This window comes from Amycolatopsis sp. cmx-4-83 (genome assembly GCF_046548815.1).
Lineage (GTDB): Bacteria > Actinomycetota > Actinomycetes > Mycobacteriales > Pseudonocardiaceae > Amycolatopsis > Amycolatopsis pretoriensis_A.
The window spans coordinates 449,341-505,187 of sequence record NZ_JAEBEF010000007.1 but is presented as its reverse complement, the minus strand read 5'-3'; the positions used below and the strand labels follow the sequence as shown (position 1 = coordinate 505,187).

The following is a 55,847-nucleotide window of genomic DNA, read 5'->3' as shown; positions in this document are numbered from 1 at the left end:
CCGGGGGCGCGTGCGAGAGCCCCCGGGCCCGGGCCGTGCTCACCGGATCGCCTCCGCCAGGCCCGGCCACCACTCCCGCGGCAGGCCGTCGAGCGGGACGACGACCTGGTCCGCCCCCGCGGCCCGGAACTCCCGCAGCCGCGCCACGACGGCGTCGAAGTCGCCCCACACGGTGATGCCGTCGACCAGCCGGTCCGACAGCTCCGAGATATCGGTGTCGGAGAACCCCATCCGCCGGAGGTTGGCCGCGTAGCCCGGCATCCCGGCCAGGAACTTCAGCGACCCGCCCCGGACGGTCTCGCGCACGGCGGCGACGTCGGTCTCCGCCACCACGTTCAGCAGCACCGACAGCTGCGGGCCCGCGCCGAGGATCTCCCGCGCCGAAGCGACGTAGTCCGTCGTCACCAGGTACGGGTACGCGCCCGAAGCGCGGTCTCGCGCCAGGCCGAGCATCCGCGGCCCGAGCGCCGAAAGGATCCGCGCGGACGGCGGCACGACGTCCTCGATCTCGTCGAGGTAGTCGTTCAGCGCCGCCAGCGGACGCGCTCCGTGCGCCCCGCCGAGGCCGACGACGAACCGGCCGGCGGGCAGGTCCGCGTACGCCGAGGCCACCGCGGCGGCCGGGACGCGGTCGACCGACAGGATCCCGCTCGCCACCTGGACCCGCGAAGTCCCGCGGACGACCCCGGCGATGCGCGGCAGGTTGTTGCCCTGCCCGCCGGCCAGCCACAGCGTGGCGTAGCCCAGTTCCTCCAGCTCGGCCGCGGTCGCCACGGCGGCGTCGGTGTCCAGTGCGGTGTGGGTGGCCCCCAGCGGCCCCAGCTTCGTCATGCGCGGGGGAACCACCGGGCGCCGCGGGATGTTCCCGTCACGCGCTCTGTTCGTCGTCGGCGGAATCCTCGGCGGCCTCGGCCGGCCGCGTGAACATCCGCGTCGCCGAGAGCCGCGCGACGCCGTCCGGGTCGCCCAGGTCGTCCAGGGAAGTCCGGACCGTCGAGTCCACCGACAGGTACTTCCGGCCCGCGCGCAGGTCGGCGTCGTTGCGCAGCCGCACGATCAGCGGGAACTCCGACAGCGCGCCCGCGTCGAACAGGCCCGTCGTGTAGATCAGCTGGACGCCCAGCGCTTCGGCCACCGCCCGCTGCAGTTCCAGGAGGTACCCGGCGGACGCGCGGCCGATCGGGTTGTCCAGGAACAGCACGCCCGAGTGGCGGTTGCGGGCCTTGCCGCGGTTGTTCGCGCGCAACGCCGCCAGGGTGCAGTACAGGATGATCGCCGCGGTCAGCTGCTGGCCGCCGGAGAAGACGTCTCGGATCTCCGAGACGCGCTGGCGTTCGGTCCGCAGCACCGAGTCCGGCTTGAGCATGTCGACGCGGAAGCCCTTGGGCGCCGCGGCCCGGACCCCGCGCAGCACCAGGGAAAGCCCGTCGCGCTTGACGTCGCGGCCGTCCGCGGTCTTGCCGACGGCGGCCTCGTCGACGACCTCGCCGAGCTTCTCGGTGAGTGCGTTGTCCTCCAGTTCGGTGAACCGGATGCGCAGGAACTCCTGCCCGGACCAGTCGCCGAGGCCGTCGGGCAGCCGCGAGACGCGCTGGGCCGAGCGCAACGTCCGGAGCGCGCCGTCGACCATGCCCTGCAGGCGCGTGATGATGCCGCCGCGGTGCCGGTCGATCTGCGCGAGGTCGTCGGTGAGCGACCGCAGCCGCGGCCGCAGCGCCTCGGCCCACTCGGCCGCGTGCGCCGGGAGCTGGTCGCGCTTGACCGAGATGACCTGCTGGCGCACCGGCGTGCTCAGCTTCTCGAACCGCTTCTCCGTCGCGTACTGCGCGAGCTGGTCGGCGGCCGCGCGCACCCGCCGGTCGCCCGCGTCGGCGGCTTCCTGGGCGTCGGTGAACGTGGCGTTCAGCCGGGTGTGCTGGGCGCGCGCGGTCTCGACGTCGCCGTCGTAAGCGGCCGCGTCGATGTCGGTGACCAGGTGCGCCATCGACTCCGCGAGCAGCGAGAAGCCGGACGCCGAATTCTTCGCCGATTCCAGCGTCGCTTCCGCCGCGGCCCGGCGTTCCTGCAGCTCTTCCCACTTGCGGGCCGCCGCGGACGCCTCCAGCCCGGCCGCGTCGATCAGCTCCAGGCCGTGCTCGATGTCGCGGGGCTTCTCCCCCGTGGCGCCGGTCTGCGCCGGCAGCGAGTCCAGCTCCGCGCGCCGCGTCGAGACGAGCCCGATGGCTTCGGTGCGCTCGTCCTCGCACCCGTCGACGACGCGGCGGGCGCGTGCCAGTGCGGCCGCGCGGGCCGAGGCGTCGGAGCCGTCGGGCGTCTCCAGCAGTTCCGCCGCGCGCGCCCGGACGGCCGCGTCGAGCGACTCGACCGCCGAGCCCGCGGCCGCTTCCGCGGATTCGGCCTGCTCCAGCTCGGCCCGCAGGTCGCTGCCGACCTCGACCTTCGCGTACGACTCGGACGCCGACAGGTAGGTCCGGCGCAGCGCGTCGACCGGCTCGGACGGCACCGGGCCGTCCGCCGCTTCGGCCGCGCCCGGCACCTCGGCCAGCTCCGCCCGCGCGGTGGTCGCGGTGCGGCGGTGCCCGTCGGCGGTGCGCTGCTCCTCCCCCGCCTGCTCGCGCAGCCGCGCGGCCTTGCCCGCCGCGTCGGAGGCCTGGAGGTCGGCGCGCTCGGCGATCTCGGTCGCGCGCTCGACGTCTTCGGTCCACTCCGCGATGCGGGCGCTGCGGGCGCCCAGCTCGCCCAGCCGCCGGGCCCGTTCCTCCGCCTCGGCCGCGGCCGCCCGCAGCTCGGGGACGCGTTCCCGCAGCGACGCCGCTTTTTCGCTCAGCCGCGCGAATTCCGCGTCCGCCTGCTCCAGCGCGGTGCGCGCGGTCTCCCGGGCGGACCGGGCCGCCTGCGCCTGCTCGGCCAGCGTCGCGACGGCGCCGGGCGGGTAGTCCTCGCGCCAGGTGGTGAGCTTCCAGGTCAGCGCGCCGTCCGCGGACAGCTTGGCGGACAGCGCTTCCAGCCGCCGCTGCCGTTCGGTGTGCCGGCGCGCCACGGCTTCGCGCTCGGCGTCGGCGGCTTCTTCGTCGTACATCGCGGGGTTCGGCGGCACGAGGAACTCGACGCCGGACGCGGCGGGCGCGGCGGCTTGCACCGCGTCCGTGGTGCCGACGGCGATCGTCGCGGACGGCAGCAGCCGCCGCTTCGTGAGCACCTCGCGAGCGCGGTCCACGTGCGCGGCGTCGTTGAGCAGGACACCCGAAACCAGCTGCGGCAGGGTCTCCAGCACCTCGGCGCGGCGCCCGGCGTCCAGTTTGGACAGGTAGCGCCAGCCGGACCACGCCGTGATCCCCGCTTCTTCCAAGGCGTCGAGGGCGGCTTGGACGTCTTCCGGCGGCGGCAGCAGCCCGCCCGACCCCAGCGCGGACAGCGCGCGCTCGTCGGCGGACTCCTCCATCCGCAGCGCGGTCTGCTCCTTCTCGACGGCCGCGCTCGCCTCGCGCAGCCGCTCCAGCAGCACCGGCAGGTCGCTTTCGAGGGCGACGTCGTCCGCGCCGAGCAGCTCGACCAGTCGGCCCTCGGCAGCCAGAGCGTCCGTGCGGCGGTGCGCCCGGTCGAGGTCCTCGGTGGCCCGCTCGAAGCGGTCCTGGGTGGTGCCCGCGAGCTGGTGGGCCTCGTTGACGGCCCGTTGCGACGCCTGGAGGTCGGCCGCGACGCGGTCGAGTTCCTGTTCGCGCCGGGTCAGCTCCGCAGTGGCCTGCTCGGCCGCCGACCGAGCGGTCCGCGAAGCCTCGGCGACGTCGGCGCCCGAGGGCAGCAGCCCGGCGCGGACGGCGTTCTGGACCTCTTCGCGCAGCTCCGTGATCCGCGTGGTCAGCCCGCGTGCCTCGGCCCGGCGGGCGGCCGCGAGGTTGGCGGCTTCGTCGCGTTCGGTCTGGGCCTTCTCGGCTTCGGCGCGCAACGCGCCCGCGTGCGCCTCGGCCTTGTCCGCCTGGCGCTGGGCGTCCTGTGCCAGCGCGTGCAACCCGCGCGCGAGCGCCGAAGCGGCGTCGTTGCGCGCCCGCAGCGCCGGGCGCGCCTTCTCTTCCCGGTTGCCGACGAGCTCGCGCAGGTCCTTCGCCTTGCGGGCCGCGTTCAGCTGGTTGAGCACGGTCGCGGTCTCGCGCCAGGCCTCCGCCTCGGTCTTCGCCGCGGCCAGCTCGGCGTCGGCGCGCTTGCGGACCTCCTGGGCCTCGTCCAGGCGCAGCACGGCGACCAGGCGGCGCAGTTCCGTGACGGCGGCAGCGAGCCGCCGGTGGTCGCCCTCGGCGAGCTTCTCCGCGGACTTGACCTCGGTGACGTGGTCTTCGAGCCCGGACAGCCGCGCGTTCTCGAGTTCGTTGCGCGCGACGACGCGCCCGGCCAGCTCGGCCATGTCCGCCTTCGCCGAAGCGGCGATCTTCCGCGACTCCGCGGCGACGCCCTCTTCGGCGGCCAGCGGCCCCAGCAGCTCCAGGGCGCCCGCCACGAAGTCCCGCTCGGACAGCAGATCCCCGCGTTGCGCCAGGTTGTGCGAGTAGGTGGCGACGACCTCGGCGAGGTCCTTCGGCTCGTCCTCGGAAACGACCGCGCGCAACAGGAACTCGACGAACGCGTCGTCGGTGCCGAAGGCGAACGCGTCCGCCGCTTCGCCTTCGCCGGCGTTCATCGCGCGCTGGTAGCGGAACAGCTCGGTGTCGAGGCCGAGGCCGTCCAGGCGGCCGGTCCACTCGTGGTGGCGGCGGGTCCAGGACAGTTCCAGCTCGGGCTCGGCCAGCTGCGCGGCGGTGAGCTTGTCGTGGAAGCCGGACATGGTGAGCAGCCGGCCCTCCTGCGTCATCGGCAGCGAGTCCAGGCCCAGCGCCGGCGTCGGGCGGAAGCAGTACCAGGAGTCGACGAGGTTCTCGGAGTCGGCGGACACGACGTGCCCGCGCCATTCGGAGACCTTGCCGGTGATGATCCGGTGCCCGCTCTCGACGTGCAGCCACTCCAGCACGACGTGCGAAACGTCCTTGGCGGCGACGAACTTCTCGAGCACCTTCGTGCTCGTGGTGCCGACGACCTGGCGGCGCCCGGGCAGCATCACCGAGAAGATCAGCTTGATGAGGACGGACTTGCCGCCGCCGTTCTCCAGGAACAGCACGCTCGCCGGCGACGGGCGGCGCAGCTCGGCCGGCCCGGTCGCGTGGATGCCCGCGCTGAACAGCGCGTCCTGCTGCGGCGCGGTGATCTTGGCGCCGACGCCGCTGAAGTCGAGCACGACGTCCTGGTAGCGGGCACCCGCCGGGCCCACCGAATGCAGGCGGACCCGCGAAAGCTCGTACATCGATTCCCCTCTACAGCGTGTCCGAAGACGCCGCGCGCAGCGTGCCCCCGGCGTTCGCGACCGCGACGACGTCGAGCGCGAGCAAGTCGTCGAAGGCGGCGTCCGCGGCGAGTTCGCGGACCTGGATCTGGTAGCGCGGCGTGGTCCGGTAGGTGCCGCCCTGCTCGTCGCTCACCGGGACCAGGAAGCCCTGGTCGGCGAGGAAGCGCAGGGCGCGGCTGACCATGCCGCGGGTGGTGTCGGCGGCCAGGCGCCCGTCCTTGGTGGCGGCCGCGGCCGGGCGGCGGGCGTAGGCGCGCCACGCCTGTTCCAGCTCGGGCGCGTCGGCCAGCGGGTCGTTGTTGGCCTCGGCCGCCGCGGCGCGTTCGTCGAGCATGCGGGCGGCTTCGCGGACCATCGCGTCGACCTGCTCGACGCTCACGCGGCCGATGTAGGTGTCGTTGGCGAGGTCGTCGGGCCGCGGGTAGCCCAGCGCCGCGGTGGCGAGGTGGATCAGGCCGTGCAGCACCTTCTCGGTCTCGCGGCGCTCGCGGATCTTGGCCTGGCGGGCGTAGGAGTCCATCTTGATCTCGAAGACGGACTCGTCGGTGGCCGCGAGGACCGCGCCCGCCTGCTGGTTGACCTCCAGCACCATCAGGCCGAGCCCGGCGGCGACGGCGTGGGTGAGCGCCTTGAACGCGTTGTCCTCGCCGTAGCGGCGCACGAGGTCGCCGTAGACGACGTCACGCGCGGGCAGCTGCTTCGGCCGCATGCCGAAGGCGACCAGCCGGGCCGCGGCTTCGGCGTCCACGCTGCTGTGGGACAGCGCCATTACGCGACTTCCTCTTCTTCGTCGGCCCGCTCTACGGCGGCGGTGGACAGGAGCAGGTCGGCGCCGCCGAAGTCCGGGTCGTCGAGCAGGGTGCCGTCGTCGACGGCGAGCAGCACCGTGCGGTCCCCCTGGCGGCGGGCCGCGCCGACCCCGGGACTGTATGCGTGCACGGCGCGCAGCGCGACCAGGGCGGCGAGCCCGGGCTGGCGGCCGCGGCGGGCCTCTTCGAGCAGCCCGGACAGCCGGCGCGGCACTTCGGGCAGGTCGAGGAGCTCGTCGGCGGCGCGCCAGACGTCGTCGCCGAACTTGTCGGTGAGGTCGGCGGGCATGAGCTCGGGCTCGGGGACCTCGCCGATCAGCTGGTCGCGCTCGGGCGCGGGCCGCAGCAGCAGCGAGACCAGCGACGACAGCGACGGTACGACCGGCGGGGTGATCCCGGCGACGGCGTGGAAGAAGTGCTCGGCGGGGGCGACGGCGTCGGCCAGCGGCAGGCCGAGGGTGGGCACCAGGAGCTGGCCGAAGAGGTCGAGGGTGGCGCGCTGCGGCGGGCCGGAGAACTGCTGGCGGTCCTGTTCGGCGCGGAACACCGCGCCCGCGTCGGCGAGGCGGGACTGCAGGCGCGTGTGGCGGCGGATGCAGTCGCCGACGATGTCGACGAGCTCGGCGGCGCGGCGCTTGCGGTCGAGGTCCTCGGTCTCGTCGCGGGCGGTGGTGATGTTCTTGAGGATGGCGTTCTCGGCGCGGAACCGGGCTTCGATGTGGCTCAGCGCGCTGTCGAGCAGCTCCGGGACCTCGCGCTCCCAGTCGACCGACCGGACGTCGCGGCGGGTCGCGTCGAGCTTCGCGCGCAGGGTCTCGCCGTACTGGACGGTCCGGTAGCGGGCCTGCTCGGCGGCCAGCTTCGCGTCGGCCAGCCGGCCGCGGTTGATGAGGTTCTCGAGCTTGACCTCGGCGGCGATCTGCGCGGACTCGACGTCGGTGTCGAGGGCGCCGACGAGAACGTTGATGGCCTCGTCGGTGGCGCGCAGGTAGACCTCGCCGTCGCGGGCGGCCAGCTCGACGAGCAGCTTGAAGTCGAACTGGCGGCGCTGGTAGCCGCCCGGGCCCATCGAGCCGTAGACGCGCCGGAAGCCGCGCTCGGTGGTGCCGACGTTGATCAGGTTGTCGAGCACCCACTTGGCCACCCGGACGTGCTCTTCGGGCATCCGCGACGGCGCCTGCTGCGCGATGAAGGGCAGCAGCCGGTCGATGACCTCGTCGTGGCCTGCGCCGGTGTCGAAGTCCATCGCGATGGTGACCTGGTCGATCGTGTGCAGCGCGATCTCCGCCATCTGGTAGATCGTGGCGTCGGCCCAGTCGAGCTTCGCCTTGCGCGCGTCCAGGTCGTGCAGCGGCGCGGTGCAGGCCAGCGCTTTGAGCCGACGGGTCAGCCCCTCGTCGGCCAGTCCCATCGCCGCCCGGTCGTCGTCTCGCACAGCAGGCCAGGCTAGTCGGCCACCCTCTGCGCACGCGCGGGTGACGGGCTAACGTCGCTCACATGCGTGAGATGAGCCGTGATGAGTGGTGGAAGTTCGCCTCCGAAGGCACCCGGACGGGCAAGCTCGCCGTGGTCCGCGCCAACGGCGCCCCGATCGTCGCACCGATCTGGTTCCTGCTGAACGAGGGCCCGGACGGCGACGAGCTGATCTTCAACACCGGCACCGAGACCCTCAAGGGCAAGGCCATCACCCGGGACGGGCGGATCTCCCTCGTCGTCGACGACCAGCAGCCGCCGTACTCGTACGTGCAGTTCACCGCCGAGGCGCGGCTGACCCACGACCACGCCGAGACGCTCGACTGGGCGACCCGCCTCGGCGCCCGGTACATGGGCGCCGAGCGGGCCGAGGAGTACGGCAAGCGCAACGCCGTTCCCGAAGAGGCCCTGGTCCGGGCGAAGATCACCAAGGTGATCGCGCGGGCCGAGATCGCCGGGTGAACGCCGTTCGCTGGTAATCTGCTCCCGGGGGTGGGGGCATGCCTTCAGGGGACAGACGCGACGCCGTCAGGGCGATGGTGCGGGCCGGGCAGCGGGAGCTGGTCGCCGAGCTCGAACGCCTGGACGGCGGTGCGCGCTTCAGCCGGTCGGACGGGGCGCGGCTGCTGGAGAACGGCGCGGTGTTCGAGCGGGCCTGCGTCGTCGCGGCCGACCGCGGCGAGACCCTCGGGCTGACCGTCGTGCTCCACCCGCGCAACCCGTACGTCCCGGCGTTCCACGCGCGGTTCCGGTACTGCGAGTACGCGGGCTCGTGGTGGTTCGGCGGCGCGGTCGACCTCATGCCCTGCTACGGCTTCGCCGAGGACGCGGCGCACTTCCACCGGACGCTCAAGAACTATTGCGACACGCTCGACCCGGCGTTCCACGCGCAGGCGAAACGCACCTGCGACGACCTCTTCCGGCTGCCCCACCACGACGAGCCCCGCGGGATCGGCGGCATCGCGTTCGACCACCTGCGGCCCCCGGGCCCGGACGGCTGGCGCCGCGCGGCCGCGTTCACCGCGGCGGGCATCGCCACCCTCGTCCCGGCCTACCTCCCGATCGTGCGGCGCCGCAAGGACCGCCCGCACGGCGACCGCGAACGCCAGTGGCAGCTGCACCGCCGCGGCCGCTACGTGGAGTTCGCCCTGGTCCACGACGCGACGGCGGCGGACGCCGAGGCCGTCCTGATGGCGCTGCCCCCGCTGGCGCGGTGGGAGACGGGCTGCACGCCGGAACCGGGCAGCGCGGAGGCGGAGCTGGCGGCGTTCCTGGTGCCGCGGGACTGGGCGGCCGAGACCGCGGTCGCCGCGAGCTGACCCGGCCCGGACGTCATGAACGACTCTTTCATGACGCCGGACGCGGTGAACGACCCTTTCACGACGTCCGGTCCCGATGCGGGGGAAAGCGCCCCGGTGAGCGGGAAACCCTTGTTCACCATGGGTGAGCGCCCGCGTCGAGTATTGACACGGCCCGCTCGGAGGGTGTGAGATCTGTCCCATAGATAGGAAACTTTCCTAACTATTTACCGTCGGTGGTCCGCCGAACCACTCCGCCCCGGTCACCCCCTGTCCCCCGACCCACGCAGGAGGCTCCCAGTGGCACCCCGTCCCCCGTGGCGCGTGGTACTGGCCGGTACCGCAGCCGCGGCGCTCGGCCTCACCGCGCTCAGCCCGGTAAGCGCTTTCGCCGCGGACACCGGCTACGAGTCCGAATCCGCCGTGATCTCCCAGGGCGCCGTCGAGTCGAACCACGCCGGGTACTCCGGCACCGGGTTCGTCAACTTCGACAACGTCACAGGCAGTTACGTCGAATACTCCGTGAACGCCGCCCAGGCGGGCACGCACACCCTGACCTTCCGCTACGCCAACGGAACCGCCGACAACCGGCCGGTGAAGCTCACCGTCGACGGCGGCGACAAGGGCACCGTCGACTTCCCCGGCACCGGCGCGTGGACGACGTGGAAGACCGTCACCGCGAACGTGCAGCTCACCGCCGGCGTCAACAAGATCCGCACCACCGCGACCACCGCCAACGGCGGCCCGAACGCGGACAAGCTCACCGACACCTTCACCGCGCCGGCCGACGGCGAACCGCCGACGCCGCCGTCGAACCTCAAGGCGAGCGACATCCTCCCCACCGCCGCGACGTTCTCCTGGACCGCCGCGACCGACAACGTCGGCGTCGTGCGCTACGAGATCAACCGCGGTGGCAACATCCTCAAGACCGTCGACGGGAACACGACGTCGGCGACGGTGACCAACCTGACCCCGAACACCGCCTACGACATCTCGGCCGGCGCGTTCGACGCGGCGGGCAACCCATCGCAGCAGAGCAACGTGGTCACCTTCACCACGCCGCCGAGCGACGACACCACCCCGCCGACCGTGCCGGGCAACCTGCGCTCCACCGGCGTCACCGCGAACAGCGTTTCCCTGGCGTGGAACGCTTCCACCGACAACGGCGGCACGGTCGCCGGGTACGACGTCTTCCAGGGCGCCACGAAGGTCGCGACCACGACGTCGCTCGGCACGACCGTGACGAACCTGAACCCGAGCACCTCCTACACGTTCACGGTCAAGGCGCGCGACCCCGACGGCAACAGCTCCGCGGCGAGCAACGCGGTCACCGCCAAGACGTCCGCTCCGGGCGGCGCAGGGGGCATCCCGGAGTACGACAAGGACATCGCGAAGGTCGACCTCGGCTGGTCGGTGGGCTTCCTGCCGAACGGCAACGCGCTCGTGACCGAGCGGGACCGCTTCGAGCTCCTGCTGGTGACGCCGTCCGGCCAGAAGACCACGCTGGGCAAGGTGCCGGGCGCGGTCGGCACCAACGGCGAAGGCGGCCTGCTCGGCCTGGCGGTCTCGCCGAACTGGGCGAGCGACCACGCGATCTACCTGTACCACACGGCATCCGGGGACAACCGGATCGTGAAGATGACCTACGACGGCACCACGCTGTCCTCGACGTCGACGCCGGTGCTGACCGGGATCGCGAAGAACCGCTACCACAACGGCGGCCGGATCAAGTTCGGCCCGGACGGCAAGCTGTACGCCACCGTCGGCGACGCGAAGAACAGCGACAACGCGCAGAACAAGAGCTCGCTCAACGGGAAGATCCTCCGGCTCAACCCGGACGGCTCCGCTCCGAGTGACAACCCGTTCTACGCCACCGGCGGCAACGCCCGGTACGTCTGGAGCTACGGTCACCGCAACCCGCAGGGCCTGGCCTGGGACTCCCGCGGCCAGCTGTGGGCGGCGGAGTTCGGCGAGAGCAGCCAGGACGAGCTCAACCTGATCCAGAAGGGCGGCAACTTCGGCTGGCCGAGCTGCGAAGGCACGCAGGGCAGTTGCAGCGGCTTCATCGCCCCGAAGAAGACGTGGCCGACTTCGCAGGCCGGGCCGAGCGGGCTGGAGATCGTCAACGACTGGATCTACATCGCCGGCGTCACCGGTGAGCAGATGTTCGCGACGCAGATCAACGCGGCGGGCACGGGCATCGGCACGGTGTCCACGCTGTTCTCCGGCCGCTGGGGCCGCCTCCGCTCGGTCACGAAGACCCCGGACGGCGGGCTGTGGCTGACCTCGACGAACAACGACAAGAACGGCGGCACGCCGACGGTGCTGGACAACGTCATCGTGCGGCTGAAGTTCCCGGGCGGCACCACCCCGGGCGCCTTCAAGCTGACGAGCTCCGCGTTCGCCGACAACGCCACCATCCCGGACAAGTACACCTGCGCCGGGGACGGCACGGCGGGCCAGGACCCGTCGCCGCCGCTGACGTGGGGTGCCGCCGAGGGCGCCAAGGGCTACGCGGTCGTCTTCGCCGACACCGCGAACAGCGGGAACAAGCTGCACTGGGCGATCTGGGACGTGCCGGCGTCGGCCCGGTCGCTGCCGGAGGGGCTCGGGGCGGGCTACACCGTCCCGGACCAGGGTGGCGCGAAGCAGAAGGCGATGGGCAGCGGGGCGAACGCGCAGAAGTACTTCGGCCCCTGCCCGGGCGGCTCCAGCCACCCGTACGCGTTCACGCTCTACGCCCTGAACACCGCGACGGTCCCCGGCCTGACGTCGTCCTCGACGATGGCCCAGATCGAGGCGGCGATCAAGGGCGCGTCGACGGCGAACGTGGCGCTGCGCGGCAAGTCCAGCGCGGCCGCCTAGAAGCCGCGGCAGGGGTGACCGGAGCGGCGCCGGTCACCCCTGCCGCGCTCACCCCTGTTCGGCGAGGCTGCGCAGGTGGGCGTCGACGTCGAAGCCGTGTTCCTCCAGCCGCCGCCGGGCGAGCAGGAGCTCGTCCGAGGTGAAGAGCTCCGAATATTCGGTGCGGAGCATGGTCGCCTCGGAGCTGCGGCCGAGCTGGTTCTTCTCCCAGAGCACGGTGAACCCGCCGGCGGTGCCGGCGCCGCGCAGCAGCAGGCGGGCCGCTTCGACGCCGCCGTGCTCGATCACCATCCGCTCGAACTGGGCGGGCCGGTAGCCGTAGTCCTTGGCCAGGACCCGGCAGCCGTCGAGCAGGTCCTCGGTGAACCGCGCGGCGAGGCGGGGATCGGCCGGGACGGGAGTGGCGGGTTCGGGCATCGGGCACCTCTCGACGGGACGGCTTCCCTGATTAATCGCGAACGGCACCCGTTTCGCTACGCCGTTCGGGAAGGCAATCTGGAAACACCACTCTCCGTGGCGAGAATAACGGACAAAAGGCGTAAAGGGGAACTGTCGGTGCCCCTGTCGTGATGACTGGCACGCGAACCGTGGTCCACGGCGAGGGTTCCGTCCACTATGGACAGATCTACGTCCACAGCGCCGGCGGGGAGCCGTTCGAAGGCGATCTCCCGGCGTGCTTCGCCGGCCAGCGCAACGGGCTGTGCGGGGCCGCCGTGGCGGGAACGTTGTTCCCGCTCACCGGGCTGCGCACCGGCGAGGTCGGGTTCACCGCCGAGGTGCACGAGAGCGAGCCGCCCGACGACGGGCCTGCGGGCCGGAACCGCAGCAGGCAGCTCTCCCGCCCGGGCCCGCCGCCGGCGTCCAAGCCGGTCCCGCCCTGAACCGGGTCACCAGCCGAACAAACCGCCCATGATGCGGGCGCAGCGCACCGTCATCGCCGTCGCGTCCTCGTCCGGGCGATCGATCCACCAGCTGATCAGGGAGTCGACCACGCCGGTCCAGACCTGGGCGATGGCTTCGATGTCCGCCGGGTCGGCCAGGCCGCGTGAGGTCATCAGCTCGGTCGCGCCCACGAGCGCGAAGGCGTCCAGGCGGCGCCGGTAGTCCGCCGCCGCGGTGGCGATGTCGCCCGTCGCCGGGACCGTCGCGTCGCGCAGCAGGCGCCACGCGTAGCGGTCGTGGTCGAACGTCGTGAAGATCGCGGCCAGCACCTTCAGCGGCATCTTCTCGGGCTCGCCGCCGCCTGCCATGGTCGTCGCGACGCCCTCGGTGAGCCGGTCGCCGGCGCGGTGCAGGCAGGCGAGGTAGAGGCCGTCCTTCGAGCCGAAGTACTGGTACAGCAACGGCTTGGTGACCCCGACACGGCGCGCGATCTCGACCATCGACGCGCCCGCGTACCCGGCCCGGCCGAACTCCTCCGTGCCGGCCACGACGAGCTGGGCCTCGCGCTCTTCGCGCGGCATGCCCTTGGTCCCGACCGCTCTTGACTCCGTCACGCCCGAGAGCCTACCGTGCGTAAAGTGACCCTTGGGTAAGTTACCGTATGGTCAGCTATTAGGAGGCGACGTGGCCGAGTTCCTGGCGCACCTGCGCGACCCCGTGTTGTTCGCAACCCCGGTGTTCTTGCTGTTCGTGGCGATCGAGGTCGTCGCGGTGCACGTGCTGGGGCACGACGACAACGTGGTCGGCTACAGCGTCGCCGACACCCGCACGAGCATGCTGATGGGCACCGTCGCGGTCGGCGTCAACGCGCTGTTCCGGCTCGTGATGCTCTTCGTCTTCGCGGCGCTCTTCGAGCTCGCGCCGGTGCGGCTGGACCCGCGCGACTGGTGGACGTGGGTGCTCATGCTGCTCGGCCAGGAGCTGGTCTTCTACGCCTACCACCGCGCCAGCCACCGCGTGCGGCTGCTGTGGGCCGGGCACCAGGTGCACCACTCCAGCGAGCACTACAACTTCTCGACGGCGCTGCGCCAGAAGTGGACCCCGTACTTCCAGCTGCCGTTCTGGTCGGTGCTGGCGCTGTACGGGATCCCGCCGTGGATGATCCTGACCGGCCTCTCGATCGACCTCGTCTACCAGTTCTTCGTGCACACCGAGAAGGTCGGCAAGCTGCCGCGCTGGTTCGAGTACGTCTTCAACACGCCGTCGCACCACCGCGTCCACCACGGCAGCGACGCCGAATACCTCGACGCCAACTACGGCGGCATCCTGATCATCTGGGATCGGCTCTTCGGCAGCTTCGTGCCCGAAGGGAAGCGGCCGACGTACGGGCTGACGACGAACATCGGCACGTACCACCTGCTCAAGGTCGGCTTCCACGAGTACGGCTCGATCCTGCGCGACCTGCGCGCCGCCCGGACCTGGCGCGAGCGCGCGGGGTACGTGTTCGGGCCGCCCGGGTGGCAGCCCGAACACGTACCCGTCTGAGGCCTACGCCGTGTGCCGCAGCGCGAGGCTGTTCAGCGGCGGCCGCTGCGGCGAGGTCACGTCGGTCAGGACGAGTTCGCGCTCGACCCCGCTGTCCGACGAGCCCCGCTGGAACTGGGCGAGGATCGCCGCGGGCGGGACCGCGGTGACCAGGCGGTCGTAGCGCTGCAAGCGGTCGAACAGCGTCTGCATGATCTGCCCGGACATCCGGCCCAGCGCCTGCGTGCTCTGGTGCCGGTGGACGCGGTGGCCGAGGTCGACCTGGGCGAGCGCGTCGAGGCCACGCAGCTCCAGCAGGTCGATGAGGTGCCCGATCTCGACGCCGTAGTTCACGACGAACGGGATGCTCTCCAGCACCTCGCGGCGGCCGGCGTACTCGCCCGCGAGGGGCTGCACGAAGCCGGCCAGCTCCGGCCAGAACATGTTGAGCAGCGGCCGCGCGACGAGCTCGGTAACGCGGCCGCCACCGTCGGCTTCGGCACCGAGCGGGCGGTGGTAGAAGCCCTTGACGTAGGCGACCGACGGGTCGGTGAGCAGCGGGCCGAGCAGCCCGGTGACGTAGTCGGTGGTGAAGTCGTGCAGATCGCCGTCGACGAAGACGACGAGGTCGCCGGTGGTCGCCGCGACCCCCTTCCAGAGCGCCTCGCCCTTGCCCGGCAGGCCGCCGAGCCCGGGGAAGACGGCGTCCTGCGCGACGACGTCGGCCCCCGCGGCGGCGGCGACCTCGGCGGTGGCGTCGGTCGAATGGCTGTCGACGACGAGGATCTCGTCGACCAGCGTGCCCGCGAGCTCGGCGCGGATGGCGCCGACGATCGCGCCGACGGTGGCTTCTTCGTTCCGCGCCGGGATGACGACGGAGACGGTGGTGCCGCGTTTCGCCGCGACCAGCTCCGCGAACGTCCGGTCCCCGGCCTTGCTGCTGCGCCGGTCGAGCCAGGTGCCGACCTCAGGCGACACCTGCAGGCGTGCGTTGCGCATGCTTTCCCCTTCCCTCGGTCGCTTCCGAGGTTCGGGGCGCCGCGTTTCGGGCACCGCTCCCCGGCGCTACCGCGGTGTTACGAGATCGCGGTTCTCGTTAACCGCGTACGCTGCCGCCGTTCGCAAAGGGGAGGACCATGACCGAAGAATCCATCGGGCACGACCCGGAACGGCGCTACCGGCTCGACGCGCTCTTGGAGGTCGTCCAGGCGGAACTGGCCGCGGCCGGGTTGCCGGTCGGTCCCGGCGAGCGCCCGGTCGGCGTGGCCGGCGCCCTCGTGTCGGTCGACGTGCCGGACCTGCGCGGCGTGCTGGTCGAGTGGCGGGAGCACACCGTGCTCGTGGACCTGGGCCAGCAGGCCTGGGGCGACGACCCGCACCGCGAAGGGGCCGAAGCCGCCGCGTTCTCGCGGCTGTTCCACGAGATCGACACGGCGATGAGCGAGGCGATGCGGAAGATCCTCACCGCGGCCGGCCTCGAGGTCGGCAGCAGCGGCAACGACTACGCGCCCGGCGAACTGCTGGTGACCCGCCGCCTGACCCCGTCGGTCTGGCAGGCCCGCCGCGACGCGCAGAACAGCGCCCGCCACGAGTCGATGCGGCAGGCCTGGAACGCGCGGCACGCGGCCGGCCGCCACCCCACCGACGGCAGCTGACCCGCGCCCGATGCCGTCGGTGGGGTGGCGGCCGGCCGCCACCCCACCGACGGCAGCTGACCCGCGCCCGATGGGGCGTTCGGTGCATCCGACGCACCCAACGCCACATTGGGGCGCTCGAAGCCCGGGTCAGGCGTCTTCTTCTTCGAGCATCTCCGGGGTGACCGCCGACTCGGTGTCCGGGATGCTCAGGTCCTTCGCCCGCTTGTCCGCCATCGCCAGCAGGCGGCGGATGCGGCCGGCGACCGCGTCCTTCGTCATCTGCGGCTCCGACAGCTGGCCCAGCTCCTCCAGCGACGCCTGCCGGTTCGACAGGCGCAGCCGGCCCGCCGCCAGCAGGTGGTCCGGGGCCGTCTCGCCGAGGATCTCCAGCGCGCGCTCCACGCGGGCCGCCGCCGCCACGGCCGCGCGGGCCGAACGGCGCAGGTTCGCGTCGTCGAAGTTGGCCAGGCGGTTCGCCGTCGCGCGGACCTCGCGGCGCATCCGGCGCTCTTCCCACTGCAGGACGCTCGTGTGCGCGCCCAGGCGGGTCAGCAGCGCGCCGATCGCGTCGCCGTCGCGGACGACCACCCGGTCCGCGCCGCGGACCTCGCGCGACTTCGCCTGGATGCCCATCCGGCGCGCCGCGCCCACCAGGGCCAGCGCCGCCTCCGGACCCGGGCACGTCACCTCGAGCGAGGACGAGCGGCCCGGTTCGGTCAGCGAACCGTGCGCGAGGAACGCGCCCCGCCACGCCGCTTCCGCGTCCGCCACTCCCCCGGACACCACGGCCGCGGGCAGCCCGCGCACCGGGCGGCCCCGCTGGTCGATCAGCCCGGTCTGGCGGGCCAGTCCCTCGCCGTCCTTCACCACGCGCACGACATACCGCGTGCCCTTGCGCAGCCCCCCGCTGGCGGTGATCACGTGGACGTCCGAATGGTGCCCGTACAGCTCGTGGATCTCCTTGCGCAGCCGTCGCGCCACCGAACCGGTGTCCAGCTCCGCCTCCACGACCACCCGGCCGGCCACGATGTGCAGCCCGCCGGCGAAGCGAAGCAGCGACGCGACCTCCGCCCGGCGCGGCCCGATCTTCGTGATCTCCAGCCGGCTCAGTTCGTCCTTCACCGCGGCGGTCATCGCCATTACTGCCCCTCCCTGCCTTTCGCTCCTCCCCCGTGCTCCCCGCCCCTGCCGAGACCGAGAGCCTCCCGCATGCACCGCGCGAGCGCATCAGGATCATGCCGTCCCGCCACTTCCGGGTCGGCCACCGCCCCCAGGTGGGCCCGCGCGCCCAGCCGGGCCGCCGCGCGCCGGAGATTCGCCGGGTCGGGCACGGAATCGCGGTCCGCGATCACCGCGTCGACCCGCAGCAGGGGCGCGTGCTCGGAGAGTACGTCCAGGTGCCGCTCGGGAGAGAATCCCGCGGTTTCCCCCGGCTGGGGGACAAGGTTGAGGACGATCGCCTTCGTGGCGGTCGTGCGCACCAGCGCGTTGTGCAGTCCCGGCACGAGCAGGTGCGGTAAAACGCTCGTGAACCACGAGCCCGGCCCGAGGAAGACGACGTCGGCGGCGAGCACCGCTTCGACCGCTTCCTCGCACGCCACCGGCGGCCGCGCGGAGGTGCCCGGGGTGCGCAGGCTGACCCGCCGCACCTGCCCCGGGGTCGAGGCCACCGCGACCTGGCCGCGGATCCGGCGCAGCGCCGACGGGTCTTCGCTGTCGAGGCCGCTGACCTCGCCCTCGATCTCCAGCGGCTCGGGCGACATCGGCAGCACCCGGCCCGAGACACCCATCAGGCGCCGGGCTTCGTCGAGCGCGGCGACCGGGTCGCCGAGCACCTCGAACAGCCCGGCGAGCAGCAGGTTCCCCACCGCGTGCCCGGCCAGTGCGCCGTCGCCGCCGAAGCGGTGCTGGAAGACCTCGGCCCACAGCGCGCCGCCGTCCTCCGCGGCGAAGGCCGCGAAGGCCTGCCGGAGGTCGCCCGGGGGCAGCAGCCCGAGTTCGCGCCGCAGCCGGCCGGACGATCCGCCGTCGTCGGCCACGGTCACGATCGCGGTGACGTCGGGGGTCACCCGGCGCACCGCGGACAGCGTGGCGTGCAGCCCGTGGCCGCCCCCGAGGGCGACCGCGCGCACGTTATTCACGACCAAGGTCGCGGTGCACCACCTTCACGGCCATTCCGTCCTCTTTGGACAGACGCTGGGCGAGCTCCACGGACAGCGCCACGCTGCGGTGCTTGCCGCCGGTGCAGCCGACGGCCAGCGTCAGGTACCGCTTGCCCTCGCGCTTGTAGCCGGCGCCGATCAGCCGCAGCAGCTGGTGGTAGCGGTCGAGGAACTCCTCGGCGCCCTCCTGCGAGAGGACGTAGTTGCGGACCTCGCCGTCGAGGCCCGTGTGCTCGCGCAGCTCCGGGATCCAGAACGGGTTCGGCAGGAACCGGACGTCCATCACCAGGTCGGCGTCCATCGGCAGGCCGTACTTGTAGCCGAAGGACAGCACGGTGACCCGGGTCTGGGTGCTCGCCTCGGAGCCGAACGCGTCCTCGATCTTGGCGCGCAGGTCGTGCACCGACAGCGAGGACGTGTCGAGCACCAGGTCGGCTTCCTCGCGCAGCGGCTCCAGCAGCGTCCGCTCCGCCGTGATGCCGTCGGCGAGCCGGCCGTCACCCTGCATCGGGTGGCCGCGGCGGACGGCCTCGAACCGCCGCACCAGCACGGCGTCGGTCGCCTCCAGGAACAGCACGCGCGGCTTGTAGCCCCGGGCGTCCAGGTCCTTGATGACCGAGGCGAGGTCGTCGGTGAACGCGCGCGAGCGCACGTCCATGACGACGGCCACCTTCGTGATCGCGCCGCGCGCCTGCGCGCCCAGCTCGACCATGGTGGCGATCAGTTCCGGGGGCAGGTTGTCGACGACGAACCAGCCCAGGTCCTCCAGGCACTTGGCCGCGGTGCTGCGGCCCGCCCCGGACAACCCGGACACGACCGCGACCTCCATGCCGGACCCGCGGATCTCCTCTTGCGCACTCACTGTGTTTCCCTACTCCCCTGCTTTCGTGCCGTTGCTCGCGCCGGACTCCCCGGCCAGCGCGGCGACCACGGCCTCCGCGGTGCGCCTGCCGAAGCCGGGCACCGCCTCGATCTCTTCGATCCTGGCCTGCTTGAGCTTCTTCACCGAGCCGAAGTGCTTGATCAGCGCGGTCCGGCGAGCCTGCCCCAACCCCGGCACACTGTCCAATTCGGACGTCTGCAGGCGCTTGGAGCGCTTCTCGCGGTGGTAGGCGATGGCGAACCGGTGGGCCTCGTCGCGCAGCCGCTGCAGCAGGTACAGCCCCTCCGACGTGCGCGGCAGGATCACCGGGTCCGGGTCCGCCGGCAGCCACACCTCTTCGAGCCGCTTCGCCAGCCCCACCACGGCGATGTCGGTGATCCCCAGCTCGGCCAGCACGTCGGCGGCCGCGGTCGCCTGCGGGCCCGCGCCGTCGACGACCAGCAGGTTCGGCGGGTAGGCGAACTTCTTCGGCCGCCCGGTCTCCGGGTCGAGGCCGGGCTTGCTCGTCTCCTCCGCCGTTTCCTTGAGGTAGCGGTAGAAGCGGCGGCGCACGACCTCGGCGATCGAAGCGACGTCACCCTCTTCGGCCGCCTCGCGCAGCGCGAAGCGGCGGTACTCGGACTTGCGCGCCAGCCCGTCCTCGAACACGACCAGCGACGCCACGACGTCGCTGCCCTGGATGTGGCTGATGTCGATGCACTCGATGCGCAGCGGCGCGGTGTCGAGCGCCAGGAACTCCTGCAGCTCGGTCAACGCCGCCGAGCGGGCCGTCAGGTCGCCCGCGCGGCGCAGCTTGTGCTGGGTGAACGCCTCCCCCGCGTTGCGCTGCACGGTCTCCGCCAGCGCCTTCTTGTCGCCGCGCTGCGGCACCCGCAGCTGGACCCGCGAGCCGCGCAGCCCGCTCAGCCACTCCGCGACCGCCTCGGCGTCCGCGGGCAGCTCCGGGACCAGCACCTCGCGCGGGACCACCGGCCCGGCGTCGACGTCGTCGCGGGCGTCCAGCTCGGCTTCGTCGCCGTAGAACTGGGTGAGGAAGTGGTCGACCAGCGCCGGGACGTCCATCTCCTCGGCCTTGTCGATCACCCAGCCGCGCTGGCCGCGGACCCGGCCGCCGCGCACGTGGAAGACCTGGACCGCGGCTTCGAGGTCGTCGTGGGCGAACGCGACGACGTCGGCGTCCGTGCCGTCGCCGAGCACCACGGCCTGCTTCTCCATGGCCCGGCGCAGCGCGCCCAGGTCGTCGCGCAGGCGGGCGGCGCGCTCGAACTCGAGCTCCTCGGACGCGGCGGCCATCTCGGTTTCGAGCCGCTTGATCATGACGTCGGTCTTGCCGGCCAGGAAGTCGCAGAAGTCCTCGACGATGTCGCGGTGCTCGCCGGCCGAGACGCGCCCGACGCACGGCGCCGAGCACTTGTCGATGTAACCGAGCAGGCACGGGCGGCCGATCTGGCCGTGGCGCCGGAACACCCCGGCCGAGCAGGTGCGGGCCGGGAACACGCGCAACAGCAAGTCGAGCGTTTCGCGGATGGCCCACGCGTGCGCGTACGGGCCGAAGTACCGGACGCCCTTCTTGCGCGCGCCGCGGTAGACGTGCAGGCGGGGGAACTCCTCGCTCAGCGTCACCGCGAGCATCGGGTAGCTCTTGTCGTCGCGGTAGCGGACGTTGAACCGGGGGTCGAACTCCTTGATCCAGTTGTACTCGAGCTGGAGCGCCTCGACCTCGGTGGTGACCACGGTCCACTCGACGCTCGCGGCCGTGGTGACCATCTGGCGCGTGCGCGGGTGCAGGCCGGAGAGGTCGGCGAAGTAGGAGTTCAGCCTGCTGCGGAGGCTTTTCGCCTTGCCGACGTAGATGACCCGCCTGGTCGCGTCGCGGAATTTGTACACGCCAGGGGCATCCGGGATGCTCCCCGGCGAGGGACGGTAGGTGGTCGGGTCAGCCACGGGTCAAGACTATGGGGCGGCACCGACAGTTTCCGCACACCCCCGGTCGTCGTGGGTGTTCGGGGCGGTTCTAACCGCCCTGAACACCCACGAGGACCCGCACCGCCGGAAGTAGGGTGATCGCCGGCTTCCGACTTTGGGAGGTGTCCCCCCGGGTGACGCGGTGGTTACTTTCCGACCAGCCTGTTCCGGGCTCTTCCGAAAGGATCACCACCGTGAGCTCTCTCCGTGTTCTGGGCGCCGCTTCGGCGGCCGCCGTCGCGCTGACCCTCGCGGGTGGCGCCGTCGCCACCGCCGGCGTCCAGCCGAACATCGTCGGCGGCACGACCGCCCCCACCGTCTCGTGGGGCGCCCAGGTGTACGTCAACACCCCGGGCCGCGACTTCGAGGGCTTCAACTGCTCCGGCACGGTCATCGCCGCGCGCTGGGTGATGACCGCCGTGCACTGCCTCGACCAGGACGGCTCGGGCATGCACGTCAAGGTCGGCAGCAACACGCTGTTCTCGGGCACGCAGATCGCCGTCGACGGGAAGTACGAGTCCCCGAACGGCGACATCGCGCTGCTGCACCTGGCGTCGGCGACGAGCGCGGCGCCGATCAAGCTGGGCAGCGCGGACCCGTCCACGGGCAGCACCAACCAGCTCTACGGCTGGGGCCGCACCACCCCGACCGGCCCGCCGGCCTCGGCCCTCAAGACGGCGAACGTCCAGGTGACCGGCCGTTCGACGGACGCCTACGGCGGCCGCGCGATCCAGAGCGTCGGCATCAACGGCTCGGCGTGGAAGGGCGACTCGGGCGGCCCCGAGGTGTCGGGCGGCGTGCAGGTCGGCGTCGCGTCGACGGTCCAGAACCAGAGCGGCACCAACACGCGCGGCACGAACAACTACGCCAGCGTGGCTTCGAGCCGCTCCTGGATCCGGACGACCGCGGGCGTGTGAGTTCCCGGGGCGGCGCGGTCTCGCGCCGCCCCGGTTTCGTCGGTGGCGTGTGGGATGCTCGCGGGCATGCGGATCGCCACGTGGAACGTGAACTCCATCGTCCCCCGCCTGCCGCGCGTGCTGGAGTTCCTGGAGCGGACGGCACCGGACGTGCTGTGCCTGCAAGAACTGAAGAACACGACGGAGAAGTTCCCCGCCGCCGAGGTCGAGGCGCTGGGGTACGAGGTCGCCGCGTACGGGCTGGGGCGCTGGAACGGCGTCGGGATCGTGTCGCGCGTGGGGTTGTCGGACGTCGTGCGCGGGCTGCCCGGTGAACCTTCGTTCGACGGCGCCACGGAGGCGCGGGCCATCGGCGCCACGTGCGGTGGGGTGCGGGTGTGGTCGGTGTACGTGCCCAACGGGCGGGAGCCGGACAACCCGCACTACGCGTACAAGCTGGAGTGGCTGGAGGCGTTGCGGTCTCTCGTTTCTTCGGAGCTTTCTTCCGAGCCCTTCGCGGTTCTGGGTGACTTCAATGTCGCGCCGACGGATGCGGACGTGTGGGACATCGCGGTGTTCGCCGAGTCGACGCACGTGACACCGCCGGAGCGCGAGGCTTTGGCGCGGCTGCGGAAGCTGGGGTTGTCGGACGTGTTCCCGCGGCCGTTGAAGTACGACCACCCGTTCACGTACTGGGACTACCGGGCGGGGAACTTCCCGAACAACAAGGGCATGCGGATCGACCTGGTGTACGGGAACGCGGCGTTCACCGACGCGGTGACGGATTCCTACGTGGACCGGGACATGCGGAAGGGGAAGGGGCCGTCCGACCACGCGCCGATCGTGGTGGACCTGGACCTCTGAGCCGGGCGTAACAGGCGAGGCCGCGCCGCCGACTTGGGGCTCATGCGCTTCGCGGTGTTCCTTTCGGCCTTCGCTCTGCTGACCTCGGCCGGGTGCGGCGCCGTCGTCGCCGGCCAGGCCGTGCCCGCCCCGGCTGCGCCGTCATCGGCCGCGCCGGTCAGCGGTCCGAAGCCGGCGGGGTTCGGCAAGGTCGTGGCCTACGCTTCGCGGATCGGCGGCACGGGAACCGGCGCGCCGCTCTCGCAGGCGGACCGGCAAAGCTGGGACGCGGCCCAGCAGACCGCCGCCGTGCAGGCGATCGACTGCACGCCCGGCAGGCCCGACCCGCTGGCGGGCCACGACGATCGCTCCCTGCCGCTGGTCACCTGCGGGCAGACCGACGACACGGCCTACGTCCTCGAGCCCGAGTTCCTCCCCGGGAGCGAAGTGGCCGACGCGACGGCCGGCTACGACCAGCAGCGCGGGCAATGGGTCGTGAACCTCACGTTCAAGTCGGCGGGCACGAAGAGCTGGGCCGACTTCACGAGCAAGAACCTCAACCAGCAGGTCGCGTTCGTCTTGGACAGCCGGGTGCTGTCGGCACCGAACATCCAGGTCGCGATCCTCGACGGCACCACCCAGATCACCGGCAAGTTCACCGAGCAGCGCGCTCGCGAACTGGCCCGTCAGATCAGGGGCGGCTAGCCGCCCGTCGCCGCGCGGTGCAGCTTCCGCAACGCACGGACCGCCTCCACCGCACGGTCACGATCGACCGCCTGCACCGCCATCACCGCGTGGTACTCGTCGTCCGGCAGCTCCAACCGCGCCCACGACGCGCCATCCGGGAAGCTCACCGACAGCACCTCGCTCCACGCGAACCGCCGGGTCATCACCACGTTGCGGACCTCGATGCCCTCCTCGTCCGCGCGGACCCTCGCGATCGCGAACAGCATCACCCCGCACGCCAGCAGGATGCCGATGCCGATCATCGCCGCCTGGTCGGAGCGCTGGAAGTGGACGCCCGTGTCGCCGTTGCGCAGCAACACCGCCACCACCACGAACACCGCCAGCAGGGCCACCGCCAGGACGCTGCACATGATCAGTGCGCGGCGGGGGCGGATCACGAGGAGAGTCTTCACGGTCACACGAAACCCCGCTCGGTCCACGGCTGGCGCAGGCTCTTCAGCACGTGCGCCGTGTCCAAGGCGGCCACCGTCGCCTCGTAGCCCTTGTCCTCCTTGGCGCCCGGCCGGCCCGAGCGGTCCACCGCCTGCTCGTGCGTGTCGCACGTCAGGACGCCGTTGCCGACCGCCGTGCTCTCGTCCAGGGCCACGCGGGTCAGGCCCGCCGTCACCGCGTCGCACACGTACTCGAAGTGGGGGGTGCCGCCGCGGATGACCACGCCCAGTGCGACCACCGCGTCGTGGTTGCGGGCCAGTGCCTGCGCCACCACCGGGAGCTCGACCGCGCCCGCGACGTGGACCACCGTCGGGTCCTCCTCCAGCTCCGCCTCGCGCGCCGCGAACAGGGCGCGCTCCAGCAGGACGTCGGTGATGTCCGCGTTCCAGCGGGTCGCCACGATGCCGAGCTTGAGGGACTTGCAGCCGGTCAGGTCCGGCGAAACGTCGGGACGGCCGTCGCCGCTCACTGTGGTCCTCCATCCGAGTGCTCGGTGCCCGCGCCGACCTGGTCGTAGTGCTCCAGCTGGGCCAGGTCGTGCCCCATCCGGTCGCGCTTGGTCCGCAGGTAGCGCAGGTTCTCCGGGTTCGGCGAGATCGGCAGCGGCACGCGCCCGGTGACGCGCAGGCCGTACCCCTCGAGGCCGATCCGCTTGGCCGGGTTGTTCGACAGCAGCCGCATGGTGCGGACGCCGAGGTCGCACAGGATCTGCGCGCCGGTGCCGTAGTCGCGGGCGTCGGCCGGGACGCCGAGGGCGAGGTTCGCGTCCACCGTGTCCGCGCCGTCGTCCTGCAGCTGGTAGGCCTGCAGCTTGTGCAGCAGCCCGATGCCGCGGCCTTCGTGGCCGCGGATGTAGAGCACGACGCCGCGGCCTTCGGCGGCCACCGCTTCCAGTGCCGCTTCCAGCTGCGGGCCGCAGTCGCAGCGCAGCGAGCCGAAGACGTCGCCGGTCAGGCACTCGGAGTGCACGCGCACCAGGATGTCCTGGCCGTCGCCGATCTCGCCGTAGACGAACGCGACGTGCTCGATGCCGTCCAGGAGCGAGTCGTAGCCGACCGCGCGGAATGTGCCCGCGGACAGCGGGATGCGCGCCTCGGCGACGCGCTCGACCTGCTTCTCGGTGCGACGGCGGTAGGCGATCAGGTCGGCGATCGTGATGATCGCCAGGTCGTGGTCGGCCGCGAACACCTCGAGCTCGTCGCGGCGCGCCATGTCGCCTTCGTCCTTCTGCGACACGATCTCGCAGAGGACGCCCGCCGGCGCGAGCCCGGCCAGCCGGGCCAGGTCGACCGACGCCTCGGTGTGCCCGGGGCGGCGCAGCACGCCGCCTTCCTTGGCGCGCAGCGGGACGACGTGGCCGGGGCGGCGGAAGTCCTTCGCCGTCGACGCCGGGTCGGCCAGCAGGCGGATCGTGTGCGCGCGGTCGGCGGCCGAGATGCCGGTGGTGATGCCGTCGGCGGCGTCGACCGTGACGCTGTACGCGGTGCCCCGCGCGTCCTGGTTGGTGTGGTACATCGGCGGCAGGTCCAGCCGGTCCGCTTCGGACTCGGTCAGCGCCACGCAGACGTACCCCGAGGTGTAGCGGACCATGAAGGCCAGCAGCTCCGGCGTCGCCTTCTCGGCGGCGAAGATGAGGTCGCCCTCGTTTTCGCGGTCTTCGTCGTCGACCACGACGACCGCGCGGCCCGCCGCGATGTCCGAGATGGCCCGCTCGATGGCGTCGGCGTCGAACACCGCGCCGGTGCCGCACGGGGTCCAGCCCGCCTCGGGCTCTGCCGCACTCGTCTCACTCATGCGCACACCTCGCTGACGCTCGGCGCGGCCTGAGCCGAACACGCAGTGTTGGATGATTCGTTCGCAGGCTCACTCATGACCGCTCCTCCGTGCCGCCGTCCCGATTGTGCACCTGGTCGCGGATGTGCGCCTCGGCCAGCTTCTCCACGTACTTCGCGACCACGTCGACTTCGAGGTTGACCAGGTCGCCCGCTTCGCGCCCGCCGAGCGTGGTCGCCTCGAGGGTGGTCGGGATCAGGGCCACCGCGAACTGGTCGGCGCTGATCGCCGCGACCGTCAGCGAGATGCCGTCGACCGCGATCGAGCCCTTCTCGACCACGTACCGGGACAGGTGCCCCGGCAGCGCGAACGTCGTGACGCCGTTGCCGTCGCGGCCCAGGAAGACCCCGGTCCCGTCGACGTGGCCCTGCATGATGTGCCCGCCGAGCCGCCCGCCCGCCGGGGTCGCGCGCTCCAGGTTGACCCGGTCGCCGACCGCGACCTTGGCCAGGCTCGAGCGCTGCAGCGTCTCGTTGACGACGTCGACGGTGAACTCGCCGTCCCCCACCTCGACGACGGTCAGGCACACGCCGCTGACCGCGATGGAGTCGCCGTGCGCGGCGTCGCTGGTCACCAGCGGGCCGCGGACCCGCAGCCGCGCCGCGTTGGTCAGCTGCTCGACCGAGGTGACCTCGCCGATCTCCTCGACAATGCCGGTGAACACGTCCTGCCTCCTTGTGCGCCGCTGCTCCCCATCCAACACCCGCCGCGGCCCGGTGGCTTCTCCGGTGCCGCCCGGGTGGGTCAGCCCGCCCGGCCCCGGGCCGCCTGCTCGCGCAGCGCGGCGACCGCTTTGCCCGGGTCGCCGGCGCCGTAGACGGCGGACCCGGCGACGAAGCAGTCGACGCCCGCCGCCGCGGCCTGCTCGATCGTGTCCGCGTTGATGCCGCCGTCGATCTCGACGACCAGCTTCAGGTGCCCGGTGTCGACCAGCCGCCGCGCGGTGCGGACCTTCTCCAGGACGTCGGCGATGAACGACTGCCCGCCGAAGCCCGGCTCGACCGACATCACGAGCAGCGTGTCGTAGTGCTTGAGCGCGTCGAGCCACGGTTCGAGCGCGGTACCCGGCTTGAGCGACAGGCCGGCCTTCGCCCCGGCGGCACGCAGGTTCTTCGCGAGCGCGATCGGGTCCTTCGCGGCTTCGGCGTGCACGGTGACGTTGTAGGCGCCGGCCTCGGCGTAGCCGATCGCCCAGCGGTCCGGGTCGTCGATCATCAGGTGGCAGTCGATCGGCACGTCGGTGCTCTTCAGCAGCGCTTTCACGACGGGGAGGCCGAGGGTCAGGTTGGGCACGAAGTGCGCGTCCATCACGTCGACGTGGACCCAGTCGGCACGGGTCTCCCCGCCGCTCGCGACGGCGGCGATCTCCTCGCCGAGCCGGGCGAAGTCCGCGGACAGGATGCTGGGGGCGATCAGGGGTCGGTCTGCCACGTCCCGAGTGTAGGAGGCCGCTGCTAACGGTCGCTAACCGGTTGTGACCAGGATCTGGCTCCGCGGAGGGAGGTGTGCGCCACTCCGGCCGCCCTAGGCTCGCCGCATGTCCGGATTCTTCCCGTCCCTCGCGCGGATCGGCAGCTACCGAAGCCTGCCGTTCGCCGTCGCGGGCGCACTCCTCATGGTGCCGGTGTCCCCCTTCGCCTTCGCCGCGGCGGTGTCCGTCGAAGCCGATTCACGAGTACGGGCCCTGCTCGCCCTGATCGCCATCGCGGTGCTCACGGGGCTGCTGGGCCTGCTGGGGCCGGTGCGGCGCCTCGGCATCGGGGTGGCGAACGTCCTGCTCGGCACCGCCGTCCCCGCCCCGGCCGGGCGTCCCGACGCCGGTTCGCGGCTGCGCTCGGGCCTGTGGCTCGCCCTGCACACGCTGCTGAGCGGCGTGCTGCTCACCGTGCTCGCGTTCTTCGCGCTGGGGTTGCTCGTGCCCGCGGTCTGGCTGGCCGGCGGCCAGGACCGGATCAGCCTGTTCTGGGACGACGTCCCGCTCGGTGCCTGGTCGGTCCCCTTCGGCGTCGTGCTGCTCGCCGGCGCGATCGTGCTGGTCGCGGGCGCCACCCGCGCCTTCCGGGCCGGCGCCGAGGCGCTGCTCGGGCCGTCGGACACCGAGCGCGCGGTGCTCGCCGAACGCCAGGCCGCCGTGCTCGCCCAGCGCAACCGGCTGGCCCGCGAGCTGCACGACTCGATCGGGCACACGCTCACGACGTCGACGATCCAGGCGGCCGCCGCGGCCGGGCTGATCGAGACCGACCCGGCGCAGGCGCGGCGCGCACTCGGCACGATCGAAGAAGCCTCCCGCAGCGCGCTGGAGGACCTCGACCACGTGCTGGGCCTGCTCCGCGACGAGCCCGCGGCGAAGGAGCCGCAGCGCACGCTGGCCGAGGTCGACGTCCTCGCCGTGCGCGCCCGCGAAGCCGGGCTCGACGTCCGGCTGGCGGTCGCCGGGCCGGTCACCGCGCTGCCGGCCGCGGTGTCGCGGGAGGGCTACCGGATCGTCCAGGAGGGCCTGACGAACGCCCTGCGCCACGCCGGTCCGGGCGCGGTCGACGTCCGGGTCGAGGCCGGGCCGGAGCAGCTCGCCATCGCCGTGGTGAACGCGCTGGCCGTCGATCGGCCGCGGACCGGGCGGCGCGGGCTGACCGGGCTGGCCGAGCGCGTCGAAGCCCTGCGCGGCGAGCTGGCCGCGGGCCCGGACGGCGAGCGGTGGCGGCTGCGCGCGACCATCCCGCTGCGGGCCGGCGCATGACGCCGACGGTGCTGCTCGCCGACGACGAACCGCTGGTCCGCACCGGGTTGCGGGCGCTGCTGGAGCAGCAGGGCCTGCCCGTGGTCGGCGAAGCGGCCGACGGCGCCGAAGTGCTGCCCGCGGTGCGCCGGAGCCGCCCGGACGTCGTGCTGATGGACGTCCGGATGCCCGGCACCGACGGCATCGAAGCCACCCGGCAGGTGCTCGCCGCGCTCGACGACCCGCCGAAGATCCTCGTCGTCACGACGTTCGACAACGACGACTACGTCCACGAAGCGCTGCTGGCCGGGGCCAGCGGGTTCCTGCTGAAGCGGGCGCGCAAGGAGGAGATCGCGCACGCCGTCCGGACCGTCGCCGCCGGGGACTCGCTGCTGTTCCCCGAGGCGATCCGGCGGCTGGTGACCGCGCGGCCGCCGGGCGGGAAGCACGCGCGGGCGGCGAAAACGCTCACCCGGCGCGAAGCCGAGGTGCTCCGGCTGATCGCCGGCGGACTGTCCAACCAGGACATCGCGGCGGCGCTGGTGATCAGCCTGGAGACCGTGAAGACCCACGTGGGCAACATCTTCGGCAAGCTCGGCGCCGGCAACCGCAGCCAAGCGGTGGTCATAGCGTACGAATCGGGCGTCGTGCGGCCGGGACACCTCGCCGGTCAATAACCGACGTGCTCCCGGTCACCCGCGGGAAGTCAGGAGTTCGGCCAGCGGACACCCGGGCGTCACCCCCAGTCCCTGCGCACCACACATGCAGAAGGACTAATAGCACGTGTCCGGAATCCGGGCGCTTACCTCCCGAAGTCCCCCAATGAGGAGAAACATGGCTTCGCTGTTCGCCGGCCGCCGCCGGTGGCTGGTCGCGGGCGCACTCGGCGCCGCGCTGGTCGCCGCCGCCCCCGTCGCCCTGGCCACCAACGGCTCCGACAACGCCGACGCGCGCTCGTCCGCCGGCACCGGTGACCGCACGAACGACGTCCGTTCGGCGATCCAGGGCGGGCACGCCCGCAACGTGATCCTGTTCATCGGCGACGGCATGGGTCAGTCGGAGATCACCGCCGCCCGCAACTACGAGCGCGGCGCCGCCGGCCGGCTCGCGATGGACGAGCTGCCGCTCACCGGCGACTACACGACGTACGCCGTGGAGCAGAACAACCCGGCCAAGCCGAACTACGTGACCGACTCGGCCGCGTCCGGCACCGGCTGGGCCACCGGCACCAAGACCTACAACGGCGCGATCTCCGTCGACGCGTACGGCAACGACGTCCCGACGATCCTCGAGATCGCCAAGCGCAACGGCCTGCGCACCGGCGACGTCACCACCGCCGAGGTCCAGGACGCGACCCCGGCCGTGCTCGGCTCGCACGTCGTCAACCGCGACTGCAAGGGCCCGGTCGAGACGACCGCGAAGTGCGCGAAGAACGCCAAGGAGAACGGCGGCCTCGGCTCGATCTCCGAGCAGCTGGTGCAGACCCGCCCCGACGTCCTGCTGGGCGGCGGCGCGAAGTACTTCAACCAGCCGGTGACGGCCGGGAAGTTCAAGGGCAAGACCGTGCTGGAGCAGGCCAAGGCGGCCGGCTACAACGTCGTGAACACCGCGGCCGACCTGGCGAAGGCGGCGAAGGGCAAGCCGGTCCTCGGCCTGTTCGCCGAGGGCAACATGCCGGTCAACTGGACCGGCCCGGCGGCCGTCCACGGCGGCACCGCGCCTACCCGCTGCGCCACGAACGCGAACCTGCCCAAGACCCAGCCGAAGCTGGCCGACCAGACCCGCAAGGCGCTCGAGCTGCTCGACGACCGCCGTGCGGACAAGGGCTTCTTCCTCCAGGTCGAGGGCGCGAGCATCGACAAGCAGGACCACGCGGCCGACCCGTGCGGCCAGATCGGCGAGACGGTCGACTTCGACGCGGCGATCGCGGCGGGCACGGCGTTCGCCCGCAGCCACCCCGACACCCTGGTGCTGGTGACCGCCGACCACGGCCACAGCAGCCAGATCGTCGAGCCGACGGCCACCCCGGGCCTGACCGCGACGCTCGTCACCAACGAGGGCGCGAACATGACGCTGGCCTACGGCACCGCGGAGACCGGCGGCTCGCAGTCGCACACCGGTACCCAGGTGCGCATCGCGGGTCTCGGCCCGCAGGCGGCCAACATCGTCGGGCTGACCAACCAGACCGACCTCTTCGGGACCCTGAAGCGGGCCCTGAAGCTGCGCTGAGCGTGGTGGGGCAGGCCCCCGGTCCGTTCCGGCGGCCTGCCCCATGCCCCCTGGCGTCCCGGCTCCCTAGCGTGGGGAACACCGAGACACCAGGGGGTTTTCTCATGCGGAAGTCTTTGCGGATCATCACGGCCGGCACGCTCGCCGCCCTGCTCGCGGCCACGACGGCGGCACCGGCGCTCGCGGCCGGGTCACCGGTGGCCGGGTCACCGGTGCAGGCGAGCTTGGACGTCCTGACCGGCCAGGACGGCGTCCCGGGCGCGGCGGCGGTGGTCCAGGACGGCGCCCGGACGCGGGTCACGCGCAGCGGCACCGGCGACGTCACCACCGGGAAACCGTTCCCGCGCAACGGTTCCTTCCGCGCGGGCAGCGTCACGAAGACGTTCGTGGCGACGGTCGTGCTGCAGCTCGTGGGCGAGGGCCGGGTGAAGCTGGACGCGCCGGTTTCGCAGTACCTGCCCGGGTTGCTGCCGGACCACCGGATCACCGTGCGGCAGCTGCTCCAGCACACGAGCGGGCTCTACAACTACACCGACGACCTCGACCTGTCGGACCCGGAGGCGCTGCGCCACCGCGGCGCCGAGCCGGCCGAGCTGGTGGCGATGGCCCTGAAGCACCCGGCGCTGTTCCCGCCGGGCACCGGGTGGTCGTACTCGAACACGAACTACATCGTGGCGGGGATGCTCGTCGAGCGCGTCACGGGGCAGCCGCTGGACACCTCGATCGCGCACCGCATCACCCGGCCGCTCGGCTTGCGCGACACGTACCTGCCCCGCCGCGGCGACGAAAAGCTGCCGTCCCCGCACGCGGTCGGGTACGCCCCGATCGGCGGGAAGCTGGTGGACTTCAGCGACTTCGACGCGACGATCGCGGGCGCGGCGGGCGGCTTGGTGAGCACCCCGGCCGACCTGGACCGGTTCTACGGTGCCTTGCTGGGCGGGCGGTTGCTGCGCCCGGCCGAGCTGACGGAGATGCGCCGCACGGTCCCGGCCGAGCTGGGGGTCCCGGGCGCGCGGTACGGGCTGGGGCTGGGGAGCATTCCGGTGTCGTGCGGGCAGTTCTGGGGGCACGAAGGCGGGATCATCGGCTTCACGAACCTGGCGGGCGTGGGCCCGCACGGCCGCCGCGCAACGGTGGTGCTGAACGAGAACCCGACCCCGGCGGAGACGAGCGGCCACCTCCTGGCGGCCATGGACGCGGCGGTGTGCTCGTAGCCCGGCGGGCCGGAACTGTCGGAGGTGCCCGGTAGCGTGGAAAGTGGGGGGCGCCCCCGCGGCCGGGTGCTCTGATCACCGCGGCCGCCGGGTCAGGGCAGCAGGTCCAGGGCCTCGGTCCAAGGCCGCCGGACGTCCAGGCGGTGCAGCGTCGCCCCGGCTTCCGACAGGGTGTCGAGGTGGCGCTGCCACGCCGGGTGGTGGACCCGGGTCTCCTGGATCTGGTACGCCACCACGATCGTGGTCCCCGGCGCGCCCAGCACGTCGCCCAGCACCGTCAGGGCCTGGTTGTCCGCGATGCCCAGCGCCAGCTTCGCCACCGAGTTGGCCGACGCCGGGGCGAACAGGAACACCTCCGGGTCCGGGTGCGGCCGCGGCTCGCCCGGGAGGCGGGAGACGCTGCGGATCGGCAGGTCGGAGCATGCCGCGACCTCGTCGAGTGCGCCCGCGGACTCCAGCCAGCTCATCGCGGTCGGCGTCAACGTAATTGCCGTCCGCCAGCCGCGCTCCGCGGCGGGGCGGGCCAGCTCGGCGGCGAACCGGACGTCCAGTCCGCCGCACGAGCCGGCCACCAGGCCGAGGGTTCTCACGGTTTGCGCAGCACGCCGCAGAACATCGCGTCCGTGCCGTGGCGGTGCGGCCACAGCTGGACGTACGGGCCGTCGCCGAGCTCCGGGACGCCCGGGAACAACCCGCGCGCGTCCAGCACCTCGGCCTTCAGCCGGCGCGCCGTCTCCGTCAGCACGCCTTCGGTCTCGGCGAGGTGCGGCGAGCAGACGACGTACGTCAGCGCGCCGCCGGGCCGCAGCAGGGCGTAGGCCGCGTTGATCAGCTCGCCCTGCAGCTTCGTCAGGTCGGCGACGTCGGACGGCTGACGCCGCCAGCGTGCTTCCGGCCGCCGCCGCAGGGCGCCGAGGCCGCTGCACGGCGCGTCGACGAGGATCCGGTCGTAGCCCGGCTCCAGGCCGCTCTCGCGCCCGTCGGCGACGTGCACCTTCACCGGCAGCCCGCTCGTGGCCTTCTCGACGAGCTTCGCGCGGTGCGGCGCGATCTCGACAGCGTCCACGGTGGCCCCGCTCAGCGCCGCCAGCGCGCCGAGCAGCGCGGCCTTGCCACCGGGACCCGCGCACAGGTCGAGCCAGCGCTCGTCGGTGCCTTCGACGGGCACCTTCGTCGCGGCGATCGCGCAGAGCTGGCTGCCCTCGTCCTGGACCGCCGCGAGCCGCTCGCGGACCGGCTCCATGCCGGCCGGGTCGCCGGCGCCCGCGGGCAGGTGGACGCCGTAGGGCGAGTACGGCGCCGGGTCGCCGCCGGTGATCGCGGCCAGCTCGTCGGCGCTGATCTCGCCGGGACGGGCGACGAGGTGCACCTCGGGCCGCGCGTCGTCGGCTTCGAGCGCGGCCTTGAGGCCGGCGCCCTTGTCGCCCAGCGCTTCGGCGAACGAGCGGGCGATCCAGCGCGGGTGCGCGGTCCGCAGCGCGTAGGCCCCGATCGGGTCGGCCGCGTCGTCCGGCGCGAGCTCGTCGAGCCACGCCGCTTCGTCCTTTTCGGACACCTTGCGCATGACGGCGTTCGCGAAACCCGTTGCCCACGAACCCCCTTCCGCGCGCACGAGGTCCACAGTGGACGTCACGGCGGCGTGCTCGGGGATGCGCGTGCGCAACAGCTGGTAGACGCCGAGGCGCAGCGCGTCGAGCACCGCGGGGTCGGTCTGCGAGAGCGGCCGCTCCGCGCACGACTCGATGACGGCGTCGAGCAGCCCCTGGGCGCGCGAAGCGCCGTACGCGAGTTCGGTGGCCAGCGCCGCGTCGCGGCCGGTGATCCGCCGCTCGCGCAGCAGGTCCGGCAGGACGAGGTTGGCGTAGGCGTCCTTGGTCCGCACGGCCGCGAGGACGTCGAACGCGGCCTGCCGGGCCGGGTCCACCGACGGCGGGCGGCGCGGGCCTTCCTTGCGCGGCGCCGGGCGGCCCCGCTGCGGTCGTGACGGACGTCGTTCCCTGTTGTCGTTCACCGGAGGCGCTCTCCCTGGTCGATCCTCGTACCGCGCGCCCAGTCGGTGGCCGCCATCCGTTTCTTGCCGGGTGCCTGGACGTCGCCGAGCCGCAGCGGCTTCGTCGCCGTCCCGACCAGCACCCGTTTGCGCTCGACGACGATCTCGCCCGGCGGCGGGCCGGGCTCGTCGAGCACCGTGACCGGGCCGAGCTTGAAGCGCTCGCCGCGGAACTCCGCCCACGCGCCCGGGTCCGGCGTGACCGACCGGATCTGCCGGTCGACCGCCGAGGCCGGGTCGGCGAAGGACACGCGCGCGTCCTCGACCGTCACCTTCGGCGCGTAGCTGAGGCCCTCGGCGGGCTGCTCGCGCGCGACCAGGCTGCCGTCGGCGAGACCGTCCATGGTGGACAGCAGCAGCTTCGCCCCGGACTCCGCGAGCCGCCCGAGCAGGCCGCCCGCCGTGTCGGTGGCGCCGATGGCCTCGGTGACGACGCCGTAGACCGGGCCCGCGTCCAGCTCCTTGACGATCCGGAACGTCGAGGCCCCGGTGATCTCGTCGCCGGCCCGGATCGCGGCCTGCACCGGCGCGGCGCCGCGCCACGCGGGCAGCAGCGAGAAGTGCAGGTTCACCCAGCCGAGCCGCGGGATGTCGAGGGCGGCCTGCGGCAGCAACGCCCCGTAGGCGACGACCGGGCAGGCGTCCGGCGCGAGCTCGGTGAGCCGCGCGAGGAAGGCGGGATCACCGGCGCGGGCGGGCGTGAGGACCTCGATGCCGTGCTCGTCGGCGAGCGCGCCGACGGGCGACCGCACGACCCGGCGGCCGCGGCCGGCCTGCGCATCGGGACGGGTGACGACCGCGACGACCTCGTGCCGCCCGGAGTCGAGCAGCGCGCGCAGCGCGGGGACCGCCGGTTCGGGAGTGCCGGCGAAGACGAGCTTCATCGGCCCACCCCCGGCGGGAGCGGGGTTTCAGGTGGCTGGAACATCGGGGCCGAGTCTAGAAGGCCCCGATGTTCCCGGCGCGCTCGCGCCCTACCAGTGCGCGGGCCACACCACCTGTGCCGCGCCGATGCCGCGCCGGACCGGTTCCGCCGCGGCCAGCCAGCGGCCGTCGCGCAGGTGCTCCACTCCCGTGGCCGCGCCGATCTCCGCCGGGGCCGTCGAGAAGCCCTGGCCGCGAGCGCGCAGCGCCGCCGTCTCGGGCTGGTCCAGGAACGCCTGCTCGACCTGGGCGGCCGCCGAGTTGCGCTGCGATGCCCGCGGGGCCGCGATCGCGTCCTCCAGGGACAACCCCCGGTCCAGGCGGCCGAGGATCACCTGCAGGACCGTCGTGATGATCGACGCGCCACCCGGGGAGCCCGTCGCGAAGAGCGGGCGGCCGTGGTCGAGGACGATCGTCGGGGCCATCGACGAGCGCGGGCGCTTGCCCGGGCCCGGCAGGTTCGGGTCGGGGACGCCCGGCGTCACCGGCGTGAACGAGAAGTCGGTCAGCTCGTTGTTGAGCAGGAACCCGCGGCCCGGCACGACGATGCCGCTGCCGCCCTCCTGCTCGATCGTCAGCGTGTACGCGACGACGTTGCCCCACTTGTCGGCGACCGTCAGGTGGGTGGTGTTCTCGCCCTCGTACGGCGTCGGCGCGGCGGCGGCACCCGCGGCGCACGGCGCCGGGTGGCGCGGGTCGGCCGGGGCGACCGGGCTGGTGGCCGCCTTGTCCTTCGAGATCAGGCAGGCCCGCGTGTCGGCGAAACGCTGGCTGAGCAGTTCGCGCGCCGGGACGTCGACGAACGCCGGGTCGCCGATCCAGCGGTTGCGGTCGGCGAAGGCGAACCGGGTCGACTCCAGGAAGTACTGCAGGTAGTCGGCCTTGCTCGCGTGCTTCAGGTCGAAGTTCTCGAGGATGTTGAGCGCCTCGGCGACGGTCAGCCCGCCGGACGACGGCGCCGGCATGCCGTAGACGTCGAGTCCGTGGTAGCCGGTCTGCGTCGGGCGGCGCTCGATCGCTTCGTAGGCGGCCAGGTCGCCGGTGGTGAGCTTGCCGGGCCGGACGTTCAGCGTCGAGGCCGGGTCGACCGGCGGCTTCTGCACGGTCTTCGCGATGTCCGCGCCGATCGGGCCGCGGTACAGCGCGCCGACGCCCTGGCGTTCGAGCTGCGCGTACGTCGCCGCGAGGTCGGGGTTGCGGAAGACCGTCCCGGGGGCCGGCGGGGCGCCGTCCGGCAGGTACAGCGAGCGCGTCGACGGGAACGCCGAGAACCGCGCCGCGTTGTTCGCGATCTGCGTCTGGAACGTCGAGTCGACGACGAAGCCGTTCCGCGCGAGGTTCTCGGCGGGCTTCAGCGACCTCGCCAGCGAGCGCGTCCCCCACTTGCGCAGCGCTTCGGACCAGGTCGCCGGCGTGCCCGGCACCCCGACGCTGAGCCCGCTGGTGACGGCGTCGTTGAACGGCAGCGGCTGGCCGTTCTCGACGAACAGGTTCGCGTCCGCGGTCTTCGGCGCCGTCTCGCGGCCGTCCAAAGTGTGCACGCGGTGCGTCTTGGCGTCGTAGTAGACGAAGAAGCCGCCCCCGCCGACGCCGGCGGAGAACGGGTCGGTGACCCCGAGCGCGGCGGCGACCGCGACGGCCGCGTCGACGGCGTTGCCGCCGTCGCGCAGGACCTGGGTGCCGATCGCGGTGGCGTCGGCGTCGATGCTGGCCACGGCCCCGCCGAAGCCGACGGCGACCGGCGACTTGGGGGTGGGCGTGGCCGCGGTGGCGGGCCCGCTCGCGACGGTGGTGACGAGCGCGGCGGCAGCGGCGATGACGAGGGTTCGGCGGCATCTGAGCGCGGGCATGCGGGCGAGTCTGCCCCCTGGCTCCCCTGCCTACAAGACGCCAACGGGGCCGATACACCCGTTTCGTCAGCTTTTCACACAGTTCAGGGGTTCCGGAAATTAAATCACATGGAGCAGTGACGTTGCCGTCCTCGCTGTAACAGAATCGTGCGGCGCGGCCTGCACACCGCGCACAGCGAGGGCAACCGGAAGGAACAACTCACCATGACTGCACCACGACGGTGGCGCCGCCTGCTCGGCGCCGCACTCGCGGTCTCAACCTCCCTGCTGGTCGCGACCGCCACCGGCGCCGAGGCTTCGCCGCCGCTCCCCCGGCAAGACGCCACCGGCAACCACGAGATGGGCGCGGCGATCCGCGCCCACGACGGGGTCGCCCCGGCCGGCCTGGCCCCGGCGTCGGTGGACGCGAGTGTCCCCGGCATCGATGTAAGCGCTTACCAGGGGAACGTCAACTGGGCGTCGTACTGGAGCGCGGGCAAGAAGTTCGCCTACGTCAAGGCGACCGAGGGCACCGGCTACACGAACGCGTACTTCAGCCAGCAGTACACGGGTTCCTACAACGTCGGCATGATCCGCGGCGCGTACCACTACGGCCGCCCGGACACCTCGGGCGGCGCGGCGCAGGCCGACTACTTCGTCGCCCACGGCGGCGGCTGGTCGAAGGACGGCAAGACGCTGCCCGGCACGCTCGACATCGAGTGGGGCCCGAACAACGCCTGCTACGGCAAGACCCCCGCGCAGATGGTCGCGTGGATCAAGGCGTTCAGCGACGAGTACCACGCGAAGACGACCCGCTGGCCGGTGATCTACACGGCGACGAGCTGGTGGAGCCAGTGCACCGGCAACACCGGCGACTTCAGCTCGACGAACCCGCTGTGGGTGGCTCGGTACGCCTCTTCGGCGGGCACGCTGCCGTACAACTGGGGCTTCTACACGTTCTGGCAGTACAGCTCCTCGCCGATCGACCAGGACAGCTTCAGCGCGGACATCTCGCGCCTGAAGGTGCTGGCGACCGGCTGATCCCGACTTACCGGGGTTACGCGGGTGGCGCGGTCGCGGAAGACTCGGCCGCGTCACCCACGCCGTGGAGGGAACCCCGTGCGCCTGACCGCCCTACTCCCCCTGCTCGCCGCCGTCCCGCTCTTCGCGTTCCCGGCCGTCGCCACCGCCGCGCCCGGCTGCTTCGACGCCGGTGTTCCGCTGACCGTCGAGGAACAGCGGCTGACCGCTTCCCTGCCCGCGGGTGGTCCCGCCGCCGGACCCGAACTCGTGCGGCTGGCCGGGTTCGACCCGCTCGTCACCGAGGTGAAGCACGACCTCTGTGCGGCACGCACCCCGCGTCGGGCCGAGCGCCTGGTCACGCGGGCCGGCGACCGGCTGTGGCGGACGGCCGTCGACCGGGCGCAGGGCCGCCGTCCCGGCCTGGGCACCCTCGACCGCTTCGACGACCGGCCGCTGTACTGGGCACGGTTGCAGCTGAGCAGCGCGATCCGGCAATGGCGGCCGGCGTTCGGGGTGCCGGACCGGGCGGCCTTGCTCACGGCGTTCGACCGCGGCTCCCGCGGCCTCGACGACGTCCGCTTCCCGCTCGGCACAACGCGGCGGGTCATGGTGAGCGGGTTCGACCCGTTCCAGCTGGACGGCCGGGGCCTCTCGATTTCGAACCCCGCCGGCGCGTCGGCGCTGCAGCTCGACGGCCGCGTCCTCGACACCCCTTCGGGCCCGGCGGTGGTCCAGGCGGTGAGCTTCCCGGTGGTGTGGGGCTACTTCGACCAGGGCATCGTCGAAGCGGCCTACGGCTCGGCGCTGCGAGACCGCGCGCGGCGCCCGGACGTGGTCCTGACGATCAGCCAGGGCCGCCCGGGCCGCTTCGACGTCGAACGCTGGGCGGGCGCCTGGCGCGGCGGCTTCCCGGACAACGACAACGCTTCGGTGACGGGCGGCGTCCCGCCGGCCGCGGGCTGGCCGCAACCGGACGTCCAGTTCATCGAGACGACGCTGCCGTACGCGCGGATGCTCGCGGTGCCGGGTGCGTACCCGGTGAACTTCAACCAGGCGTTCTGCGTGTGGCCGGACTCTTCGCACCCGGGCGAAGGGACGCCGGTGTGCCGTTCGGACGCCCCGGCCCCCGGCGAAATCGCGGCTTCGGGCGGCGGCGGGAACTACCTGAGCAATGAATCGATGCTCCGAGCCAACCGCGTCCGGCTGGGACTGGGCCTGACGTCGGTGGCGGGCGGGCACCTGCACACGCCGGTACTGGGCCAGCCGGCCGATCCGGCAGCGCTGACCGACCCGGCGTTCGAGTCCCGCCGGCAGGCGATCGCGGCCCAGGTGATCGCGCTGACGACCGCGGCGGCGAGCGGCCCGGACGCGGGAATCCGGCTGCAGCCGGCAGCGGAATCCCCGCGAGCGGCGCTGGAATCCTTGCCGGGCACGGTGGTGGGCCGCCGGACCGGACTGGCGACCGGCTGACGGCCGGGCCGGGAACGCGCCACGTGCGCGTTCCCGGCTCCGGTCAGAGCCCGAAAACACCCTTCACCCAGCCGGCCACGGTCTCCTCGCGCAGGGCCGCGCGGCGCTCGCTGCGCAGCGATGACCCCGGCCGGGTCAGGGCCGCCTCCATTGCTTCGGCGGTCGCCGTCAGGTCGAACGGGTCGATCCCGACGGCGAAGCGGCCGAGGCCCTCGATCACGCCGGCGTTCTCCGACAGCAGCAGTGTCGCGTCGTCCGGCAGCAGGTACGCGGCCTCCTTGGCGAAGAGGTTGAGGCCGTCGTAGGTCGAGTTGACCACCGCCGCGTCGCTCATGCTCAGGCCGGCCAGGACGCAGTGGCGGGAGTCGTCGTCCGCGGCCGGGCGGATCAGCGAAACCGCCTCCCGGCCGCCGGTCGCGAACCGGGCGTTGATCCGGTGCACGATCTCCTCCGTCTCCTCCGCGTGGGCGCGGTGGCGGCCGGCGGCGCGGCTCGGCGTCGTCACGACCGCGGCGAACCAGCACTCCGCCGCCAGCTCCGGACGGCGTTCGAGCAGCAGCTCGTAGGCGCGAAACCCGCGGGGCAGGTTCTTCCACAGGTCCAGCCGGTCGGCGCGCAGCATGATCCGGCGCCCGTGCGACCACCGCGCCAGCCGGGTGCGCCACCGCTTCATCGCGGCTTCGCCGGTCATGCGGTCGATCGTGGCGGTGTCGAGGGGGAACGGCGTCGCGACGAGCTCCGTCCGGTGCCCGCCGAGGCGCACGCTCCGCCCGTCGACGACGGCGCCCGGCACGTACCGGGCGCAGCAGCGCAGGAACGCGTCGGCCCACCGGGTCGCGTGGAAGCCCACGACGTCGCAGCGCAGCAGGCTGGTCAGGAGCCGGACGCGGATGCGGCGCGGGATGAGCGCGAAGTAGTCCGGCTCGCACCAGGGCGTGCCGAGGAAGTAGGTGAGCTTGCCGCGGACGGGCTGCTCCGCGGTGAAGAACTCCGGGACCAGCATCAGGTGCGGGTCGTTCAGCAGGACGAGCGTGTCCTCGCCGCCCGCGGCCAGCTCGGCGAGCCGCTTGGCGTAGGTGCGGTTGACCTCCTCGTAGCCGGCCCAGGCGGCCCACAGGGCGTCGTCGAACACCGGCTGGGCCGAGGTGTCGTGCATGTAGTGCAGCAGGCCGAGCAGGAGCCGGATGGAGATTTCGTCGTAGTGCTTGCGCCGCAGGTCTTCCCCGGGCTCGATCGGGTGCAGGAAGACGTCCTCGCCGATCCGCACGGTGTCCGGCGCGTCCGGCCGGTCGGGCGGCGCGGTGAAGATCCAGTGCCCGCCGTGCTGTTCGAGCAACGCGACGAGCATCGGCGCGAGACCGCCGGGCGAGCGGGGCGCGAGCACCCCGCCGTCCCAGCGCGGGCAACTGTTGCTGCAGGTCAGAATCCTCATGAAGGTCGCCTCCTGGCGCGCGTGCAAGTGAGGGCCAGACCGGCGGCGGCGAAGACGCCGAGCCCCGCGGCCAGGCCGCGGTAACCGCCGATCGCCGAGACGACGCCGGCCAGGGGTGCGGCCACCACGGCCGCCAGTCCCATCGCCGCCTCGCCGATTCCTTCGAGGTGGGTGCGCAGTCCGGGGGACGCGGTCGCGCCGAGCAGGGCGCTGCCGCCGACCACGCCGCCGTTCCAGCCCAGTCCGACGAGGACGAGGTGGAGCGTCATCGCCACGGGGTCGTGCTCGCCGGCCATGGCGCCGAGCACGCCGGCGCCGAACAGGAACACGCCGCCGGCCGCGATGAGGTACACCGGGTCGAACCGGTCGGCGAGCGCGCCGGTGACCGCGGACGGGCCGAACATGCACACGACGTGCAGTGCGACCACGAGCCCGACGGCGGTCAGGCCGTCACCGCCCGCGCTCAGGTGGACCGGCGCCACGGTCATGACGCCGACCATGGCGAAGTTCGTCAGCGCGAGCGCGGAGATCGCCGGCCACGCGCGGGACGAGCGCAGGGCCCGCAGGACACCCCCGGTCTCGGCGCCTTCCGGACGTCCGCCGGAGAGACCGGCGCGGGACAGCGCGGCGAACGCGAGGGCCGCGGCCCCGAAGGCCACGATGGCCACCAGGTACGCGCCGGACTCGCGGACGAGGCCGGCGTGCGCGGCCAGCACCGCGCCGGGGCCCAGCAGGACCGGGCTGACGACGGCGCCGGCGGCGGTCGCGGACAGCACCCGCCCCAGGGCGCGGCCGCGGCGGTCCGGGGGAACCACCGCGGCCGCTGCGTACCGTGCCAGGAAGACCGCCGCGTTGGCGGCACCCAGCAGGACGCTCCCGAGGAGAACGAGGGGGAAGCTGCCGCTCGCGCCGGCCGGCACGACCAGCGCGGCGCCGGCCGCGCCGACGGCGAACCCGGCCGCCAACCCGGGACCGCGGCGGCCCTGGGAAGCCAGCCGCGAGATCAGGATGGCGGCACCGGCCTGGCCGGCGAGGTTCATCGCGACCGGAAGCCCGGCCGCCGCGGCCGACCCGGTCATCGCGGTGGCCAGCAACGGACCGGCCGTGCCGCCCGCCGCGAGCCCGGTACTGCCGACCGCGGTGGCGAGCGCCACCAGGGCCGGGACCGCGGCGGTGCCCCGCGGTGGTGGCGGGACCGGCCGGTGCGGCTGCACCGGGACTTCCGACGACAAAGCTTCCCCCTCGTTTCCCCGAACCGCCACGCCAACCCGCGGCGGCGACTGCCGGCTGCCACACGGTGAGGTGCGGCAGCGAGTTCGTGGTGGCGGACCGGGTGGCCCGGCACCAAGCGCGGCTTCAGCTGCCGCGCCGGTTGTAGCGCCGCCACGCCAACCCGCGGCGGCGACTGCCGGCTGCCACACGGTGAGGTGCGGCAGCGAGTTCGTGATGGCGGACCGGGTGGCCCGGCACCAAGCGCGGCAACGACTTGCGGTCCTGCCGGGACTTGCGAACCGCACCCGGGCGGCGCCGGCGACCACACTCGAAGCGCGGCAACGACTTGCGACCCCGGCCGGAACTTGCGAACCGACGGGCGTCACCCGCCGCGCCGGAGCGTGGCGGCAATTTCCGCTGTCTGCCTCGGGTTGGTGCAGCACCGGCAGCCGCGGCAAGGCCGGCGCAAGCCGCACCGGGTCAGACCGCGGCTGCTACCTCCGGCATCGGGCCGGACTCGTACGACAGCAGCCCGGCCAACGCCGCCTGGCGCATGGCCGCCGCCATCAGCAGCGGGGACTCCGCGCGGATTAAGGCCGTGTTCACCAGCGTTGCCGACGCTCCCAGCTCCATCGCCTCGGCGACGTGCCGTGCGCTGCCGATCCCGCCCTCGACGACCACCGGGATGCCGATCTGCTCGATCAGCTCCCGGATCGCCGCCGGGTTCGCGATCCCGCGGCCCGAAGCGACCGGGGACGCCATCACGCGCAGTGCCGCGCAGCCCGCCTCCTCCAGGGCGCGGGCGGTGGCCAGGTCCGGCAGGATGAACGGCAGCAGTTCCATCCCCTCGGCCCGCAGTTCGCGGGCCGCCTCGACGGTGCCCGCGTTGTCCGGCGTGTTGTCGTCGCCGCGCACGTCGAGCTTCAGGATCTCGATGCCCAGCGAATCGCGCAGGATTCTGGCGCTGCGCAAGGCACTTTCCTTGGTGCGGGCGAACGACGTCGTGCCGATCCACGTGAAGTCGTCGAGCGGCAGCTCGTCGGCCAGGTCCATCAGCAGCAGGCTCGAACGGCGGTTGTCCGGGTCCACGGTGGTGATGAAGACGTCCGCGCCCGCCGCGTTGAGGACGTCTCGGACGAGCGGGACCGAGTCGTACTGCTCGATCCCCACGAGGATCCTCGAGCGGAACTCGCGGGCGCCGATCTTCAGCCACGGTTCGTCGGCGACGACGCCGATGTGCGGAATGGTCACTGTTCGTCCGTCCTTTCCAGCGGTTCACGGGTGGTGCGGGCGCGGTGGAGGGTGATGCGGAGCCATTGCGAACAGATCAACGCGAGCACGGCCGAGCCGGTCAGCCACCAGAACACCCCGCGGAACGCGTGCTCTTCGCCTGCCTCGAGACCGTTGGCGATGGTGACCGTGTACAGCGAGCCGCCGAGGGCGCCGCCGATGCGCTGGACGATGTTCACCTGCGTGGTGGCGTCGGGGAGCTGGTCCGGGTGCACCGTCTGGTAGGCCGCGATCCCGGGCGGGACCGCGGTCGCCGCGACCGACGCGCCGAGCAGCACCAGCAGGACCTCGATCAGCACCGGGTCGGCGTTCGCGTCGGCGCCGACGAAGAGGAACGCGATCGTCGTCGCGAGCGCGGCCACGCTGCCCCACGTCGCGACCAGGCCGCCGCCGTAGCGGTCGGTCAGCCGGCCGGTGAGCGGCAGCGCGACCGCCGTGCCGATGCCGAGCGCGAGCATCCGCAGGCCGGTGCCGATCACGCCGTCGTGGTGCAGGATCTCGAAGTACAGCGGGAAAACCAGCGCCGCGCCGAACATCAGGGCGCCGCTGAACACGGCCGCGCCGCTGGCCGCGACGTACACCGGACGCCGGTAGAGCCCGAGGTCCATCAGCGGGTTCGCCCGGCGCCGGGTGCGCAGGACGAACACCGTCAGGCCCGCGACGCCGAGCACGAGCGGCGCGAGCACCGGCCAGGCCGCCATCGTGCCCGCCGAACTCCACGCCGTCAGCGCGTACACCAGCAGCGGGAGGCCGCCGCCGATCCACACGAAACCCCACCAGTCGAGCGGGGTTGCGCCGCCGCGTTCGCCGCGGGGGACGTAGCGGAGGCCGAGCAGCAGGCCGATCGCGCCGATGGGCAGGTTGATCAGGAACAGCCACTCCCACGACAGCGCGTGCAGCACCAGGCCGCCGACCACCGGGCCGAGCGTCGGGGCCAGCGCCGCGGCGATGCCGAGCGTCGACATCACCCGGCCCAGCCGCGCGGCGCCGACCGCCTGGCCGATGATCGTCTGGCCCGCCGGGACCATCAGGCCCGCGGCCAGGCCCTGGACGACGCGCAGGGCGATGAGCCAGCCGACGTCGGGCGCGGCCGCGCACAGCCCGGAGGCGATGGTGAAGGCCACCAGGGCCATCAGCCAGAGCCGCCCCGGGCCGAGCCGGCGGCCCAGCCAGCCGCACAGCGGCAGCGAAACGGCGAGCGCGACGATGTAGGCGGTCGCGACCCACTGCACCTCGGCGAGCCCGGCGTGCAGGTCGTCGCCGATGGTGTCCAGGCCGATGTTGGTCAGCGAAGCGTCGAGCCCGGACGCGAACGCCCCGAACACGATGACCAGCGCGAGCCGCCAGACCGGCCAGCCGATGCGGTCACCCGTGGCCGGTGCGGCGGGCGCGTCCGCGCGGGTCACGCCGGCACCTCTCCCGCCGCCGCCCGGCCCGCGCGCAGCGGGGCCAGCGCCGTCGACCAGGCCACGACCTCGTCGATCATCCGGGTGAGCGTCGGCTCCTGGTGGTCGCCGGGCGCGAACTCGCCCGGCTGCGTCATGTCGGTGATCTTGAAGTCGGCGAAGAGCGACAGCGCCACGCACGAGCGCACGTCCGCGAGCTTGACCTCGGACACCGCGGCCCGCAGGTGCTCGACGGCGCGGATGCCGCCGTGCAGGCCGTAGCTGACGAACCCGGCCGCCTTGTCGCCCCACTCGGCGAAGAGGTAGTCGATCGCGTTCTTCAGCGCGGCCGGGTACGAGTGGTTGTACTCCGGGGTGACGAAGACGAAACCGTCGAACCCGTCGATGACGCGCGCCCAGCGCCGCGTGTGCTCGTTCGCGTAGTCGCCGATCGCCGCCGGTACCGGCTCGTCGAGCAGCGGCAGGTCGAAGTCGGCCAGGTCGACGATTTCGAAGCTGACGTCGCCCGAGCCGGCGTGCCGTTCGGCGACCTCGAGCACCCAGGCGGCGACCAGGGCCGCGCGGCGGCGCGGCCGGGTGCTGCCGGTGATGACGGCGATCCGGGTCATGGTGACTCCTTCTGCTGCGGATACTCGGGAGGCTTCGCCAAGTACAGTACACGTTGTACTTTACCGATGCAACGGGCGTTGTACATCGGTTAGGATCAGCGCATGAACAGCACCGAAGCGGCGGCGCGCCGCCCCCAGCGCTCCAGCGACAAGCGCCGCGCGATCCTCGACGGCGCCCGGGTCACCTTCGCCCGCGAGGGCTACAGCCGGGCGAGCATCGACGCGATCGCCGCCGCGGCGGACGTCTCCACGCGCACCCTGTACAACCACTTCGGCGACAAGGCGCGGCTGTTCCAGGAGGTCATCCAGACCAGCGCGACCGAGGTCGCCGAGGCCCAGCTCGCCCTGCTCGAGAGCCACTTCGGCGCCGTCACCGACGTCGAGGCGGCGCTCACCGCGTTCGCCGTCGCCTGGGCCCGGCCGAACCCGGAGTTCGCCGACCACTTCGCGCTCGTGCAGCAGATCCGGGCCGAGGCCGGCCACCTCCCGCCCGCGGTGCTGGCGGCCTGGCAGCAGGCCGGCCCGCACCGCGTCCAGGCGGAGCTCGCGGCGCGGCTGCGGCAGCTGGCCGAGCGCGGCCTGCTGCGCGTGGAGGACCCCGAGCGCGCCGCGTTCCACCTGTCGCTGCTCGCGGCGGCGGAGGTGGACAGCCGCAGCTACCACGGCGCGATCCCCGTCCCCGCCGCCGAAATCGCCGAGCTCGCCACCGCGGGCGTCCGGGTGTTCCTGCACGGCTACCTCCCCTGACCCTCAGGCGGCGACGCGCGAGCGCGCGCCGTCCAGGACGGGACCGGCGGCCAGGTTCAGGCACGCGAGCAGGCACCGGGCGCCGACGTTGACGTAGCTGCCGTGGCCGACGAACCCGGCGAGCTCGGCCGGGGTCATCCAGCAGAAGTCGTCGGGGACGTCGAGGTCGGCGCCCGGCTCGGTTTCGACGACGAGGTACCGGTTCTCCGCGTGGTGGAACCGGCCGCCCTCCTCCGAGTGGACGACGTCGAGCAGCCGCGCGGACGCCGGTGCCGCGAGCACCTCGTCGAGGAACCGCGGGCGGCCCCCGGCCGGGTAGTTGGCCGGGATGCAGTGCACCGTCGGCGCCATCTCGACGACGTCGTGCGTCCCCGCCTCCGTGCGGGCCTGGACCAGCACCTCGAGCCGGCCGGCCACCCGCCGGCCGAGGAACGCGACGACCCCGCGCCCGTGCGGCGCGATCATCGGCTGCGACCAGCTCTTCACCTCGCGGTGCCCGGCGGTGACGTCGACGCCGATCACCGAGAAGTGCCGTCCGTCGCGGTGGCGGATCTCGTGCGGCCCCCGCTCCCAGTCCGGCAGCGCGGCCAGCGGCGTGCGCGTCCGGCTCAGCCGGTACCGCGCCTTGACCTCGGTGAACCAGCTGACGAGTTCGGCCGTGCGGGCCGGGCCCGGCGCCGCCCCGGCGGCGAACGACAGCCCGGACAGCACCGTCCGGGCGTCCATGTTCACCACGTTGTCGGCCAGCAGCAGCTCGCCCAGCTGCGCCAGGGTCAGCCAGCAGAACCCGGGCCGCACGGGCACGTCCTCGGTCACCTCGATGATCATGTTGCGGTTGCGCTTGCTCAGGAACCACGAGCCCTGCTCGGACTGCAGCGAGTCGAAGACCACCCGGCCGCGGCGCGGGCTGCGGAAGTGGTCGAGGTAGGGCACCGGGCTGCCCTGGTGCACGCGCGTGTAGTTGCTCTTGGTGGCCTGGACGGTCGGCGAGAGCTGGACGCCGTTGACGTTGCCCGGTTCCACCTTGGCCTGCATGAGGTAATGCGGTTCACCGCCGATCTCGCGGGTGAGGATGCCGAGGATGCCGATCTCGGGCTGCACGATGATCGGCTGGGTCCACGCCTCGACGTCGCGGTGGTCGGTGCCGATCGCCAGCCCCTCCACGGTGAAGAACCGCCCGCTGCGGTGGGCGAGGTCGCCGGTGACGGGATCGACCGCCCAGCCGGGCATCCGGTCGAGCCGGGTGCGGGTGACGGTGAAGTCCTGGGCCCGGTCGCGCTCGGCGAGCCAGTCCAGGCATTGCCCGATGTCGTGGAACAACACGATTTCCCTCCCTACGCGAGCGCCGGGGCGCCGGCCGCTTCGGCGATCTGCATGACGTACCGCCCGTAGTCCGAGCCCGACATCGCCGCGCCGAGCCGGTGGCACGCGGCCGCGTCGATGAACCCCATGCGCAGCGCGATCTCCTCGATGCAGGCGATCCGCACGCCCTGGCGGTTTTCGATGATCTGCACGTACTTCGCCGCCTCGGCCATCGCGTCCGGGGTTCCGGTGTCCAGCCAGGCGTACCCGCGGCCCAGGTCGACCAGCGTCGCGCGCCCGCGGTCGAGGTAGGCCCGGTTGACGTCGGTGATCTCCAGCTCGCCCCGCGCCGACGGGCGCTGCCGCGCGGCGATCGAGACGACTTCGCTGTCGTAGAGGTACAACCCGGTGATCGCCCGGTTCGACCGCGGCCGCGCCGGCTTCTCCTCCAGCGACACCAGCCGCCCGGTCTCGTCGGCCTCCCCGACGCCGTAGCGCTCGGGGTCGGCGACCGGGTAGCCGAACAGCGTGCAGCCGTCGAGGTTCTTGATCGCGTCGGCCAGGATCGTCGGGAACCGCGGGCCGTGGAAGATGTTGTCCCCGAGGATGAGCGCCACCGGCTCGTCCCCGATGTGCGCGGCGCCGAGCCGGAACGCGTCCGCGATCCCGCGCGGCCGGTCCTGCTCCGCGTAGGAGATGGTCATCCCCAGCGCGCTCCCGTCGCCGAACAGCCGCTCGTAGGCGGGCCGGTCGGCCGGGGTGGTGATGAGCAGGATGTCGTGGATCCCGGCGAGCTGGAGCACCGAGAACGGGTAGTAGATCATCGGCTTGTCGTAGACCTGCAGCAGCTGCTTGGACGTCGCCTGCGTGACCGGGCCGAGCCGCGAGCCGGTCCCGCCGGCCAGGATGACGCCCTTCACCGCTTCGCCGCCCGTCCGCCGACGAAGTCCTTCACCGACGACGAGACGTAGTCGATCATCTCGTCGGTCAGCCCCGGGTACACCCCGACCCAGAACGTGTTCTCGGTGACGACGTCGCTGTTGGTCAGCTCGCCCGAAACCCGGTAGTGCTGCCCCTGGTAGGCGGGGTGGCGGGTGAGGTTGCCCGCGAACAGCCGCCGGGTCCCGATCTTGCGTTCTTCCAGGAACGACACCAGTTCCGCGCGGGTGAAGGGCGCGTCGGCCGTGACGGTCAGCGCGAACCCGAACCAGCTCGGGTCGCTACGCGGGGTCGCTTCCGGGAGCAGCAGGTGCGGCAGCCCGTCGACGGCGTCGCGCAGGCGCCGCCAGTTCCGCCGCCGCGCCGCGCAGAACTCGTCGAGCTTCGCCAGCTGCGAAAGCCCCAGCGCGGCTTGCAGGTCCGTCGTCTTCAGGTTGTAGCCGACGTGGGAAAAGATGTACTTGTGGTCGTAGCCGGCCGGCAGGTCGCCCAGCCGGTAGTCGAACCGCTTGAGGCACTTGTTGCTCTCCCCCGGCTCGCACCAGCAGTCCCGGCCCCAGTCGCGCAGGGACTCCACGATCCGGGCCAGGCCCAGGTCCGCGGTGAGCACGCAGCCGCCTTCGCCCATGGTGAGGTGGTGGGCCGGGTAGAAACTGACGGTGGTGAGGTCGCCGAAGGTCCCGGTGAGCCGCCCGTCGTAGGTCGAGCCGACGGCGTCGCAGTTGTCCTCGACGAGGAACAGGTCCTTCTCTTCGGCGAGCCGGGCGATTTCCGTGGCCTCGAAAGGGTTTCCGAGCGCGTGCGCGACCATGATCGCCCGGGTGCGGTCGGACACCGCGGCCGCGACCCGCTCGGCCGTGGTGTTGTAGGTGCCCAGCTCGATGTCGACGAACACCGGCACCAGGCCGTTCTGCAGGATCGGGTTCACCGTGGTCGGGAACCCGGCGGCGACGGTGATCACCTCGTCACCGGGGCGCAGCCGCCGCTCGCCGAGCTGCGGCGAGGTGAGCGCGGACAGCGCGAGCAGGTTGGCCGACGAGCCGGAGTTGGTCAGGTGCGCCTTGCGGCGGCCGAGTTTGCGGGCGAAGCGCGATTCGAACGTCCTCGACGCCCCGCCGGCGGCGATCTTCAGGTCGAGCGCGGCCGCGGCCAGCGCGACGCGGTCGTCGGCGTCCAGCACGGCGCCGGAGGGCCAGATTTCGGTTTCCCCGGGCACGAACCCCCGCCCGGTTCCGGCTTCGGCGTGGTAGGCCCGGACGTCGTCGAGTATCGAATTCCTGCGGTCGGTCATGCGTCCTCCTCACAGCGCGGCGGCGCGGCTCGCGGAAGCGGCCCACCAGCCGGGGTTTTCGCGGTACCAGGCGACCGTGGCGGCCAGCCCGGTGTCGAACGGGACGCGCGGGGCCCAGCCCAGCTCGGTGCGGATGCGGCTGTCGTCCAGCGCGTAGCGCCGGTCGTGCCCCTTGCGGTCGGGCACGCGGCGCACCAGCCGCTCGCCGGCCCCGCACAGTTCGAGCAGCCGCCGGGTGAGCTCCAGGTTGCTCAGCCCGGTCCCGCCGCCCACGTGGTACACCGCGCCGGCGCGGCCGCCGGTGAGCACGGCGTGCACGGCGCGGCAGTGGTCGTCGACGTGCAGCCATTCGCGCACGTTGCGCCCGTCGCCGTAGAGCGGTACGGGCCGGTCCCGCAGCAGGTTGGTGACGAACAGCGGGATGACCTTCTCGGGGTGCTGGCGGGGCCCGTAGTTGTTGCAGCACCGCGTGATCGAGACGTCGAGGCCGTGGGTGCGCCAGTACGCGCGCGCCACCAGGTCCGACGCCGCCTTGGACGCCGCGTACGGCGAATTCGGCAGCAGCGGCGAGTCCTCGGTCCAGGCGCCGTCGTCGATGGAGCCGTACACCTCGTCGGTGGACACGTGCACGACCCGGGCCACGCGGGCGTCGGCGCACGCCTGCAGCACCGCGCCGGTGCCCTCCACGTTGGTGCGCAGGAAGTCGCCCGCCGCGGCCAGCGATCTGTCCACATGCGACTCCGCGGCGAAGTGCGCCACCAGGTCGTGCCCGGGCACGAGCGCGGCCAGCAGCGCGGTGTCCCGGACGTCGCCCTCGGCGAACTCCAGCCGCGGGTGTGCGGCCGGGAGGTTGTCGCGGCGGCCGGCGTAGCCGAGGTTGTCGAGCACGGTGACCCGCGCGCCGTCCGTGCCCGGGTAGGCACCGGCGAGCAGGCCGCGGACGTAGGCGGAGCCGATGAACCCGGCTCCCCCGGTGACCAGGATCTGCATCACCCCACCGCCCCGCACACCCGCGCGGCCGCCGCGACCTCGTCGAACAACGCGGCCAGCCGCAGCACGTTCCGCCCTTCCAGCTCGCCGGGGACGCCGGTCCGCACCGACCGGGCGAACTCGGCCAGCACGTTGCCGAACTGGTCGTCGGCGGGCAGCGTCCGCCGGTCGATCCGGTCCTGGGTCTCGATCCGCAGCACCGGCCGGTGCCCGGCGGGCGGCGTGTACGCCCACTCCACGACGATCCGCCCGGTCTCGCCCCAGAGTTCGTAGCTCGCCCGGTAGGCGTGCTCCATGCCCCACGTCAGGTGGGCGGTGCGCCCGGCCGGGTCGGTGAGCAGCGCGGCGCCGGAGAGGTCGACGCCGTGCCCGGCGCTGTGCCGCACGACCGCGCCTGCGACCGCAAGGTCGTCGCCCAGCAGCATCAGCGCGGTCCGCAGCGGGTAGCCGCCGATCTCCACGAGCGCGCCGCCGCCGGCCGCGGTGTAGCGCATGTCGCCGGCGGGCTTGGGCGGGAAGGCGAACTCCGCGGTGAGGCTGCGGATCTCGCCGATCGCGCCCGCGGCCACCAGCTCCCGCACCACGGCGTGCTGGGCGTGCCGGGCGAACATGAAGTTCTCGACCAGCGAAAGCCCGCGCTCCTCGGCGAGGCGGACCAGGCGCAGGCTGGCCGGCAGCGTCCCGGTCAACGGCTTTTCGCACAGCACGTGCAGGCCGGCCCGCAGCGCGCGCTCGACCCACTCCGCGTGCAGGGCCGCCGGGAGCGGCACGTAGACGGCGTCGAGGTCGTCGCGGGCGAGCAGCTGTTCGTACCCCTCGACCGCTTCCCCGCCGAACTCCGCGGTGACGCTCTTCGCCTTCGTCTCGTCCCGGCTCGCGACGGCCACCAGCTCGACGTCGGTGCGGCGCGCCACCGCCGGCAGCATCCGGCGCCGGACGATCGACGCGCAGCCGAGCACGCCGAGCCGGACCGGCGTCACCGGGTCACCCCGCGGTGCTCGGCGGTCAGCCGTTCCAGCACGGGAACGACTTCGGTGGGCGCGGGCACGGCCAGCGCGTCCCGCCGCAGTTCGGCCGCACCGGCGGCGAACGACGGCTCGGTCATGATCCGGGTGAGCTGCTTGCGCACCACGTCCGCGGCGAACGGCTCGTCGTCGACGACCAGGCCGGCCCCGCTCGTTTCGACGAGCCGGGCGATGTCGTCGTAGTAGACGCTGCGTTCCTTCCAGACCAGCTGCGGCACCCGGTGCGCGACAGCGGCCGCGAACGTCCCGCCCCCGCCGTGGTGGATGATCGCCGAGCAGGTCGGCATCAGCAGGTTCAGCGGCAGGTAGTCCACGACGCGGACGTGGTCCGGCACGTGCCCGACGGACGCCAGCTGCGCCTCGTTCAGCGTCGCGACGACCTCGACGTCCAGCCCGCTGGTGACCTCGAAGAGCTCTTCGGCCGCGACTTTGCTGGTACCGCCGGGGAAGAAGCTCCGGATGCCCGCCCCCAGCGACACCGCCACCCGCGGGCGCCCGCCCGGGTCGTCCAGCCAGTCCGGCACGGTCATCGTGCCGGTGTAGGGCACCGGCCGCAGCGGGACGTACCGCAGCTCCGGCGCCGGCGTGCGCAACCGCACGCCGGGGTAGGCGTCGAGGGTGAACTGGCCCAGCAGGAGGTCTTCGCCGAACTCGACGCCGAAGCGCTCCAGCATCGGGCGCATGTGCGCGAGCATCGGGTCGGCCGGGGCGCCGGGGCGGGCGGTGACGCGGTTGAGCACGGCGCGCAGCCACGCGACGTCGTCCACCGACCACAGCACCCGGGCGTGCGCGGCGCCGGAGACCCGCGCCGCGATCGCGGCGGGGAACGAGATCGAGTCCCAGACGACCAGGTCCGGGCGCCACCGCAGGGCGAACGCCACCAGGTCGTCGGCGAGCAGGTTCCCGCGCGCCCCCGGCGGTTCCGGGTCGTAGTAGCGGCGGAACCCGCGCAGCACCATCTTCGACGGCGGCCGCCCGGGCGCGCGGTCGCGGCCCTCGTCGCCGATCAGCTCCAGCACCCGCTCGTACAGCGCGTCGCTCTCGTGCGCGTTGGCCTTGGGGAAGTCCCACTCCCCCGCCGCGACCGCGGTCAGGCCGAGCGCGCGCACGGCGCCGGTCATCTCCGGGTGGGTCGCCACCCGGACCTCGTGGCCGGCGCCCTGCAGCGCGCCCGCCAGCGGCACCAGCGGGTTGAGGTGCGCGAACGCCGAAGGAGCGCAGAAGAGGACCTTCATCGCCGCCCCCGCACCGAAAACAGCAGCGTGGTGACGTCCCGGACCTCGGGCCGGTCGAGCGTCGCCACGAACTCGGCGACGTCTTCGGCGGAGACCAGGCCGTTTTCCACCAGGGGCGCGCCCTGCAGGTTCATCCGCGCCCGCATCAGCTCGTTCTCCTCCTCACCCTGCCCCGGCCCGAGCGGCCGGACGGTCTGCTCCACGGCTTCGAAGCCGGTGCGCGCGAGCAGCGACGGCAGCCGGCGGGCGAGCCGCCAGTCCAGGCCCGCGCCCGCGGCCGCCTTCGCGTAGCCCTCGACGACCCGGCGGCCCAGCGGGGTCGCGCAGTCGTCGCTCGGCATGAAGTAGAAGTCCTCGGCGACGAGGTACCCGCCCGGCGCGAGCCAGCGGTGCACGCGGTCGAGCACCGCCTCCGGGTCCGGCAGGTACGACAGCACCGCCCGGGCCAGCACGAGGTCGAACGAGCCGTCCGGGAAGTCGGCTCCGGCCAGATCGGCCTGCCGCACGGTCAGGTTGTCCGCCGCGGCGCCGGCCAGGGCAGTGGTGTCGCGGTCGAGCGCGAGCACCGAGCCCCGCGGGACCTGCCCGGCCAGCCAGCGCGACATCGACCCGAGGCCGGCCCCGAGGTCGAGGCAGCGCCAGTCCGGGCGGATGCCGAGCCCGGTGATCATCCCGCGGGTCCCCGGGTCGTAGTTGCGTTCCCACAGCCTGCCGATCACCTGCTCGGTGTCGGCGGCCTGCTCGGTCTCCTGGGTCATCGGGCGCTCCCTTCGTCGGTCCCGTGCACCGTGATCGCGCCGGTGGGGCAGCACCGGGCGACGTCCTCCAGCAGTTGCGCGTCCCACGCCCCGGCCGCCGGGGGCCGGAAGACGGCGAACCCGTCGTCACCGACCCGGAACAGCCCGGGCGCCATCACCTCGCACGACCCGGACCCGCAGCACAGGGCCCGGTCGACGCGGACGGCGGGCCCGCTCATCGCGCCGCGTCCACCGGGAGCGCGGTCAGCCGCCGCATCGCCCAGTTCTCGATGTAGCGCACGTCCGCGCGTCCGGTCGCGAGCCGCAGCCCGGGGAACCGGCGGAACAGCGCCGTCACCGACAGCCCGATCTCCAGCCGGGCGAGCGCGGCGCCGAGGCAGTTGTGCAGGCCGTGCCCGAAGCCGACGTGCCGCGGCCCGGTCCGGGCCAGGTCGAGCCGTCCGGGGTCGGGGAACCGCCGCGGGTCGCGGTTCGCCGCGAGCAGCCCGGCGATCACCGGCGAGCCGGCGGGCAGCCGGGTGCCGGCGAAGTCGACGTCTTCGGTGGTCACCCGGAACAGCGCGGTGGTCAGCGCGCCTTCGTAGCGCAGCAGTTCTTCCACCGCGGCCGTGGTGTCCGCGCCGCCGGTCAGCGCCGCCCGCTGGTCCGGGTGGTCCAGCAGCGCGAGCACCGCGTTGCCGAGGAACGCGCGGACGGTGTCGCTGCCCGCCATGATCATCGCCGCCACCATCGCGACCAGCTCGCGCTCGTCGAGGCGGTCGCCGTCTTCGGACGCCTCGACCAGCGCGGACGTCAGGTCGTCGGCGGGCGTGCGGCGCTTCTCGGCGACGAGTTCCTCGGCGTACTCGCAGATCCGCGCGAACCCGGCGGGCACCCGGTCCATCAGCGCCGGGTCCGACGGGAACGCCTGGGTCAGCGCGTCCACCAGGTCGCGGTGGCGCTCGATCCGCAGGCCGAGGATGGCGCCGAGCATCTCCGAGGAGACGACGCCGGCGAAGTCGTCCATGACGTCGAACGTGCCGAGCGCGGCGCAGCGGTCCAGGGTCCGGTCCACCAGCCCGGTGAGCTCGTCCCGCCACCGCTCGACGCGGCGGGTGGTGAACGCGCTCATCGCGAGCCGGCGCAGCCGCGTGTGCGCGGGCGGGTCGACCACGGTGACCGCGCGTTCGAGGACGCTGCCCGCGCCGCTGACCAGGCCGGCCTCGCGGAACTCGGAATTGCCCCAGGTGCCGCCCTCGGAGGAGAAGCGCGGGTCGGCGAGCAGGGCGCGCACGTCGTCGTAGCGCGTGACCAGCCACATGCGCACGTCCCCGACCGGGAAGCGGAACTCGTGCACGGGGTCGTGCTCGCGCAGCCGGGCGAGCGTCGGGTACGGGTCCTGGTAGTAGCCGGCGGTGAACAGCCCGGCCGGGGGTGCTTCGGCGGGGGTGGTCATTTCAGCTCCTTTCCACGGCGATCACCTCGGCGACGACCGAGCAGCGCACGATGACGGGCTCGGCCGCTTCGAGCCGGGCGATCCCCGGCTGGCCCGCGGCGTTGCGCGGATCCGCCATGTAGGCGTCGAACGCGGCGACATCGGTCCACTGTGGATAGTTGACGAACGTGGTGTGATCGGGGCCGATCGCGGCGTCCGCGGAGATGAACCCCGGGAACTCCCGCTTCCAGTCCCCGCTGCGCTCCAGCAGCTCGGTGAGCGCGAGGGCGCTGCGGCGGCCGCCGACGTGCCGGACGGCCAGCACGACGACCCCGGGCGCGGCACCGGCGTCCGGGCCTTCGATGCGGGCGACGAGCTCGCCGCCGTAGCAGCGCGGGGCGCGCACGCCGGCCCGGCCTGCCACCCCGCGCAGCCGCTGGGCGAAGGGCCCGTCGCGGAAGGCCGCGTGGTCGGCGGCGCCGCGCCAGCCGTGGCGGAGCACCACGGTCCGCCCGTCGACGCCGAGGTGCAGCCGCGCCGACCGGAACCCGGCCGCGTCGCGCAGGCTCAGCATTTCGTCGTCGAGCTGCGCGGAGAGGAGCCGCGCGGCCGCGGCGTCCGCCGCCGACAGCACCCAGAACCCGGCGAACCCCTCGTCGCCGGTCGTCACGCCGCACCGCGCCTGAAGCGGTCCGCGTGCTCTTCGGCCCAGTCGCGGAACGTCCGGGCGGGCCTGCCGAGCACCTCGGCGACGGTGTCCGTGCGCGTCTCCGGCGCCTCGACCAGGGTCGCGAAGTACTCGAGCGCGCCGTCGGCGTACGCGGGCGGCCAGCCGGCCCCGACCATCGCCTGCCGCGCGGCGTCGTGGGCGACCTCGGCCCACGCGAGCTCGCGCCCGGCCGCCGCCCCGATGATCCGCAGCTGTTCGGCCTGCGAGAGCGGTTCGGGCCCGGTCACGACGTAGCGGCGGTTCTCATGGCCGTCCTCGGTGAGCGCGCGGACCCCGACGGCGGCCAGGTCGGCTTCGTGGACCGGCGTCCGGACGGCGCCGCCGTAGGGGAACCGCACGACGTCGCCGCCATCGAGCTGGCCGGCCCAGCCGAGCGCGTTGCAGGCGAACCCG

At 73.1% G+C, this 55,847-nt stretch carries 53 protein-coding genes (2 of these 53 only partly in view); 16 read left to right on the top strand and 37 right to left on the bottom strand.

Going from position 1 to position 55,847, the window contains the following annotated elements:
* The 5 genes in view from ACLJQM_RS23980 to ACLJQM_RS23960 are tightly spaced (at most 37 nt apart) and all read right to left on the bottom strand, a layout consistent with a single transcriptional unit that may run on beyond the window.
* Positions 1-43, bottom strand: the 5' portion of a protein-coding gene (locus ACLJQM_RS23980; RefSeq protein ID WP_360773355.1) for an ArsR/SmtB family transcription factor. Its footprint begins 284 nt before the window's first position; only the first 43 of its 327 coding nucleotides appear in the window; the start codon lies at positions 41-43; its stop codon lies beyond the left edge, outside the window.
* Positions 40-831 (bottom strand): TIGR03620 family F420-dependent LLM class oxidoreductase, encoded by a 792-nt coding sequence (locus tag ACLJQM_RS23975; protein WP_410632827.1) that lies wholly within the window; start codon positions 829-831, stop codon positions 40-42. Before ACLJQM_RS23975 ends, ACLJQM_RS23980 begins: the two co-directional genes overlap by 4 nt.
* A 37-nt stretch (positions 832-868) precedes the next feature.
* Positions 869-5,329 carry a hypothetical protein gene (locus tag ACLJQM_RS23970; protein WP_410632826.1) on the bottom strand — a complete coding sequence of 1,487 codons (4,461 nt, stop codon included), beginning with the start codon at positions 5,327-5,329 and terminating at the stop codon, positions 869-871.
* 10 nt (positions 5,330-5,339) lie between these two features.
* The gene (locus ACLJQM_RS23965; RefSeq protein WP_086860823.1) at positions 5,340-6,140 is read right to left on the bottom strand and encodes a hypothetical protein; all 801 of its coding nucleotides are present in this window, start codon (positions 6,138-6,140) and stop codon (positions 5,340-5,342) included.
* Positions 6,140-7,591, bottom strand: coding sequence for a hypothetical protein (locus tag ACLJQM_RS23960; protein WP_360773554.1), 1,452 nt, complete (start codon positions 7,589-7,591; stop codon positions 6,140-6,142). The genes ACLJQM_RS23965 and ACLJQM_RS23960 overlap by 1 nt, the downstream gene beginning before the upstream one ends.
* 86 nt (positions 7,592-7,677) lie before the next feature.
* Between ACLJQM_RS23960 and ACLJQM_RS23955 the strand changes: the two genes are divergently transcribed.
* From ACLJQM_RS23955 to ACLJQM_RS23945, 3 genes are all read left to right on the top strand, one after another.
* Positions 7,678-8,115 (top strand): PPOX class F420-dependent oxidoreductase, encoded by a 438-nt coding sequence (locus ACLJQM_RS23955; RefSeq protein WP_360773363.1) that lies wholly within the window; start codon positions 7,678-7,680, stop codon positions 8,113-8,115.
* Between the two features lie 38 nt (positions 8,116-8,153).
* On the top strand, positions 8,154-8,972 hold the full coding sequence (locus ACLJQM_RS23950) for a coproporphyrinogen III oxidase (RefSeq protein WP_410632825.1): 819 nt from the start codon (positions 8,154-8,156) through the stop codon (positions 8,970-8,972).
* A gap of 279 nt (positions 8,973-9,251) precedes the next feature.
* On the top strand, positions 9,252-11,816 hold the full coding sequence (locus ACLJQM_RS23945) for a PQQ-dependent sugar dehydrogenase (protein WP_410632823.1): 2,565 nt from the start codon (positions 9,252-9,254) through the stop codon (positions 11,814-11,816).
* A gap of 48 nt (positions 11,817-11,864) precedes the next feature.
* Here the strand turns inward: ACLJQM_RS23945 and ACLJQM_RS23940 are convergent, their stop codons facing one another.
* The gene (locus tag ACLJQM_RS23940) at positions 11,865-12,233 is read right to left on the bottom strand and encodes a hypothetical protein (RefSeq protein ID WP_360773371.1); all 369 of its coding nucleotides are present in this window, start codon (positions 12,231-12,233) and stop codon (positions 11,865-11,867) included.
* Between the two features lie 152 nt (positions 12,234-12,385).
* Between ACLJQM_RS23940 and ACLJQM_RS23935 the strand changes: the two genes are divergently transcribed.
* On the top strand, positions 12,386-12,697 hold the full coding sequence (locus ACLJQM_RS23935) for a hypothetical protein (RefSeq protein ID WP_410632822.1): 312 nt from the start codon (positions 12,386-12,388) through the stop codon (positions 12,695-12,697).
* A 6-nt stretch (positions 12,698-12,703) separates the two neighbouring features.
* Here ACLJQM_RS23935 and ACLJQM_RS23930 read toward each other — a convergent pair whose 3' ends face one another.
* Positions 12,704-13,312, bottom strand: coding sequence for a TetR/AcrR family transcriptional regulator (locus ACLJQM_RS23930; protein ID WP_360773377.1), 609 nt, complete (start codon positions 13,310-13,312; stop codon positions 12,704-12,706).
* 70 nt (positions 13,313-13,382) lie between these two features.
* On the opposite strand from ACLJQM_RS23930, the gene ACLJQM_RS23925 reads away from it, so the two are divergent.
* Complete coding sequence (locus tag ACLJQM_RS23925) at positions 13,383-14,243, top strand: sterol desaturase family protein (protein WP_410632821.1); 861 nt, start codon at positions 13,383-13,385, stop codon at positions 14,241-14,243.
* Positions 14,244-14,246: 3 nt separating this feature from the next.
* On the opposite strand, the gene ACLJQM_RS23920 is transcribed toward ACLJQM_RS23925, so the two are convergent.
* On the bottom strand, positions 14,247-15,221 hold the full coding sequence (locus ACLJQM_RS23920; protein WP_247011550.1) for a glucosyl-3-phosphoglycerate synthase: 975 nt from the start codon (positions 15,219-15,221) through the stop codon (positions 14,247-14,249).
* A 137-nt stretch (positions 15,222-15,358) separates the two neighbouring features.
* Here ACLJQM_RS23920 and ACLJQM_RS23915 point away from each other — a divergent pair, with 137 nt between their 5' ends.
* Complete coding sequence (locus ACLJQM_RS23915) at positions 15,359-15,877, top strand: hypothetical protein (protein ID WP_410632819.1); 519 nt, start codon at positions 15,359-15,361, stop codon at positions 15,875-15,877.
* Between the two features lie 129 nt (positions 15,878-16,006).
* Here ACLJQM_RS23915 and whiA read toward each other — a convergent pair whose 3' ends face one another.
* Genes whiA through uvrC form a run of 4 tightly spaced genes read right to left on the bottom strand, consistent with a single transcriptional unit; the run spans position 16,007 to position 20,848 of the window.
* Complete coding sequence (gene whiA, locus ACLJQM_RS23910) at positions 16,007-16,999, bottom strand: DNA-binding protein WhiA (RefSeq protein ID WP_247011552.1); 993 nt, start codon at positions 16,997-16,999, stop codon at positions 16,007-16,009.
* Positions 16,999-17,991: a gluconeogenesis factor YvcK family protein gene (locus tag ACLJQM_RS23905; protein ID WP_410632818.1), complete on the bottom strand. Its 993-nt coding sequence runs from the start codon at positions 17,989-17,991 to the stop codon at positions 16,999-17,001. The genes whiA and ACLJQM_RS23905 overlap by 1 nt, the downstream gene beginning before the upstream one ends.
* A gap of 1 nt (position 17,992) precedes the next feature.
* Positions 17,993-18,850: an RNase adapter RapZ gene (rapZ, locus tag ACLJQM_RS23900; RefSeq protein WP_003101350.1), complete on the bottom strand. Its 858-nt coding sequence runs from the start codon at positions 18,848-18,850 to the stop codon at positions 17,993-17,995.
* Positions 18,851-18,892: 42 nt separating this feature from the next.
* On the bottom strand, positions 18,893-20,848 hold the full coding sequence (gene uvrC / locus ACLJQM_RS23895; protein WP_360773389.1) for an excinuclease ABC subunit UvrC: 1,956 nt from the start codon (positions 20,846-20,848) through the stop codon (positions 18,893-18,895).
* 215 nt (positions 20,849-21,063) lie between these two features.
* Between uvrC and ACLJQM_RS23890 the strand changes: the two genes are divergently transcribed.
* From ACLJQM_RS23890 to ACLJQM_RS23880, 3 genes are all read left to right on the top strand, one after another.
* Positions 21,064-21,786 carry a S1 family peptidase gene (locus ACLJQM_RS23890; protein ID WP_360773392.1) on the top strand — a complete coding sequence of 241 codons (723 nt, stop codon included), beginning with the start codon at positions 21,064-21,066 and terminating at the stop codon, positions 21,784-21,786.
* Between the two features lie 66 nt (positions 21,787-21,852).
* Positions 21,853-22,629, top strand: coding sequence for an exodeoxyribonuclease III (locus ACLJQM_RS23885; protein WP_410632817.1), 777 nt, complete (start codon positions 21,853-21,855; stop codon positions 22,627-22,629).
* A gap of 42 nt (positions 22,630-22,671) precedes the next feature.
* The gene (locus ACLJQM_RS23880) at positions 22,672-23,313 is read left to right on the top strand and encodes a SecDF P1 head subdomain-containing protein (protein WP_410632816.1); all 642 of its coding nucleotides are present in this window, start codon (positions 22,672-22,674) and stop codon (positions 23,311-23,313) included.
* Here ACLJQM_RS23880 and ACLJQM_RS23875 read toward each other — a convergent pair.
* From ACLJQM_RS23875 to rpe, 5 genes are all read right to left on the bottom strand, one after another.
* Entirely contained in the window at positions 23,310-23,753 is a 444-nt protein-coding gene (locus ACLJQM_RS23875) for a PH domain-containing protein (RefSeq protein ID WP_410632814.1), read from the bottom strand. The genes ACLJQM_RS23880 and ACLJQM_RS23875 overlap by 4 nt on opposite strands.
* Positions 23,750-24,256 carry a 6,7-dimethyl-8-ribityllumazine synthase gene (ribH, locus tag ACLJQM_RS23870; RefSeq protein WP_360773402.1) on the bottom strand — a complete coding sequence of 169 codons (507 nt, stop codon included), beginning with the start codon at positions 24,254-24,256 and terminating at the stop codon, positions 23,750-23,752. Before ribH ends, ACLJQM_RS23875 begins: the two co-directional genes overlap by 4 nt.
* The gene (locus ACLJQM_RS23865) at positions 24,253-25,581 is read right to left on the bottom strand and encodes a bifunctional 3,4-dihydroxy-2-butanone-4-phosphate synthase/GTP cyclohydrolase II (RefSeq protein WP_410632813.1); all 1,329 of its coding nucleotides are present in this window, start codon (positions 25,579-25,581) and stop codon (positions 24,253-24,255) included. The genes ribH and ACLJQM_RS23865 overlap by 4 nt, the downstream gene beginning before the upstream one ends.
* A 73-nt stretch (positions 25,582-25,654) precedes the next feature.
* Entirely contained in the window at positions 25,655-26,284 is a 630-nt protein-coding gene (locus tag ACLJQM_RS23860; protein WP_360773408.1) for a riboflavin synthase, read from the bottom strand.
* Positions 26,285-26,364: 80 nt separating this feature from the next.
* Positions 26,365-27,036: a ribulose-phosphate 3-epimerase gene (rpe, locus tag ACLJQM_RS23855; protein WP_410632894.1), complete on the bottom strand. Its 672-nt coding sequence runs from the start codon at positions 27,034-27,036 to the stop codon at positions 26,365-26,367.
* Between the two features lie 121 nt (positions 27,037-27,157).
* Here rpe and ACLJQM_RS23850 point away from each other — a divergent pair, with 121 nt between their 5' ends.
* The 4 genes from ACLJQM_RS23850 (at position 27,158) to ACLJQM_RS23835 (ending at position 31,779) form a co-directional block, all read left to right on the top strand.
* Complete coding sequence (locus ACLJQM_RS23850) at positions 27,158-28,357, top strand: sensor histidine kinase (protein WP_410632811.1); 1,200 nt, start codon at positions 27,158-27,160, stop codon at positions 28,355-28,357.
* Complete coding sequence (locus ACLJQM_RS23845; protein ID WP_410632809.1) at positions 28,354-29,013, top strand: response regulator; 660 nt, start codon at positions 28,354-28,356, stop codon at positions 29,011-29,013. Before ACLJQM_RS23850 ends, ACLJQM_RS23845 begins: the two co-directional genes overlap by 4 nt.
* Before the next feature lie 157 nt (positions 29,014-29,170).
* Complete coding sequence (gene phoA / locus ACLJQM_RS23840) at positions 29,171-30,565, top strand: alkaline phosphatase (protein ID WP_360773416.1); 1,395 nt, start codon at positions 29,171-29,173, stop codon at positions 30,563-30,565.
* Positions 30,566-30,669: 104 nt separating this feature from the next.
* Complete coding sequence (locus ACLJQM_RS23835; protein WP_410632808.1) at positions 30,670-31,779, top strand: serine hydrolase domain-containing protein; 1,110 nt, start codon at positions 30,670-30,672, stop codon at positions 31,777-31,779.
* 92 nt (positions 31,780-31,871) lie between these two features.
* Here ACLJQM_RS23835 and ACLJQM_RS23830 read toward each other — a convergent pair whose 3' ends face one another.
* The 4 genes from ACLJQM_RS23830 to ggt form a co-directional block, all read right to left on the bottom strand.
* Positions 31,872-32,369, bottom strand: a complete 498-nt coding sequence (locus ACLJQM_RS23830) for a flavoprotein (protein ID WP_360773422.1) — start codon at positions 32,367-32,369, stop codon at positions 31,872-31,874.
* On the bottom strand, positions 32,366-33,790 hold the full coding sequence (locus tag ACLJQM_RS23825) for an RsmB/NOP family class I SAM-dependent RNA methyltransferase (RefSeq protein WP_360773425.1): 1,425 nt from the start codon (positions 33,788-33,790) through the stop codon (positions 32,366-32,368). The genes ACLJQM_RS23830 and ACLJQM_RS23825 overlap by 4 nt, the downstream gene beginning before the upstream one ends.
* Complete coding sequence (gene fmt, locus ACLJQM_RS23820) at positions 33,787-34,713, bottom strand: methionyl-tRNA formyltransferase (protein WP_247011580.1); 927 nt, start codon at positions 34,711-34,713, stop codon at positions 33,787-33,789. Before fmt ends, ACLJQM_RS23825 begins: the two co-directional genes overlap by 4 nt.
* A gap of 90 nt (positions 34,714-34,803) precedes the next feature.
* Positions 34,804-36,603: a gamma-glutamyltransferase gene (gene ggt / locus ACLJQM_RS23815; RefSeq protein ID WP_360773429.1), complete on the bottom strand. Its 1,800-nt coding sequence runs from the start codon at positions 36,601-36,603 to the stop codon at positions 34,804-34,806.
* Positions 36,604-36,807: 204 nt separating this feature from the next.
* Here ggt and ACLJQM_RS23810 point away from each other — a divergent pair, with 204 nt between their 5' ends.
* Positions 36,808-37,623: a lysozyme gene (locus tag ACLJQM_RS23810; RefSeq protein ID WP_360773431.1), complete on the top strand. Its 816-nt coding sequence runs from the start codon at positions 36,808-36,810 to the stop codon at positions 37,621-37,623.
* 78 nt (positions 37,624-37,701) lie between these two features.
* The gene (locus tag ACLJQM_RS23805; RefSeq protein ID WP_410632807.1) at positions 37,702-39,075 is read left to right on the top strand and encodes a hypothetical protein; all 1,374 of its coding nucleotides are present in this window, start codon (positions 37,702-37,704) and stop codon (positions 39,073-39,075) included.
* A gap of 43 nt (positions 39,076-39,118) precedes the next feature.
* On the opposite strand, the gene ACLJQM_RS23800 is transcribed toward ACLJQM_RS23805, so the two are convergent.
* The 5 genes from ACLJQM_RS23800 to ACLJQM_RS23780 form a co-directional block, all read right to left on the bottom strand.
* Entirely contained in the window at positions 39,119-40,507 is a 1,389-nt protein-coding gene (locus tag ACLJQM_RS23800) for a trehalose-6-phosphate synthase (RefSeq protein WP_410632806.1), read from the bottom strand.
* Positions 40,504-41,739 carry an MFS transporter gene (locus ACLJQM_RS23795; protein ID WP_410632805.1) on the bottom strand — a complete coding sequence of 412 codons (1,236 nt, stop codon included), beginning with the start codon at positions 41,737-41,739 and terminating at the stop codon, positions 40,504-40,506. Before ACLJQM_RS23795 ends, ACLJQM_RS23800 begins: the two co-directional genes overlap by 4 nt.
* A gap of 460 nt (positions 41,740-42,199) precedes the next feature.
* The gene (locus tag ACLJQM_RS23790) at positions 42,200-42,970 is read right to left on the bottom strand and encodes a HisA/HisF-related TIM barrel protein (RefSeq protein WP_410632804.1); all 771 of its coding nucleotides are present in this window, start codon (positions 42,968-42,970) and stop codon (positions 42,200-42,202) included.
* Positions 42,967-44,415 carry a DHA2 family efflux MFS transporter permease subunit gene (locus ACLJQM_RS23785; protein ID WP_360773442.1) on the bottom strand — a complete coding sequence of 483 codons (1,449 nt, stop codon included), beginning with the start codon at positions 44,413-44,415 and terminating at the stop codon, positions 42,967-42,969. Before ACLJQM_RS23785 ends, ACLJQM_RS23790 begins: the two co-directional genes overlap by 4 nt.
* Positions 44,412-45,023: an NADPH-dependent FMN reductase gene (locus ACLJQM_RS23780; protein ID WP_247011598.1), complete on the bottom strand. Its 612-nt coding sequence runs from the start codon at positions 45,021-45,023 to the stop codon at positions 44,412-44,414. The genes ACLJQM_RS23785 and ACLJQM_RS23780 overlap by 4 nt, the downstream gene beginning before the upstream one ends.
* Positions 45,024-45,125: 102 nt before the next feature.
* Between ACLJQM_RS23780 and ACLJQM_RS23775 the strand changes: the two genes are divergently transcribed.
* Entirely contained in the window at positions 45,126-45,770 is a 645-nt protein-coding gene (locus tag ACLJQM_RS23775) for a TetR/AcrR family transcriptional regulator (RefSeq protein WP_247011600.1), read from the top strand.
* Positions 45,771-45,773: 3 nt separating this feature from the next.
* Here ACLJQM_RS23775 and ACLJQM_RS23770 read toward each other — a convergent pair whose 3' ends face one another.
* The 11 genes in view from ACLJQM_RS23770 to ACLJQM_RS23720 are tightly spaced (at most 11 nt apart) and all read right to left on the bottom strand, a layout consistent with a single transcriptional unit that may run on beyond the window.
* Positions 45,774-47,093: an NDP-hexose 2,3-dehydratase family protein gene (locus ACLJQM_RS23770; RefSeq protein ID WP_410632803.1), complete on the bottom strand. Its 1,320-nt coding sequence runs from the start codon at positions 47,091-47,093 to the stop codon at positions 45,774-45,776.
* Positions 47,094-47,104: 11 nt separating this feature from the next.
* Positions 47,105-47,992 (bottom strand): glucose-1-phosphate thymidylyltransferase RfbA, encoded by an 888-nt coding sequence (gene rfbA / locus ACLJQM_RS23765; RefSeq protein WP_247011604.1) that lies wholly within the window; start codon positions 47,990-47,992, stop codon positions 47,105-47,107.
* On the bottom strand, positions 47,989-49,302 hold the full coding sequence (gene rfbH, locus ACLJQM_RS23760) for a lipopolysaccharide biosynthesis protein RfbH (protein ID WP_410632802.1): 1,314 nt from the start codon (positions 49,300-49,302) through the stop codon (positions 47,989-47,991). The genes rfbA and rfbH overlap by 4 nt, the downstream gene beginning before the upstream one ends.
* Before the next feature lie 9 nt (positions 49,303-49,311).
* Positions 49,312-50,292 carry a dTDP-glucose 4,6-dehydratase gene (gene rfbB, locus ACLJQM_RS23755; RefSeq protein WP_410632801.1) on the bottom strand — a complete coding sequence of 327 codons (981 nt, stop codon included), beginning with the start codon at positions 50,290-50,292 and terminating at the stop codon, positions 49,312-49,314.
* Positions 50,292-51,272: a Gfo/Idh/MocA family protein gene (locus ACLJQM_RS23750; RefSeq protein ID WP_410632799.1), complete on the bottom strand. Its 981-nt coding sequence runs from the start codon at positions 51,270-51,272 to the stop codon at positions 50,292-50,294. The genes rfbB and ACLJQM_RS23750 overlap by 1 nt, the downstream gene beginning before the upstream one ends.
* Positions 51,269-52,552, bottom strand: coding sequence for a nucleotide disphospho-sugar-binding domain-containing protein (locus ACLJQM_RS23745; protein ID WP_360773459.1), 1,284 nt, complete (start codon positions 52,550-52,552; stop codon positions 51,269-51,271). The genes ACLJQM_RS23750 and ACLJQM_RS23745 overlap by 4 nt, the downstream gene beginning before the upstream one ends.
* A complete protein-coding gene (locus ACLJQM_RS23740) occupies positions 52,549-53,310 on the bottom strand; it encodes a class I SAM-dependent methyltransferase (RefSeq protein ID WP_410632798.1) in 762 nt (253 codons plus the stop codon). The genes ACLJQM_RS23745 and ACLJQM_RS23740 overlap by 4 nt, the downstream gene beginning before the upstream one ends.
* Positions 53,307-53,528, bottom strand: a complete 222-nt coding sequence (locus tag ACLJQM_RS23735) for a ferredoxin (RefSeq protein WP_360773465.1) — start codon at positions 53,526-53,528, stop codon at positions 53,307-53,309. Before ACLJQM_RS23735 ends, ACLJQM_RS23740 begins: the two co-directional genes overlap by 4 nt.
* On the bottom strand, positions 53,525-54,745 hold the full coding sequence (locus ACLJQM_RS23730) for a cytochrome P450 family protein (RefSeq protein ID WP_247011611.1): 1,221 nt from the start codon (positions 54,743-54,745) through the stop codon (positions 53,525-53,527). Before ACLJQM_RS23730 ends, ACLJQM_RS23735 begins: the two co-directional genes overlap by 4 nt.
* Before the next feature lies 1 nt (position 54,746).
* Positions 54,747-55,394, bottom strand: coding sequence for a putative quinol monooxygenase (locus ACLJQM_RS23725; protein WP_410632797.1), 648 nt, complete (start codon positions 55,392-55,394; stop codon positions 54,747-54,749).
* A protein-coding gene (locus ACLJQM_RS23720; protein WP_410632796.1) for an SDR family oxidoreductase crosses the window boundary here: on the bottom strand, positions 55,391-55,847 show its 3' portion. Its footprint extends 422 nt past the window's final position; 457 of the gene's 879 nt are visible here — the last part of the coding sequence; the start codon falls outside the window, past its right edge; the stop codon is at positions 55,391-55,393. The genes ACLJQM_RS23725 and ACLJQM_RS23720 overlap by 4 nt, the downstream gene beginning before the upstream one ends.

Coding starts and splice junctions, on each gene's coding strand:
- ACLJQM_RS23975 (WP_410632827.1), bottom strand. CDS start 831: ATGACGAAGCTGGGGCCGCTGGGGGCCACCCACACCGCACTGGACACC.
- ACLJQM_RS23970 (WP_410632826.1), bottom strand. CDS start 5,329: ATGTACGAGCTTTCGCGGGTCCGCCTGCATTCGGTGGGCCCGGCGGGT.
- ACLJQM_RS23965 (WP_086860823.1), bottom strand. CDS start 6,140: ATGGCGCTGTCCCACAGCAGCGTGGACGCCGAAGCCGCGGCCCGGCTG.
- ACLJQM_RS23960 (WP_360773554.1), bottom strand. CDS start 7,591: ATGGGACTGGCCGACGAGGGGCTGACCCGTCGGCTCAAAGCGCTGGCC.
- ACLJQM_RS23955 (WP_360773363.1), top strand. CDS start 7,678: ATGCGTGAGATGAGCCGTGATGAGTGGTGGAAGTTCGCCTCCGAAGGC.
- ACLJQM_RS23950 (WP_410632825.1), top strand. CDS start 8,154: ATGCCTTCAGGGGACAGACGCGACGCCGTCAGGGCGATGGTGCGGGCC.
- ACLJQM_RS23940 (WP_360773371.1), bottom strand. CDS start 12,233: ATGCCCGAACCCGCCACTCCCGTCCCGGCCGATCCCCGCCTCGCCGCG.
- ACLJQM_RS23935 (WP_410632822.1), top strand. CDS start 12,386: ATGACTGGCACGCGAACCGTGGTCCACGGCGAGGGTTCCGTCCACTAT.
- ACLJQM_RS23920 (WP_247011550.1), bottom strand. CDS start 15,221: ATGCGCAACGCACGCCTGCAGGTGTCGCCTGAGGTCGGCACCTGGCTC.
- ACLJQM_RS23915 (WP_410632819.1), top strand. CDS start 15,359: ATGACCGAAGAATCCATCGGGCACGACCCGGAACGGCGCTACCGGCTC.
- whiA (WP_247011552.1), bottom strand. CDS start 16,999: ATGGCGATGACCGCCGCGGTGAAGGACGAACTGAGCCGGCTGGAGATC.
- rapZ (WP_003101350.1), bottom strand. CDS start 18,850: ATGGAGGTCGCGGTCGTGTCCGGGTTGTCCGGGGCGGGCCGCAGCACC.
- ACLJQM_RS23885 (WP_410632817.1), top strand. CDS start 21,853: ATGCGGATCGCCACGTGGAACGTGAACTCCATCGTCCCCCGCCTGCCG.
- ACLJQM_RS23880 (WP_410632816.1), top strand. CDS start 22,672: ATGCGCTTCGCGGTGTTCCTTTCGGCCTTCGCTCTGCTGACCTCGGCC.
- ACLJQM_RS23865 (WP_410632813.1), bottom strand. CDS start 25,581: ATGAGTGAGACGAGTGCGGCAGAGCCCGAGGCGGGCTGGACCCCGTGC.
- ACLJQM_RS23850 (WP_410632811.1), top strand. CDS start 27,158: ATGTCCGGATTCTTCCCGTCCCTCGCGCGGATCGGCAGCTACCGAAGC.
- ACLJQM_RS23845 (WP_410632809.1), top strand. CDS start 28,354: ATGACGCCGACGGTGCTGCTCGCCGACGACGAACCGCTGGTCCGCACC.
- phoA (WP_360773416.1), top strand. CDS start 29,171: ATGGCTTCGCTGTTCGCCGGCCGCCGCCGGTGGCTGGTCGCGGGCGCA.
- ACLJQM_RS23835 (WP_410632808.1), top strand. CDS start 30,670: ATGCGGAAGTCTTTGCGGATCATCACGGCCGGCACGCTCGCCGCCCTG.
- fmt (WP_247011580.1), bottom strand. CDS start 34,713: ATGAAGCTCGTCTTCGCCGGCACTCCCGAACCGGCGGTCCCCGCGCTG.
- ggt (WP_360773429.1), bottom strand. CDS start 36,603: ATGCCCGCGCTCAGATGCCGCCGAACCCTCGTCATCGCCGCTGCCGCC.
- ACLJQM_RS23810 (WP_360773431.1), top strand. CDS start 36,808: ATGACTGCACCACGACGGTGGCGCCGCCTGCTCGGCGCCGCACTCGCG.
- ACLJQM_RS23800 (WP_410632806.1), bottom strand. CDS start 40,507: ATGAGGATTCTGACCTGCAGCAACAGTTGCCCGCGCTGGGACGGCGGG.
- ACLJQM_RS23780 (WP_247011598.1), bottom strand. CDS start 45,023: ATGACCCGGATCGCCGTCATCACCGGCAGCACCCGGCCGCGCCGCCGC.
- ACLJQM_RS23775 (WP_247011600.1), top strand. CDS start 45,126: ATGAACAGCACCGAAGCGGCGGCGCGCCGCCCCCAGCGCTCCAGCGAC.
- rfbH (WP_410632802.1), bottom strand. CDS start 49,302: ATGACCGACCGCAGGAATTCGATACTCGACGACGTCCGGGCCTACCAC.
- rfbB (WP_410632801.1), bottom strand. CDS start 50,292: ATGCAGATCCTGGTCACCGGGGGAGCCGGGTTCATCGGCTCCGCCTAC.
- ACLJQM_RS23745 (WP_360773459.1), bottom strand. CDS start 52,552: ATGAAGGTCCTCTTCTGCGCTCCTTCGGCGTTCGCGCACCTCAACCCG.
- ACLJQM_RS23740 (WP_410632798.1), bottom strand. CDS start 53,310: ATGACCCAGGAGACCGAGCAGGCCGCCGACACCGAGCAGGTGATCGGC.
- ACLJQM_RS23735 (WP_360773465.1), bottom strand. CDS start 53,528: ATGAGCGGGCCCGCCGTCCGCGTCGACCGGGCCCTGTGCTGCGGGTCC.
- ACLJQM_RS23730 (WP_247011611.1), bottom strand. CDS start 54,745: ATGACCACCCCCGCCGAAGCACCCCCGGCCGGGCTGTTCACCGCCGGC.